Consider the following 57,671-nt stretch of genomic DNA (forward strand, 5'->3'; position numbering starts at 1 on the left):
CATCAAGCTACCTCGCCCTGTTAATGAGTAGGTGCTTTTAATACGTTTATCATTTTGTAATTGTTGGGCGATTTTATTAATGGTGTCATCAGTTACGGCCAGTGGTGTACCTGGGGCAAGTTCAAGCTCAAGGTAAAACTCGCCTTGTGCTAGCGGCGGTAATAATTCCACGCCAATTTTAGGTAAGATGAAAAAGGCAGAGCCGGCAAAGGTCAAGCTTATCAATAAGGTGCTAATGCTATGCCGCAAGGATAGCGATAACAATTTTGAATAAAGTGCGGCTAATTGCTCAAAGATAAAATTAAAGCCTGCCGTCAGTGGCTTCATCACAAATGAGGCGATTTTGGCAATGCCATGAAAAGCCAACAACACAATACGCGTGATTAGCATTGGCAACCAAATAAAGACCACCTTAAGCGGCAAGGTTAAGATAAAGGTGATTTTTTTATGCCAAACCAGTGTTTTAAAACGGGGAGATTCTTGCTTGGCCTCTGTGGTTACTTGCTCGGACTGCTTTGACAATGCGGTAACTTGTCTTGAAGCCAACATCGGTATCAATGTCAGTGCCACAACTAATGAGGCAAGTAAGGCGAAGGCTACCGTCATCGCCTGATCGGCAAATAACTGTCCGGCAACGCCTTCAACAAATATTAGTGGCACAAATACCGCCAACGTCGTCAGTGTTGAAGCAATGATTGCGCCGCTCACTTCTTTAGTGCCTTTTCGAGCAGCCTCGACAACATTGAGCCCTTGTTCCTTATAACGGGCAATGTTCTCCAACACGACAATGGCATTATCAACCAATAGACCCGTTGCTAAAGCAATACCGCCAAGAGACATAATATTGAGACTAATACCATTGCCATACATCATATTAAAGGTAGCAATCACCGAGACCGGAATTGACAGTGAAATAATCAGTGTTGGGATAATTGATCTTAAGAAAAGGTAGAGGATAAACATCGCCAAGACACCACCAATTAGTGCCGCTGATTTCACCTCACTAATGGCGTTGCTAATAAAGGTCGACTGATCATAAACCACGGTTAATTGATAATTATCTCCCAATAACTTGTTAATCGCCTCTAATTTTTTATTGATTAATTTAGCCACTTGTACTGTATTGGCGTCACCTTCCTTATATATCGCTAACTCAACCGCTTCAACGGCATTAATACGCGTGACATCTGTGCGTTCCTTGTAACCATCAACAATGGTAGCAATATCATTTAGGGTGATGATTTGCTCATTTTCACGATATACCACCAATTCGCCAATTTGATTAATATTAGTAAATTGATTTAATGTTCTTACTAAGTATTGGGTATTACCTTCAATTAATTTACCTGCTGAAACATTGATGTTTTCGGCATTAATACGATTGATGATATCTTGGCTACTTAAATTAAGCTGTGCCAATTTATGTTGATCAATAATCACTTGATACTCTTGTTCCAGACCACCACCTAACTTTACTGATGCCACCCCAAGCAATGACTCTAATTGACGTTTAACATCGTATTCGGCAAATGTTCTTAACTTAGTTAGCCCTGCGACTGAGTTATCTGAAGTTTGTAATCCTAAACGAATAATAGGGTCTAACGACGGGTTGAACTTTAAAATTAGCGGTTTTTGCACATCAAGCGGTAAACGAATAAGGTCGAGTTTCTCTCTCACTTCTAAGCTGGTGATGTCCATAGCAACATCCCACTCAAATTCGAGTAAGACGTCTGATTGCCCGGCTTTGGATACCGAACTTATTTTTCTTAATCCTTTTACTACACCCACCGCTTCTTCAATGGGTTTGGTAATTAACTGCTCAATTTCAGCTGGCGCTGCGCCTATGTAGTTAGTTCTCACCGTCAAGGTAGGATAAGACAACTCGGGTAATAGATTAACCGCAAGACGAGATAAGCCGACTAAACCAAAAAGCATGACTGCAAAAGTAAACATCCATACCGTCACCGGGCGCTTTATTGCCACATCAACAATACTCATGATAAAGCTCCAATGGTGTTTACACTACTCACTAGCAATGCAGTAAAAATTAAAAACAGGGTGGCTACTGGATGTTTCGCTACCACAAAGAACAAGCTATCAATCAAAGTTTTCATACTTTCGGCTCTCTATTTAGTGGCTTTTGCAATGGCGGTTTCTGTCTCGGTTAATTCTTCATCATTGAAGCTGTCATCATCACTAGCTTTAACATTTAGTATTTCAACCAAGGCATTTGCTTTGAGGTTATGATGACCATTTACTACGACACTATCACCTTCATGAAACTCACCACTTATCTCAGTAAACTGCTCTTGTACAAAGCCTTTATTGATTAATACTTCTACTGCTTTATTATCCTTAACTACGTAAATTTTACTTTGATTATCAAGAGTAATGATGGCATCCGATGGAATGGTTAAGGTGTCTTTGTGGGTATCAAAAGTCAGTGCGATTTGGGCAAACATACCTGGCTTTAATAACAGCTCATCATTAGCAATAGATAAAATCACTTTGAAGGTACCACTACGACTGTCAATTACTGGAGAAATTGAACGTACTTGCGCAAGAAACTGCTTACCTTGACGTGCACTGAATTGTAATAAAGCCTGTTGCCCTAATTGAACATAACTCAGCTTATGCTCAGGTAAATAAACCACGGCTTGTAAACTAGATTGATCAACAATATGAAATAACTTTTGATAACCTTGAGTGAAATGACCGGTTTTAATTAGGCGCTTAGCAATATAGCCAGCAATAGGCGCGACAACCTGACTATCTTTTAAGTCGAGTAAAGCTAACTCTTTTGCCGCAACCGCAGCTCGGTGTTGATATTTAAGCTTATCAGATGCTTGGGCACTCACTAATTTCTTTTCAGCCATTAACGATAAACGTTTTAATTCTTGTTCTATCCCCCCTAGTTCGGCTTCTGCTTTATCGAGGGCTAATTGATAACGCCTAGCATCTACCCTGGCAAGCAACTGACCTTTTTCGACAAAATCCCCTTCTTCAACACTCATTTCTTCAATAATGCCGGTAACACGGGTAATAATATCAGCCTCATTACGAGACTCTAGGGTTGCTGTGGTATGAAAGTTTGAAGAGATGTCTTTACGTTCTATACTCGCGACCATTACAGGTATAGCAAATTCGGCCACTTTATCTTCCTCCTTTGCTTCTGGCTCAGAGCAAGCAGTTAAAAAGGTAGCTGCAAGTAGTGCAGAAGAAAGTAGTAATTTTTTAGAAAAAGTTAGCATGGGGTATTTCCATATCTTTAATATTGCATTAAAAATAGCACAAGCTGTGCCAGTTACTCATTCCCTTTATGTAACAACAAGTTACACTCGGTAACATAATATACCAATTTGAGATGTGGTGAAATTGACTAATGAATTAGTTTATTAATAAATAATTGTTGTCAAATTCACTACTTAGCGCTTATTTAACTCCTTCAATGTTATAACTGTACAATAAATAACATCAGCCAAACAAATCTAAACAATGTAACGGGCTCTCGTTGGTTAAAATATAATCATTAGTAACTGGTGAGGTAGATATTATGTTCAATACTCAAACACAAAATAATGATTTAGTGGCTGAAAATGCTTTATTAACTGATAACAGACAGCAAAGCTATAATGCGGACTTTATGTGGGACAAGCTCAACCTTAGCCAGCAATATGCGGTCTGTACTCTAGGACAGTTTGGTTACTTGCTTACGTATGTGCGCTCAGTGGATGATACTTTTTTAGCAATCCTCAAACAAAATGACAAAGTCGCTACCATCAATGTCGCGGGTACTATTAATATCAAGCCGGCGATCAGTTGTCGCCAGTAATGCTCAATACTTACTTATATGAAAAGGCGATCCATGGCTCGCCTTTTTGTTGTTTCGGGCTTAATGATTAGCGCTTAAGCTTGGGGTTAATCCGATAAATAGCTTAGCTAAACTTCATTTCAGGAATGTCACCGTTAACAACCAGTTCACCTTGAGTTAGCTCGATAATTTCGGCTACCGACTCACCATGTTTTGAAAGGTGGGTTATGGTGACAATAATATTGTTACCGCCAGCCACTAAATCCATCGTGTGCGCAGAAGTTTTTTATGCCTTATCAGCTATCTATTCAATAAGTGCCGATGCACTTTTATCAACACCATAAATATCACTAGGATAAAAACCTAAGGTTACATGGAAGTCTTTTTTAGTTAACGCTAACTTTTGACGATAACTGGCTACCTCAAGAGATTGGCCGACCACAAAGTATGTGGTTTTATTACCCTGTTTTACTCGCCCTAAACCATTTAATGATACCGATAGACTCGATCCTAGTGCAATATCTTGCGTGATCGTTTGGTATTCATAGGGATTAATTAAGGTCATATGAAAAGCGTGATGATCTCTCGCGCTTTGGTGTTGTCGATAAAGCGCAAAATCATCGCCTAATATTTTTTTCATTTGAGATAAATAGTGATCAAGATCAGCAGCATTTACTTTTCCGCCTATATACTTCAAACCACTGTTATCCGTTAATTCAATGACCTTTATTTGGATAAGCTTAACCTGGGTATGATTTACGGTGTCATTCAGATCAGTCATAGATACTTGGTCAACTTGATTATCGGCACGCTCGGTTATTGTATTAGCAGATACACTTGTTTGCCAAATTATTGCAACAGTGAATAAAATAGCTTTCATACCTGCTATGCTATTGATTTTTTTCATCTATACCAACCGATTAATTAAGGTAAATTTAAAAGAGATATAATTATACCTAAAATAAAATACTAGCACAGGCTTAAGCTAGGGTCTGTTGATCTTTCGAGATGACTTTTACAGCAACATGTTTGATATTTAGGCAAGGCAGAGCATGTGAAGTGGTGTGGCTACATGAACATGCGATAACGCCGTATAAATTTCAAACAAGTGCTGCCCTTTGGGTTCATTTAAAACGAACTTATACCAAACGGATTAATAAATCGACCAACTTAGAGCTTCAGTAGCAAGCTTAGAACAAACAAAATGAGTTAAACATAGTTGTTCTATATTTCATTCATTTTGTGGAGTTATCAGTTTGCTACTGAGCTCCCGAAGGGCGAGTTTAAAAGGCATATATGCGGCGTTATTGATTTTGACAAGGGAACAACCATTCTCTGTAATCAATGCCTTGCCTCTAAGCCTTTTAATTCTCGCTAAGTGATCGATTAATTAGTCCGATTGGTATTGCTCCTTGTTGCTCGCTTCTCTAATAGAATAACTATGATACAAAGCTCGCGCCGCGATTAAGCCCGTTTTAAATTGAATAAATTTTAACCCTGAAAGATCAACAGACCCTAGTTAGCAAAATGAGTTTAGTAATAAAAACCCAGTAATTAAGCTAAATAAAGCTGAAGAAAACTAACAGAAAAACTAACCTTTATCAGAGACAGTATAACGACCCTGGTGAAATCATGGTTTTACCACCTTTTTAGTGCCATTTTAAAGCCGTTATTCATAAATTTGGGGCTAAATTGAAGTTATACCTTTACTGATGATATCCCCTTGACGCAATATCTAATGTTGCTATGGCATTTAATCAACAGTAGCTTCTGATGAAAAATGTAGATGACTCGACCAATACAGACGTATATAACAACTTTTTTAGGAAAATTAAATGCCGTACTTTAAGCTCTTATTACTATTCGTTTGTAGCGCTCTGTTCTCAGTTCAAAGCTTATCTAAAATAGTAAATATCGATATTTTAATTGAAGATGGCTATTTCCCGCTAATAATAAATGCTAACAAACAACAAGGTTTAGCTTTTGAATTCGTACAGATTTTAAATGAGTCACAGCATGAATTTAATTTTTCTCTTAATCCATTACCATCAAAAAGACTTATTAGGACTGTGGAAGCAAAAAAGTTTGATGCTTTATTTTTAATGGCCTTAATTTGGCTACCAAAATCAACGCATACCTATCTAACAAAAACAAAATTTTCAGTAACCGTAGCAAATGAATTATATGCTTTAAAGGATAATGCACTCGACCAATCTTATTTTGATAACCTAGATAGGTTAACTAAGGCCGGAGTACTCGGCTACGCCTATAAATTTGCTGACTATAATACCGATGAGATGTTTTTAAGTCATGTGCACAACATGAGTCTAACCAGAAGTGAAATCCATGTTGCTAAAATGGTGTTATTTAAACGAGCGGATATTGGCATTATTGGTAACCTTACCAGTCAGTACTTTAAACATACCAGTACCAATACTATTGATATGGACCTGCTATATAAAAGAAAGACTCCGGATCAAATTTATGACACTGCATTTTTAGTCAATCAGCAAAGTTCAAGAATTACCGCTAGCCTGTTTGATGATATATTAAAACTACCCACGGTAAAAAGTAAGCTTAAAGATTTATTTAATAGATACGGAATAACTTCAAGCGTAAAACCCTGGTAATTCTGCCACCCATATAAAAAGAATTACAGTTTTTTCCTGGTCGCAGCGGCTAAAATAAACGCGCTGATAAGTCGATACGAATTATTCATTAACCCGTCCAACTAACAACATATAAACACTGCTACAAACTAACACCAAGCTCTTTCAATGATTTAGCATAGCCAAACTTTCATATATCAGCGGATCACAACAAGCAGAAAAACATCAACAAATACGCTTAAAAAACAGACCTTAGTATCGACTAATAATTCGCCGTTTTCCACGCTATCGAAATACCATAAAGCTATAATAAAGCTTTACACCATCCAACCTTGCGAAACCTAGATAAGGCAGTAGACTTTAATAGAGGCATGATAAATATCTGAGGAATTTTTGCCCATGGCTAGATTAAAGTCTCACTTTATATCTCTGATAATATTGATGTCTTTACTATTTCCCCCCGTTATTCCGGCTGATTCATCGTATATAATGAAACTTGGAACCAAAGTAGCATGGCCGCCGTATCATATTGACTTAAAATCTGGTGCCGCAGGTATTGCTGTTGAAGCTTTTGACTGTGTAATGGTGCGGATAAATCAACCCTATGTAATAAATAAGCTACCTTGGTCTCGTGCCCAAGCGCTAACTAAATCAGGCGCCTTAGATGGTTTTTTCTCAGCGTCACATAGCGATAAAAGAGATGACTATGCACAGCTATCATCTGTGTTTATCCCACAAATTCGTAAGTTCTATTTTTTAAAAAAACACTTCCCTGCAGAGCAAGCGTCATACTCCATTGATTACATAAAAAAAAGCTTTACCGTGGGTGCAAGGTTTAGCTCTAACGCGATGAATTATTTAAAAATAAATAACTATAATATTGGTGCTGAGCACCTCAGCGAAACGGTTTTGATAAAAATGCTCGATGCTGGTCGCATGGATGCGATATTAGAAAACTCGTTGGTTTTTTCGCTTATGGTTAAAAACCTAGGAAGGTCTATGGATGAATTTTTAAGTGTTACCGTGGGTAATAAAAATATGGGCGTATATTTTAGTAAAATATTTTTAGTTAAAAATCCAAATTTCCTGACTTTATTTAATGAAAATATCCCGGCATGTAGTTTAATAAAAGAAAATCAACGGCTGTAGTTGCGGCCGTATGTTTGCTTTGACACTGATAAGTAACTTGCTGTTAACTCACAGGGTTTATCACCAAAGTGCGTTAATAGTTGAAAATTGGCCAGTTGAATCCATAGCCTGAAGCGGTCATTGAGCTTTTGTAAAAGCATGATCATATTTAAAGTAATATTAATCGAAATTCGCCGCTAATTCTTAAGGTCCGTTTTGTCTTATAGTAAAACTGCTCTTAAGTGATGCTGAATAGGGCTGCCCCCGACAATAAGGCTGGGAATTTAAGAAATCAAATATTCCGTCATGCTACAATTTAGAGCCGTAATAGTTCAATTGATGAAAAGGTCTCATGCATTATGCTCAGTCACAGCATTCGCAGATGAAAGTGACTTTCTAGATGATTATTGCACAATGAATACGCCTTAAAATATTAAAATCGCCTAAGCATGCAGTGTTTAATTGGTTAGTTTCTGCTGGTACTTAGATTGTGATACTTAGGTTTTACTGGTTAACAGGACTATTGGTAGTAAATTGAAAACCTAGTAAATTTCACAAAAAATCAAGGTACGATATAACCAATATTTATGTATAAAAAAACCCCGTATTAACGAGGTCTTATATAATTTACTTTAGAATGTCTTTACAAAAAAGACAACCCGGAGCCTAGAACGGGATATCATCATCAAAATCAATTGATGGTTCTTGTGGGTTTACTTTAGGCGCTTGTTGCTGTTGCTGCCCTTGATTAGCGAAGCCACCTTGTTGTGCTGGTGCTTGTTGCTGAGAGAAACCGCCTTGTTGAGCTGGCGCTGGTTGCGTTGGTTTTTGTTGACCTTGGCTAGCAAAACCACCTTGTTGTGCTGGTGCTTGTTGCTGAGAGAAACCACCTGACTGTTCTGGTGCTTGCTGCTGAGAGAAACCACCTGACTGTTGTGGTGCTTGCTGCTGGAAGCCACCTTGTTGCTGACCTTGGTTAGAGAAACCACTGCTCTGGCCTTGAGACGATTTACCGTCTAACATTTGCATTACGCCGTTAAAACCTTGTAAAACGATCTCGGTAGTATATTGATCTTGACCTTGTTGGTTAGTCCATTTACGTGTTTGTAAAGAACCTTCAAGATATACTTTTGAACCTTTTTTAAGGTACTCACCCGCAATTTCAGCTAGTTTGCCAAACATAACAACGCGATGCCATTCAGTTTTTTCTTTTTGTTCGCCTGTTTGCTTATCTTTCCATGAATCTGACGTTGCTACGGTAATGTTTGCTACTGCGCCGCCATTTGGCATAAAACGTACCTCAGGATCTTTACCTAAGTTACCTACTATAATTACTTTATTTACACCCGCCATGAAAATATCCTATTAATTGAGCAATTAAGACATACGCCGTTTCTTTATCTATTCATATAGAAAGAAAGATTGTCTTTAAAATTTAGTTTAAGAGGGTAATTCTATAGTGCGCGGCGATCAAATTCGAGTGATTTTTTGTTAAAAGTGCCATTTATTTTATTTTAGGATCTTTTAGAAAACTTACAGCAAATTCCATAGCCGTAACCCTAGAACAACAACGTGATTATCATGCCGACAAATTAATTGTGATCACAACAACTTAACAGCAAAGCATAATAATTTGACTATCGTTCTTTAAATACCCTCAATCAAGATGCCTTTAATTCAAGCAGATGTTCACTCAGTTGTGCCCGAATGTCAGCAGGTATTTTTATAGAGCTTTGCGCTTTATAATCAAAGTTCACCAAAGCGGCAGTACCTGAAACACATTTTTCTCCGTGTTGCCATAACTCTTGATAAACATCAAATGAAGCACCGCCAATGCGGCTGATATAGGTTTTAATTTCAATTTCTTGACCATAAAACAGTTGCCCATGATAAGAAACCTCTATTTTAGCAATGATAAGTTGCCACTTCTTCGGATCTAAGTCTGGTGTGAAAAATTGGAATATTGGCGTTCGCCCCCCTTCAAACCACACGGGTGGTTTGGTGTTATTAATGTGACCTAACGCATCGGTATCACTAAAGTGTGGCATCATTTTCTCACTGAACATAATTGACCTTTTTTATTGCTATTAACCACAGGGTAACTCATTCGAAGGAAGTTAATATTACGTTTAATTATAAGATATAGTATCTTATAATTATTAAAAATATCAGCCTTATTAGAGATAAGCCCATGAATAAACTCCCGTCCTTACTTAGCTATGTACTTGTTGTAGTAGCAACCACGTTAGCGGTTAATTTAATTAGCGGCCACTCAGCTTTTGCTGCTGGAGATGCCAAAGCACCTGACCGAACGGCGGGTAATGGGCCTTATAAAAGGCTTATTCTTCGTGGCGGCATTATTATTAATGGCGAAGGGGCACCCGCACGTGGTCCCATGGATATTGTCATTGAAAATGATCGCATCGTAAAAATCGTCAATGTTGGCAACCCAGGAGTACCTATTGCGCCAACACGTAGACCAGAAGCGCGACCAGGAGATAAGGAAATTAATATCGAAGGTCAATACGTAATGCCTGGTTTTATAGATATGCATGGCCATATTGGCGGTAGTGCCGATAATATTCCCGCTGAGTATGTCTTTAAACTTTGGTTAGCACACGGTATTACCACCGTACGAGAGCCGGGCAGCTTTAATGGTATTGATTGGGTGATGGAGCATGTAAAACGCAGTGAGAATAATAGCATTGCCGCCCCACGCATCGTGCCCTACTTTATGTTTGGCTTAGGCTTGGATGAAAATATAACCACGCCAAAGCAAGCGAAAAAATGGGTAAAGTCTATTGCTAAAAAAGGCGCGAAAGGTATTAAATTTTTTGGCTCTACTCCCGAGATAATGACCGCAGCACTAACCGAAGCCAAGAAACATGGCTTAAAAAGTATGATGCATCATGCACAGCTCGATGTAACGAACATGAACGTGCTCGATTCTGCTCGCTTAGGACTGACAACAATGGAGCATTGGTATGGTTTACCTGAAGCGCTATTTGAACATCAGCACATTCAAAATTACTCACCCGATTATAACTATAATAACGAACAACATAGGTTTGCTGAAGCCGGTCAATTATGGCAACAAGCAGCAAAGCCAGGCAGCAAAAAATGGGTAAGCGTGCGTGATGAATTACTCAGCTTAGATTTTACCCTCAACCCAACCTTTACCATTTATGAGGCCAATCGCGATTTAATGCGTGATATGAATGCCGATTGGCATAAAGATTATACTCTGCCTACCTTATGGGAGTTCTTTCAACCGAACCGTAATGCTCATGGCTCATATTGGTTTGATTGGACCACCGATAATGAGATAGCTTGGAAGAAAAACTACCAACAATGGATGAGCTTTATTAACGACTATAAAAACCACGGTGGTCGAGTGACCGTCGGCTCAGACTCAGGTTATATTTTTAAAATATATGGTTTTAGCTATATCCGAGAATTAGAATTACTTCGAGAAGCGGGCTTTAATGCCTTAGAAGTTATTCAGTCTGCAACCATCAACGGCGCTGAGGCACTGGGTATGGCAGATGAAATTGGCTCTATTCGCGTCGGGAAAAAAGCAGACTTAGTGATAGTAGGCGAAAACCCGTTGCGTAACTTTAAAGTACTTTATGGTACCGGCCATTTTCGTTTAGATGAAAATAATAAGCCTATTCGCGCAGGCGGCGTTAATTACACCATAAAAAACGGTATTGTTTATGATGCCAAACTACTACTAGCACAAGTAAGAACCATGGTTGAAGAAGCTAAAATAAAGAAAATTGAAAGTGTTAAACGAGCAAAAAACTAATCGATAAAAGCTTCAATAAACAATGTCGATTGTAATAGTTAACGCTATAGTTAAATGAGTGATTGATAAATGCATCACTCATTTACTCCTTCAACTCAGGTACGAGATACTGATTTTATTAGCAGCTATAACAAAAATAAAAACAATAATTAAAAAAAGTCATATCATATCGCCAAAGAACGTAACAAGTATTTCACTTATTTGGCGAGATAGTGCATTAATCAGCATGTCCGTATTATGGGTGGCCGGCTTGCTACTAACGACTGTCAGTGGTTATGTTACCGCCACCGAACTATCCCCCGAAAAAGCCAGTGAGCCAACCAGTAAACAAACATTCAATAACGCTGCGGTTGAGCCCTCAGACAAAAACACCTTGTGTGATCTCCCTCAACCCAAAGTAATTTTTAAACCACAAACTATCTTTGATGAAACTGAAGAAGACATCATTTTTTTACATCGTTGGGCAAATGCAATTCACATTGATACTAAAATATTCACCCTAGAAAATGAAGCCAGTTTCTTTATTAATAAGTGCCTAAAGACCCTTACAGACATGGCAGAGCTCGAGCGGTATTTACGTAGCCGGAAGTACTTAAGAGATGCCAAAGTCACTAGTGATGATGCCATGGAAAATATTACTATTACCACCTGGGATAATTGGTCACTAATGCCAACGATCAGTTTTGGCCGCAAGGGCGGTATAAATACCTATAGCTTTGGTATAAAAGAACGCAACTTGTTTGGCCTAGGTATAGATACAGAAATAGAGTCGTACCGTAACACCCAACGCTCGGGTTACAAAATACACGCCACCATCCCTCTTTTTCAAAAACAAAACACCGATATTAAATTGAGGTATGCCGACAATGATGATGGCCAGCAACATAGCCTATTTCTACATAAAATTTTTGCCAGCTTTCATACCAAAACCTCCTATAACTTAGGCTTCAATGAAGAAACTCGTCACGATACTATTTTTCAAAATGGTCAAAACCAAAGTGTTTATGGCCACGATATTAGCTATAAAGAAGTTAGCTATGCTTGGTTGGATTTTAACAGTGATAAACGCTTACTAAGATATCGTGTCGGTTTCACCCAAAATGAAGATACTTTTTCGACGTTACCTATTGACGATAACAGTGACTTAACCAACCCGCCGTTAACCACTGTGCGCCCTGAGAATAGAGATTTACTCTATTCTTGGCTTGCTTTTGAGTATATTGAAAAGGACTTTAGAAAACTGACCAATGTGCATTTGATCACCCAAATTGAAGACTTTAATCATGGTTGGCAACTGACCTCTCGCCTTGGTATCGGCAATGGTAATAAAGACAATTCGGCTTGGACGATATGGAAAATGCGGGTAAAAAAGGGCTTTAACCTACATGACAATGCCTTGTTACTATTTGATTTAGTCTTAGCGAATGATATTTATCAGCAAAGAGATAGTCGTTTACTGGTAAAACTTAGTGGGGAATATTTTTATCAGCTAAATGAACGTTGGGGATTTTATTTAAGTAATACCAATGTTGTCAGTAAAAATCAATATTTAGATAAGCCGGTAACTATGGGGGGAAATACCGGTTTACGTGGTTTTCCTTTGCAATATCAACACGGAAAAAATAGCATTAAATTCACCTCTGAAATCAGATACTATCCTGAAATTAACCTGTTCAAATTGTTTGATTTAGCCGCTGTTGCTTTCACCGATGCAGGGAGAACTTACGGCAACTCTACCGTTAAAAATATAGAGCATGGTTGGTTAGGCTCCGTTGGATTAGGCTTAAGATTGCACTCTCCTCACTCAGGTGGCAATAATCCAATTATTCATATCGACTTTGCTTTTCCGCAAAGTGATAATCCAGACATTAATAGCTTTGAAATTAGAGTGCAGGCAAAGAAATCTTTTTAGCTAATTATTTGGCCCTAAAATAATTAGCTAAAAAAGCTACCGACTAAAGGAAACGTTTTAAAACCCTATCAATTTGGGCGATACGTATCTTTTTTAACAGCTTCTGTGGTTTCTCTGGGTAATCATCAACTGAATCAATATCAGAAAAATGTATTATTTTAGTGGTATTCACCAAAACGCCAATTAATTCATCATCCGTTTTTTGTAAAAAATGCTTATTAGCGTCATCAACAAGTAAGCCATTTTCTAAGTCGAGTGCCCAAGCACGTGGGTTTAAATTACTGCCGGTGATCAAATGGTAGCGATCATCAATTCGCAATCCTTTGAGGTGAAAGCTATTATCTTTATCTTTCCACAAATGAATATTCAACAAACCTTGATCGATAAAGCTCTGATAACGTTTAACAAAACGTTTAAGTAACATTTCATATACGTAAGGAATAATACCGATAGTACTGAATTCTTCATCATTGCCAATAAAGAAGTCATTGGCAGTCTTATCACCAACAACGACAGTGATGTTAACACCACGTTTTAATGCTCTAATAACATCTTTGGCAAGCGCATGAGGGAGATTAAAATAAGGTGTGAATAACACAATATTATCGTTAGCTTTTTGGACTAGATTTCGAGTCGCTTGATTGAGTTCATTTTTACGGCGGCCAAAACCAACCAGTGGCGTAATAAAGGCTTTTTCACTGACGAGTTTTGACTGAGTAAGGTCTTGTTGTTGAGCTACACTATATTTAGATTTTTTTAATCTAGCTTTCAAAGTAGCAAGGGTTTTCTTTTGCTCAACAGCGTCAGGCAGCCAGGCTTGATTAAGCAGTGGCGCTAGCCCGGAATCAATAAAGTTATCGGTTAAGTAATGACAAAAACTATCCGCTAATGCTCGGCTATTAATAGTACAGTATCGGTCTAAACGATAACGTTCACCTTGATGTAAGTAAATATCGTTAATACTTGCCCCAGTATAGAAAAGCTTATCATCAAAGACCATGCCCTTAAGATGTAAAACACCAAAAACTTCTTTACGCTTTACGGCCACACCATAGATGTTAATAGTTTGCGAGTAATCCTGTGCTAACTTTAAATAAAGTGCACGATTTCCTAAGCTAGCCTTCTCACCGATTAAGCCACGTTGACCACGGTTAAAATCGACAAAGATATTAATTTCAAGTTCGGGAAAGTTTGCTTTCGCTTGATATAACGCATGAAGGACTTCCCTACCCGCGTCATCATCTTGTAAATACAAAGCAGTAATGAAGATACGCTTACGCGCAGCTGAAATTAACAGCAACAACTGCTGTTTGTATTCTTTAGGCGTGGTAAAAAATTCTATATCACCACCATCGACAATTATTTCTTGCACTGTGCTCTATCTAAAAATCATTAATTCGCGACAGTATATCAATAATAAACCGAAGAAATATAGGATTTTTCTTCGGTTAACTGCATGATAAGTGCTGATTGTCGTTAAATGACTACTGCTAATTCGGCTGCTTGACGAATTGCGCGTTTCGCATCAAGCTCTACAGCAACATTAGCACCACCAATAAGGTGTACAGGTAAGCCACCATCAAGTAATGCTTGTTGCAAGTCTCGATTAGACTCTTGCCCTGCACAGATAATAATATGATCGACTTCAAGCAATTGTTCTTTGCCATCAACCTCAATCAATAAGCCCTTATCGTTAATAGCTTTATAAGTTGCACCGGCAACCATATTTACACCGTTTTTAACTAAATTAGCTCGATGAACCCAGCCAGAGGTTTTACCTAAACCTTTGCCGACCTTAGTGGTTTTACGCTGAATCAGGGTAATATTTCTCGATGGTGTATGTTTGGGTATATCTGCTTTATTTAATAATGCCCCGTTTTGCTGATAATCTTTATCAACGCCCCAATTTTTCAGCCAAGCATCCGGATCATTAGTGAGTGACTTTTCTGCTAAATAAGTCGCGACATCAAAACCAATACCACCTGCACCGATAATGGCAACATTTTTACCCACCTCAACTTTATCTCTTAACACTTGTAAATAAGTGAGTACCTTCTGACTAGCAAAGCCTTCTTCTAAACCCGCTATGCCTAACTTTCTCGGTTTAATACCCGTGGCAAGAACCACTTCATCAAAACCTGCGGCAATTAATTTATCTGCACTTTGTTCGCTATTAAGATGCACTTTAATATCGAGCAAACTCAACTGTTTATTGAAGTAGCGTATTGTTTCAAAGAACTCTTCTTTGCCTGGCACTTGCTTAGCAACATTAAACTGTCCGCCTATTTCAGTCATTTTATCAAATAGCTCAACGTGATGACCACGCTCTGCCGCATAAACACTAAAGGCTAAACCGGCGGGACCTGCCCCTATGACCGCAAGTTTTTTTACTTTTTTCGTTTTTTCTAAAACAAGTTCGGTTTCATAACATGCCATCGGGTTTACTAAACAAGAGGCACGTTTTTGTGCAAACACATGGTCTAAACACGCTTGGTTACAGCCAATACAGGTATTAATTTCATCGGCTTTATTATTAGCGGCTTTGTTAACAAAGTCAGCATCGGCCAAGAAAGGTCTTGCCATCGAGACCATATCAGCTTGTCCAGATGCTAGCACCTGTTCAGCGACCTCAGGGGTGTTAATGCGATTAGTGGTAATTAGCGGAATAGAGACTTCCTGCTTCATTTTCTCAGTTACCCAAGTAAAGGCAGCTCTAGGCACTGATGTGACTATCGTGGGTACGCGCGCTTCATGCCAACCAATACCCGTGTTAATGAGCGTCGCTCCGGCTTGTTCAACCGCCTTAGCCATAGTGACAACTTCTTCCCAGCTATTACCACCTTCGACCAAATCGAGCATGGATAAACGAAAGATAATAATAAATTTTTCGCCGACTTTTTCCCGCACGGCTTTAATAGTCTCAATACCAAGTCGCATTCTATTTTCAATACTACCGCCCCATTCATCCTGACGTTTATTGGTTCTAAGACAGGCAAATTGATTAATTAAATAACCTTCTGAGCCCATAATTTCAACGCCATCGTAGCCAGCTTTCGCCGCCAACTTGGCCGAATAAGCATAATCTTTAATGGTTGATTTAATTTCCCTAACCGACATAGCTTTCGGAGTAAACGGGGTAATGGGCGATTTAATCTTACTCGGCGCAACACTAAAAGGATGATAAGCGTATCGACCGGTATGTAAGAGCTGTAAACAAATTTTTGTTGGATATTTATGAACAGCGTCGGTGACTTGTTTATGTTTATGGGCTTGCCAAAAATGACTTAATTCACTACCAAAAGGTGCGATTCTACCGCGTAAATTAGGACTAACACCACCGGTAACAATTAGACCTACGCCGCCTTTTGCTCTTGCTTGATAAAATGCAGCTAATTTTGCAAAACCACCGCGTTCTTCTTCCAAGCCGGTATGCATGGATCCCATAAGGACGCGATTAGTTAATTGGGTAAAGCCAAGGTCTAATGGCGCTAATAAGTTTGGATAGGCAGTTGTTGTCATAATTTTGCTCTGCTATTGGTCGTACCAGTTAATATAGGGTCATTAATTTACTGAAATTTAGCTAAAAACACAAGCTATGTTAAAATCATTTCGTTAACATAGACTTAAGGAAGAGGTTAATCAAAGTAATCACCGACAGCTTGCTTAAATCATTTAAAATAACGGTAAAGTACAATTTATGCCCAATAAAAAACAGCTCATAGAACTTGTTATTACCGCGTTAACTCAAGAGCTTCAACAAGCCATTGATGCCGCAAACGATGCACATGCCGCTGCCATTGATGATCAAAGTGTTGCTGAAACGCAATATGATACGCTAGCGATAGAAGCGAGCTATTTAGCTGAAGGGCTGTCTAGGCGAGTGGCTGAATTCCAACAATCTATTGAGGCTTATAAAGCGCTCGACATTATTGAATTCAACAGCAATAGTCATATAACTTTAGGTGCCTTAGTACAATTATCCGCAGATTTTAAAACTCATCATTGGTTTTTTATCGGCCCTGCAGCTGGCGGTTTTCGCTGCCAGTTAGCCGAGCAAAACATCACCATAATTACCCCCCAATCCCCGATGGGCACAGCGCTCATTGGCAAGCAACAAGATGATGACATTACCATCATGCTCGGCGCGAACAAGCTAGAAGATTACATTACTGAGCTAAAATAAATAAAAAAATCAAGCTAAGTCATCTTAAATAACCTCAACTCTGGATAAGCAAAGTTACTCAAAAAGCTATTTTAGGCGATATCAGCGTTGGAATTCCTACCAATAACCAATTATTGGGTACGTAATACCGCCTTGTTTTCACCAAAACTATCAATATTGAGACGAATAAATAAACTTATAGCATAGGTGTTTATGCTATGTGATTGATAATAAATAAGTACTTAAAAAAATTAACATTCATTATCCAGAGTTGAGGTTAAATAAGTAAATAGCGCCCAATCAACTTGAGGCTATTTTAAAACCAATTTTTAAGGTAACTTGATAATGACCAACAGCACCATTAACGATATGGCCACGAGTTTCAATCACTTCAAACCAGTCCATATTCTTGACAGTTTTATGACACTCTGCCAACGCGTTCTCGATGGCATCTTCAATACTGGCTTTAGATGAGCCAACCATTTCAATTTTTTTGTAGATGTGGTGTTCAGACATAATAGGCACGCTAAATGAAATATAAGGTAAACCTTAGTTTAGCGTGCTTTTCATTGGTTGCAGGGAAGCACTAGTACAATAGCGAGTTAAAAGCGTTTAATTGTCTATGTCTTCAACAAAAAAGAGAGCGTTCTTAGCTTATCTAGCTTTGTAATAAAGCTTTCACCGCGGCTAAATCAACGGTTTTCTCATCAACCTTTAAATAAGCAACCGCTTCTGTATTTACCAGTGTCGCTTCAATAACACCAGGCATATTGATTAACTGTTCAGCGATTTTTTCTGCTTGTTCTTCATCAGAAATATTGGTGGAAAAACTAAAACTCTTAGATTTTTTTAATGGTTGCATACCAAAACTTAACAATAACCAAATAACTGTGGTTATTGCCATCACTAAGAAAATAGTATTTTCATCGTATAGACTAGCAATATAACCGCCAACAATACCACCCACAAAAGCACCTAAAAACTGGCTGCTTGAATAAATCCCCATGGCACTACCTTTAACGCCAGCGGGTGCTATGCGAGATAAGATTGATGGCATGGTTGCTTCTAAATAATTAAAAGCGGTAAAAAACAACACAATTGATAGCACTAAGCTCCAAAAGCCACTTGGTAACAACCAAAGTAAAAATAAAGCTAACGCCAATAACGTAATTGCGGCGCTGAACATAGGTTTCTCTTTTTGCTTCTTAATTGCAAAAATCATAAACGGCACCATTAAAAAGAATGAGCCTAATAATGCCGGTAAGTATATCTGCCAATGATTCTCAAGAGACAAACCACTATCAACAAACTGCTTAGGTAGGGTGACAAAACAAGCGGTAAGAGCCATATGTAAAATGAACACGCCCCAATTTAAACGTGCTAACTGTGGATGGCGAATCAAACGAGTAATTTGATCAGGCAAAGCGACATTATCACCACGAGGGGCTTTATTGACGGAATTTGGCACCATGAATTGAATCATCGCCATGGCCAAAATGGTTAATAAGCCGGTAAACCAAAATAAGCCACTTAAACCAAAGGCGTCAGCAACTATTGGCCCTAAAATCATAGCAACGGTAAAGGATAAACCAATAAACATGCCAATGGTGGCCATCACTTTGGGTCGCTGCTCTTCTCTACTTAAATCAGCAGCTAAAGCCATGATAGCGCTTGCAATAGCGCCCATGCCTTGAATTGCTCGTCCGAGCACTACACCATAGATAGTTTCGGACATCGCCGCGACCACACTACCGATAAGGAATACCACTAAGCCGGCAAGGATGACAGGTTTCCGGCCAAACTTGTCTGACAATATACCCATAGGTATTTGTAATAACGCTTGCGTTAAACCGTATGCGCCTATGGCTATTCCCAACCAAATGGGGCTATATCCCGTTAGTTGTTCACCATAAATGGCAAATACGGGTAATATCATGAATAGGCCTAACATGCGCACGCCAAAGACACTGGCTAAGGAAAAGGCGGCTTTTTTCTCAATACGGTTTAAACCTGAAACACTCATAACTCGCTAAAACCTAAAAATAAATGAAGAAGTGGTAAAAATTGGCGCTAGTTTATCATGTAAACTAATACCAATTCCAATAAGTTTCTTCCCACTCAGCGAGAGTTAAAAGGCTTAAAGGTAAGGCATTGATTGTAGATAATGGTTATTCAGGAGAATAAGCTCAGGATAATATGCGCCTGCATTCTCTATTAAGCAGTATCCATGCAGCGTCCTTATCAAAATCAATAACGCAGTCTGTAAGCCTTTACCTTTTATTAGGTACTCGCCCTTTGGGAGCTTTCTAGCGATTCGATAACCGCACAAAATATCTTTCATATAGAATGACTATATGCAAAAAAATTCTATTTATTCTCAAACCGCTGGCAAGCTCTGAATGGGAACTAACTTAATGGACTTGGTATAACACAACAAAATCCCAACAAGGAAAACAAGGTGTTAAGCACCCGGCAAGAGCATTATAAATTTGTCGGTATAATTGTCATGCAACGACATTCAGTGTTTTTTGAAACCTTTGTCGCGGTGGCGACGACACCCAAAAGGGGCTAAACGACGAGCCTCCTTTGGAATCCTGCGTCGCTGCCACACAAAACGTAATCTTGCATTCTTTCAAGTGCTATCGAGCTCACAGCGCTGAAGGGGCGTCAGGACAATATGCGTCCTGCATTGTCTTATAAGCTGCATCCTTGCAGCGTCATGCCCTACATCGCCTTTTTCATCATCAGGACAATTGCTCCTGAGTAACCATTAATAAAATACGGGCCTTGATTTTGAATTGCTCAGCCGTCCTAAAGCGACCATCTTGAATTAGCTTGGATATACGTAGCTTGGTTTTCATGTTAATTGTTGGTTCATTGGCATAACGACATATCTCCGTTTTTCCTTTCCTAGGCATCTAATGAAACACTGTAAAAATAAACAGTTTAATTTGATATTCTGCCCTAGATTAGTTTTTATAGCCTATTTTTTGTGACATAATCGTCGGTTCTATTTTATCGCAAGTTGGGTTAAAAACGCATGAAAAGTATTGTAGTCAGAGGGGCTCGCACACACAACCTCAAAGACATTAGTATAACAATACCTCGAGATAAACTCGTGGTAATTACCGGTCTTTCTGGCTCGGGTAAATCATCTCTTGCCTTTGATACGCTTTATGCTGAAGGACAACGCCGTTATGTAGAGTCGCTTTCTGCTTATGCTCGCCAATTTTTATCTTTAATGGAAAAGCCTGATGTTGATCATATTGAAGGTTTATCACCGGCGATTTCCATTGAACAGAAATCAACGTCTCATAACCCGCGTTCAACCGTAGGTACAATTACCGAAATTTACGATTACTTACGCTTATTATATGCCCGGGTGGGCGAGCCTCGTTGTCCTGAACATGGTCAAGCGCTTGCCGCACAAACCGTTTCACAAATGGTTGATAAAGTTTTAGAGCTTGAACAAGGCACAAAAGTGATGCTACTTGCACCTATTGTCCAAGAGCGTAAGGGCGAACATGTAAAACTGCTTAATAACCTAGCCGCGCAAGGTTTTATTCGCGCCCGCATTGATGGTGAAGTATGTGACTTATCCGATCCACCGCCATTAGAGTTACATAAAAAACACACCATAGAAGTTGTCGTTGATCGTTTAAAAGTGCGTGATGAGATTCAGTTACGCCTTTCTGAGTCTTTTGAAACAACATTAAGCTTAACCGATGGTACCGCCAAAATCGCTTTCATGGATGAACCAGACCGAGAAGAACTACTTTTCTCTGCTAACTTTGCCTGCCCACATTGTGGCTACAGCATGCAAGAATTAGAGCCGCGCTTATTCTCCTTTAATAATCCAGCCGGCGCCTGTCAAACTTGTGATGGTTTAGGTATTGAACAATTCTTCGATAGTAATCGCGTTATTGCCAATGAAGAGTTAAGCCTTGCCGGCGGCGCAGTACGTGGCTGGGACAAACGTAATTTTTACTACTTTCAAATGCTGCAAGCCCTTGCCCAGCATTATGGCTTTAACGTTGATAAGCCTTTTAAAAAATTATCCACTGAAGCACAAAAAGTTGTGCTTTATGGCAGTGGCGAACAAGAAATTGAATTTAAGTATATGAACGACCGTGGTGATGTTGTGATGCGTAAACATGCATTTGAAGGCATCATCAATAATATGCAGCGCCGTTACAAAGAAACTGAGTCAAACTCGGTACGTGAAGAGTTAGCCAAATACCTTAACTCACATCATTGTCCAGACTGTAATGGCAGTCGCTTACGATTAGAGGCGCGCAATGTTTTTATTGCTGATACACCGCTAAACATAATCGCCGAACTATCAATTAGTGAAGCATTAGCCTTTTTCCAAGGTTTAGCGTTAACCGGACAAAGAGGACAAGTCGCTGAAAAAATCTTAAAAGAGATCAACGAACGTTTAGGATTTTTGGTCAATGTAGGCCTAAATTACCTTAACCTATCACGCGGCGCTAACACCCTCTCGGGTGGTGAAGCACAGCGAATACGTCTAGCTAGCCAAATTGGCGCAGGTCTAGTGGGAGTAATGTACGTATTAGATGAACCCTCAATTGGTTTGCATCAACGCGATAATGAACGCTTACTTAGCACCTTGATACACCTGCGTGATTTAGGTAATACCGTTATTGTCGTTGAACATGACGAAGATGCCATTCGCGCGGCCGACTTTGTTATTGATATTGGCCCGGGAGCAGGCGTGCATGGTGGCGAAATTATCGCCCAAGGCACAGTGGATGATATTTTAGCCTGTAAAGAGTCACTCACGGGTAAGTACCTTTCAGGGGTCGAGCGTATTGAAATACCGAAAAAACGTCATACCTTTGATAAAAAAGCCGTGGTAAAACTAAAAGGCGCCAGCGGCAATAACTTAAAGCATGTTAATTTAGTTATTCCAACCGGTTTAATGACCTGTATTACCGGTGTTTCCGGCTCAGGAAAATCAACACTGATTAACGACACCCTATACAAGCTCGCTCATATTGAGCTTAATGGTGCCACCATTGATGAACCGGCCCCCTATAAAAGCATTCACGGATTAGAGCATTTAGATAAAGTTATCGAGATTGATCAAAGCCCTATAGGCAGAACGCCACGCTCTAACCCTGCGACTTATACCGGTATATTTACAGCGGTACGCGATATTTTTTCCGCCACGCAAGAGTCACGATCTCGTGGTTATAAATCAGGCCGTTTTAGCTTTAACGTTAAAGGTGGTCGCTGTGAAGCCTGTCAGGGTGATGGCATGATCAAAGTGGAAATGCACTTCTTACCCGATGTTTACGTACCTTGTGATGTTTGTAAAACTAAGCGCTATAACCGTGAAACCTTAGAAGTTTTATATAAAGGTAAGAATATCCATGAAGTGTTGGATATGACTATTGAAGATGCTTATGAGTTTTTCAAAGCCATTCCAGCAGTGAAACGTAAACTGCAAACCTTACTTGATGTTGGTTTAGGTTATATCAAGTTGGGCCAATCAGCAGTTACCTTATCCGGTGGTGAAGCGCAGCGCGTTAAACTTTCAAAAGAGTTATCCAAACGAGATACTGGCAAAACCTTATATATTTTAGATGAGCCAACCACGGGCCTACATTTTCACGATATCAAACAATTATTGCATGTTATTCATCGATTACGTGACCATGGTAATACCATAGTAGTAATTGAGCATAATTTAGATGTGATAAAAACCGCTGACTGGATTGTCGATTTAGGCCCAGAAGGTGGTTCGGGTGGCGGTGAAATATTAGTTGCAGGCACACCAGAGCAAGTAGCAAATCATCCAACCTCACATACCGCGAGATTTTTAAAACCCTTACTGCAACAGTCATAAAGCCCTTACTGCAATAGTAATAAAGGCACATAGACATAACGCAAAAACATTGCGTTATGTCTGGTTTATTCGTTCTATTTTAATAGGTTTATTATGCAAATCAATAATAGTGAACGCCTTAAGTTTAGGTTAATGGGTTCTCAAGATGCACAAGTTTTGTGGCAGATAGATCAAGACCCACAAGTAATGAAATTTCTTAATGGCGGTAAACCCTCAAGCATGGAACAAGTTAATTCTGTTTTTATTCCCCGCATGGAAAAATACCGTGATAGCAAAAAAGGTTGGGGAATTTGGCAAGTATCAGACAAACTAACTGATGAGTATTTAGGTTGGGTACTAATCCGCCCGATGGCATTTTTTACCGACTCGCCCAAATTTCAAGATTTAGAATTAGGCTGGCGATTCTTCCAAAAAACCTGGGGTAAGGGTTACGCAACAGAAGCGGCAATAGCCGTTAAAAATGCCGTGATAGCGAACTCAGATGTTACCCATGTTTCAGCCCTTGCCGTGGCCGATAACTTGGCTTCTGTTGGCGTGATGAAAAAAATGGGTATGACTTTTGTCCGTGCTTATTTACATACCGATCCTATCGGTAATTTTGACGCTGTACATTATCAAATGCCCGTCCGTAAGTAAGTAAGTAAGTAAGTAAGTAAGTAAGTAAGCGATGCTAGAAAAACATAACAGTACGGAGTTTATCCTTTATTAATATTGATAAACTCAGTGCTGTTATTCCAAATTTTACCACTTATCCACTTCTGCCCTCAATAACATTATTGTCGACAGATTCAATTTACATCACTTTATATCCCCTCACAGGCACATTCATTTCAAAATGTTTTTTTCATAAGAAGATATAAAAAAAACAAACAAAAAACCAGCACCATCACAACAAGCGCTTGATATATAGCTAAATATAACCATTAACTTGCAATATACTCCTTGGTTGTGGCTAAATATTAGCCTAAAGTCTAATAGGTTAATTTTGTCGACAGTTCTAAAGTATCGTTATAAATATAATTGTAAAGGCAAGATAATGAACCACTCTGAGCGACAAGAATTAGCGATAACCTCACCGGAAAGTTACTGGCAAGAGCAAGCCAAGCTTGTGGCTTGGTATAAAGCACCAAAAACAATATTGTCGACAAATAGTGAGTCTTGGCATGAATGGTTTGCTGATGGCGAATTAAATTCTTGTTATCTCGCTTTGGATTATCATGTTGAACAAGGCAGAGGCGCACAAATTGCCCTTATCTATGATTCTCCAGTAACGGGAAACAAGCAGAAATTTACTTATAGTGAACTCACTAGCTTAGTGGCAAAGTTTGCCGATGTACTAAAGAAACAGCAGGTAACAAAAGGCGATCGCGTACTCATTTATATGCCAATGATCCCCCAAGCTGCTATCGCCATGCTTGCCTGCGCTAGGCTTGGCGCAATTCATTCAGTCGTTTTTGGCGGCTTTGCTGCTAACGAACTTGCGGTGCGTATCAATGATGCCGAGCCGAAAGTCATTGTTAGTGCCAGTTGCGGTATCGAAATTGCGAAGGTCATCCCCTACAAACCTTTAATAGATGAGGCAATAGAAATCGCAGTGCACAAACCGAGTTGCTGCATTATTTATCAAAGAGAACAAATTAAAGCATCACTGATAAAACACCGAGATCTTGATTGGCAAGAACAAATGGATGTTGCCGTAGAGATATCTCCCGTTGCAGTTAAGAGCACCGACCCTCTGTATATTTTGTATACCTCCGGCACCACCGGCAAGCCTAAAGGCGTGGTGAGAGATAATGGCGGTCACGCTGTTGCTATGCTCTATAGCATGAAAAATATCTACGGCATGCAAGCAGGCGATACTTTCTGGGCCGCTTCTGATGTTGGTTGGGTTGTTGGCCACTCATATATTATTTATGGCTGCTTAATGGCTGGTTGTACTTCTATCATTTATGAAGGGAAACCTATTAAAACACCTGACGCAGGGGCTTTTTGGCGTGTCTGCGCTGAATATAAAGTTAATGCATTATTTGCCGCTCCAACCGCGTTTCGAGCTATGGGTAAAGAAGATCCGGATGGCGATTTTCTCAAAGACTACGATCTGTCATCATTAAAGCGCCTATACCTAGCAGGCGAGCGATTAGACCCAACAACCTATCATTGGCTTAAAGAGAAAACACAACTCCCCGTTATAGATCATTGGTGGCAAACCGAAACGGGTTGGGCTATTGCCAGTACACCGCTAGATGATGGTAATGGCAATATGATGACCACCAAACCAGGCTCTGCTGGACTTCCAGTTACCGGTTTTAATGTACAAATTCTTGATGTTAACGGCCACCAAGTACCAACAGGACAACAAGGAAATGTGGCGATAAAACTACCTTTACCTCCAGGCTGCTTAGCAACAATTTACCGTGATGCTCCGAAGTTAATTTCAGGGTATTTATCCACCTACCCTGGTTATTATATGACCGGAGATGGTGGTTATTTTGATGAAGAGGGTTATCTTTTTATCATGGGCCGCACCGATGATGTTATCAATGTTGCCGGCCACCGTTTATCAACGGGGGAATTAGAAGAAGTATTATCCGCACATCCTGCTGTGGCAGAGTGTGCCGTTGTTGGCATTAATGATGCGATAAAAGGGCAAATCCCCTTAGGCTTAGTGGTCATTAAAAATGGTATTACTACCAGTGATGAAAACCTCATTGCAGAACTAAAACAAAGTATTAGAGCTGATATTGGCCCTATAGCTTCATTAAAAGATTTATACATCATTGATAGACTACCAAAGACCCGTTCAGGTAAGATTTTACGAAAAACACTTAGGCAAATGATTGATGGCAAAAAAGTTGAAATTCCATCGACCATAGAAGATAGCCAAGTAATAGCGGAGCTATCTTCTGTGCTAGTTAACCTAAGCAAAGTATAAACTCAGCAACGGTGTTTATTCATAAGCCCTGCTTATCTAGAGCTCAGCTTAAGTAGGCTTCTTTGTCGATAATTTAAGCGTATTTCGCCCTTCTGGTTTTCTATCCTTAGTAGGCCAGATATCACTAGGGCTCAATTTTTTTGGTGTATCTTGGTTAGTTGATGTGGTTTTTTTAGGCGTGTACTGGTACGGAGTCGACTTACTTATATTAAGATCTTCATCTATTTTTTGGGCCAATTCGTCCAGGCTCAATGCTGCTTTAGGCTGAGCGGTATCAATCGCGGTTTTACTAGAGTGCTGCACCGCAGCATTAATTTCTACCATTTCCTCCTTGGTTAAATCTCGCCACTGCCCTGGACTTAAATTTCCCAGTTCAACTTTCATAATACGTGAACGTTTAAGTTTTAAAACTTCATAATCAAGGTATTCACACATGCGGCGAATTTGACGATTTAATCCCTGAGTTAACACAATAGTGAAAACAAAACGACTTTCCACCCTAACGATACAAGGTTTAGTAATAGTGCCTAAAATAGGTACGCCACGAGACATGCGCTGAATAAAGCGTTCGCTGATAGGCTTATCCACTGTCACTATATATTCTTTATCGTGGGCATTTTCTGCGCGCAATATTTTATTAACAATATCGCCATCACTGGTCAGAAAGATCAAACCTTCAGAGGGTTTATCTAAACGGCCAATAGGAAATATGCGTTTTTTATGACCTATCGCATCAATAATATTACCGCGCACATGTTTTTCTGTAGTACAAGTAATGCCAGTGGGCTTGTTATAAACGATATAGATACGATCCGACTTATCATCATTAATTGGCGCAACATCATAGCCGTCCACTTTAACAACATCACCGGGTAAGACCTTAGTGCCTAACTCCGGCACTTTGTCATTGATGGTGACACGGTTGTTTTCTATCATCTTATCGGCGCTACGACGTGAACAAAAGCCTGAATCACTTATGTATTTATTTAAACGTTTTGGGGAGGTTGATGTGGTCAATTTAATCGCTGCTCATTTTGTTTTAGTACATGCTCAATATCTATTATTATACTCAAAAGCAATGCTAATGTATAAATCATCTGCAAATAACACAACTAGCGTCAGGGCTAACCTTTATCGTTGAGGTTCGGCTTTTACACCGCCGCTACTTTACCCGATTTAACTGGGGTCGATAACTCCGTTAAATCGGGTTAAATAGCAAATTTAAAGGCTAGGTTAAATAGCTTAACTAAATAGCTCAGCTAAATAACCCGTTTTCCTGCTTGATACAAGCTTGTTAATGGATTAACGCCAAATTGCCCTAATAATGAAGAACGCTGCTCTGCCGGTTGCTTTGTAGATAGAACCCCATAGGGTAACTTCAGTATCAAAGTGAAAGTTAGACGTTAAACACCGGTAATGCTAAGAAAGCTAAATAACTCGTTTTCCTGCTTGATACAAGCTTGTTAGTGGATTAACGCCAAATTGCCCTAATAATAAAGAACGCAGCTCTGCCGGTTGCTTTGTAGATAGAACCCCATAGTGCAAAGTCATTATCAAAGTTAGACGATAAACACCGGCAATGCTAAGAAAGCTAAATAACTTGCTTGCCTGCTTGGTACAGAGCGGTTAGTAGATTAACGCCAAATTGCCCTAATAAAGAACGCAGCTCTGCCGGTTGCTTTGTAGATAGAACCCCATAGTGCAAAGTCAGTATCAAAGTTAGACGATAAACACCGGCAATGCTAAGAAAGCTAAATAACTTGCTTGCCTGCTTGGTACAGAGCGGTTAGTGGATTAACGCCAAATTGATAACACAGCTCTGCTGGTTGCTCGATATTCCATAGTGCGATATCCGCATCATAACCAACGGCAAGCTGACCTTTAGATTCTGTTAACCCTAGTGCTTTAGCGCCATAACAAGTAATACCTGCCAATGCCTCGCTTGGTGTTAACTTAAATAAGGTACAGGCCATATTAAGCATCAGGTGAATATTATGAATCGGTGAAGTGCCTGGGTTGGCATCGGTGGCAACGGCCATAGGCACTTGATGTTTGCGTAGCAAGTCTATTGGCGGTAATTGCGTTTCACGCAAGAAGTAAAAAGCGCCGGGTAATAATACCGCGGTCATGCCTGATTTTTTCATCGCTTTAATACCGGCTTCATCCAAGAACTCAATATGATCAGAAGACAAAGCATCATAGTTTGCCGCAAGCTCTGATGCGCCAAGATTTGATAATTGTTCGGCATGAACTTTTATCGGCAAGTTATGCGCTTGGGCGGCATCAAAAACACGTTTGGTTTGCTCAAGGCTAAAACCGATACCTTCACAAAAAACATCAACGGCGTCGGCTAAATTTTCACTGACCACTTGTGGCAGCATTTCATTGCAGACAATATCAAGGTAACCATCGGCATTATCTTTATACTCGGTTGGTAAAGCATGTGCGCCAAGAAAAGTACGTTTGATGGTCATTGGCAGCTCATCAGCTAAAAGACCTGCAACCTTGAGCATTTTAATTTCGTTTTCCGTGTCTAAACCATAACCTGATTTAATTTCAACGGTAGTTACACCTTGTTGATGTAAAGCCGTTAAACGAGGTAAGGCACTAGCAAGTAACTCTGCTTCACTCGCTTTTCGCGTCGCTGAAACAGTGGAAACAATACCGCCACCAGCATTGGCTATTTCTTGATAACTTTTGCCTTGTAAGCGCATTTCAAATTCGTTGGCACGGTTGCCACCATAAACAAGGTGAGTATGACAATCGATTAAGCCTGGCGTTAACCACTGGCCTTTACCATCGATAATATCAACATCATGGTCTTTTTCTGATAAATCAGCGGGTAAGTCACTTTCTTTGCCTAACCAAGCAATTTTACCAGCACTGATTGCTAATGCGGCTTGGGTAATTTCACCATAGCTATTACTGCCGTCGGTCATTGTTGCTAAATTTACATTGATATACAGGGTTTGCCAGTGTTTAAAGTTTGTCATACCGCTACCTAATAGATAAAATGATGAGAATGAATGTAAGCAACCAGTAACTATACCCAAGCCACTTCAAGATACTCGTTTCAGGACGTCTGAGCGATTTATGATCAAGGCGTGTATTTTATTAATGGTTGTTCAGGAGAATATGCTCAGGATAATTGCTCCTGCATTATCTCATAAGGTACTTCCTGTACCGTCTGCATTCTCTATTAAGCTGCATCCATGCAGCGTCCTTAATGAACTATGCAACGATGAACATGATTTGCTCAAACGTCCCAGAATGGCTAGTTTAGAAACGCTTTACGCTACGTTATTGACTTCGACAATAGAATAACTATTCTCTTCAATCAATGCCTTGCCTAAAGGCGTTTCTAATTCCAGCTGAATCCTGCATCTTGAGGTGACTTGGGTATAAGCTCACTATAATAAAAAAATTTTACCTTGAAAAAACACAATAATCAACTTGTATATACAACTATTGCCTTTTTGTTAAAGATGTGAGACTGTATAAACAAGTTCAACACACTCAAAAACAATCATGACTGCTAATTCTACAGCCCCTTCTACTGTTCATTCTAGTGATGGCACTAACAATAGCTCAAGCAAAAAAGATAAGCCGGCTAAGTATACTATTATCAAGCAATATATCCGTGAAAATATTGAGTCCGGAGAATGGCCACAGAATGCCAAGGTGCCTTCTGAAAATGAATTAACTCAAAAATTCGATGTTAGCCGTATGACCGCAAGACGTGCTTTACAAGATTTAACCGAGCAAGGTATTTTAGTACGCTCACAAGGCGCGGGGACTTTTGTCGCTACCTTCAAATCGCAATCATCATTGCTCGAAATTCGTAATATTAGTGATGAAATTAGTGAACGTGGCCATCAGCATCAAGCCAAACAGTTAATACTCCGCTCTATTAAGGTTACTGAAGAGTTAACCATTTTATTAAGCCTTAAAAATAATGAACAGGTCTTTTATTCAGAGATTTTACATCTTGAAAATAATGAGCCTATTCAATTAGAGCAGCGTTATGTTAATGCCAGTTTAGTACCTGAATATTTATTACAAGACTTTAGCCAGATTACCCCACATGAATATCTTTCATCCGTAGCTCCATTAACAGAAGCAACTCACGAAATTGAAGCGGTATTAGCCAACGCAAATATTTGTCTGCAATTAGAGATAAATTCGAGCACGCCTTGTTTACAAGTAAAACGTCGTACGTGGTCAAAACAAGGTGTGGTGAGTTTCGCTATTTTAACATCGCCAGGTGATAAGTACCGTTTAGGCAGCCATCTTAAATTTTAAAGTGCTGCTAAAAATAGACACTTTAACTTAGCCTAGATGAGTTGCTGATATTACTCAGTGGCTCTGTTGTAGTTTAGTATTGCTGAATAAACAAGCGAGACGCGTACACGCTCTTTGACATCCTGTCACCGCGATATACCGTTCGTCCTGAACATAATCCCATCCATGGGGCTCTACACAAGCATCAGGACAGTGTGCTCCTGCACTGTCTAATAAGGTATATCCATATACCGTCTTGCTTGTGAAGGGTGTCTTATCACTTCAGCAATACTCAACATATAATCATAGGGTTATAATGTAGACAACTGCATTATGAATTCAGAGCTACTCCAATCTATACGGAATAGCTCTGAGACTTAGCCTTTACAGCGATAAGTTATTTATAATATCGTCATCAACTCGGTTAGCTAAGGTAACTTTAAGCTTAGGCGTTCTGGCCATTTCGCGTTTTATAGCAAAATTGGCTTCTTCATTTCGTGCCCAACTACGACGGGCAATACCGTTGTTAACATCAAATAACAGCATAGATTTAAGTTTGCGTTCAGCATCATCACTACCATCAAGTAGCATACCAAAACCACCGTTGGTTACTTCACCCCAACCTACCCCGCCACCATTATGGATAGAAACCCAAGTGGCACCACGGAAACTGTCACCAATAACATTATGAATAGCCATATCGGCAGTAAAGCGACTACCATCATAAATATTAGACGTTTCGCGGTAAGGTGAATCGGTACCACTGACATCATGGTGATCACGACCAAGTACTATAGGGCCAATTTCACCACTATTAATGGCATCGTTAAAGGCTTTAGCTATTTCCATTCTGCCTTGTGCATCGGCATAAAGAATTCGAGCTTGTGAGCCAACAACTAAGTTGTTTTGTTTGGCGTCTTTAATCCAAGTAATGTTGTCTTGCATTTGTTGCTTAATTTCTTCAGGCGACTCTTGCATAATTTTTTCAAGAACGCTTGCAGCAATAGCATCAGTTTTATCTAAATCTTCAGCTTTACCCGAAGCACATACCCAACGAAAGGGTCCAAAACCATAGTCAAAACACATTGGCCCTAAAATATCTTGCACGTATGATGGGTATTTAAAGTCAATACCATTTTCAGCCATAACATCGCCACCGGCGCGTGAAGCTTCGAGTAAGAAAGCGTTGCCATAATCGAAGAAATAAGTACCTTTAGCGGTATGTTTATTTACTGCATCGGCATGGCGCCTTAGTGTTTCCTGTACTTTAACTTTGAACACTTCCGGCTCTTCTCGAATTAATCGATTCGATTCTTCATAGCTAATGTCTACTGGGTAATAACCGCCTGACCAAGGGTTATGTAATGACGTTTGGTCTGAGCCGAGTTGAATGAACACTTCTTTTTCATAGAATCCTTCCCATACATCAACGATATTACCTATGTAGGCAATCGAGACCACTTCTTCATTGGCTTGTGCTGCTTTGACGCGTATTACCAGCTCATCCATGTTATCAATGAGCTCGTCAACCCAACCTTGCTGATGACGTTTAGTGGCCGCATTTGCATTCACTTCTGCACAGACAGTAATACAGTTAGCAATATTACCCGCTTTAGGTTGCGCACCACTCATGCCACCTAAGCCAGCGGTTAGGAATACTTTACCCTTAGTCGTTTCGCCTTGTTTAAGGACTTTACGAAAAGCATTCATCAGCGTAATTGTGGTGCCATGGACAATGCCTTGTGGGCCAATATACATGAAAGAACCTGCCGTCATTTGCCCATATTGCGTGACACCTAAGGCATTGAACTTTTCCCAGTCATCAGGTTTTGAGTAATTAGGGATCATCATGCCATTGGTTACCACAACACGAGGCGCCTCTGGTGATGACGGGAATAATCCCATAGGGTGACCAGAATAAATATGTAACGTTTGGTCATTTTCCATTTCACTCAAATACTTCATCACTAACAAGTATTGCGCCCAGTTTTGGAAAACTGCACCATTACCACCATAAGTAATTAGCTCTTGTGGATGCTGAGCAACGGCAGGATCTAGGTTGTTATCAACCATTAGCATGATTGCTGCTGCCTGAGTACATTGTGCTGGATAGTCGCTAAGTGCACGTGCTTTTAAATCATAATTTGGCTTGAATCGGTACATATAGATACGACCAAGATCTTTTAGTTCTTGAGCAAATTCTACCGCCAATTCTTGATGCCATTCTTTAGGGAAGTAACGTAAGGCGTTTCTTACTGCCAACTGTTTTTCATCCGCTGAGAGAATGTCTTTACGCTTAGGAGCTCGATTGGCATCTGCAGGGTAAGCCTTTACTGGTGGTAATTGGCTTGGGATCCCTTGCTTTAGACCCGCTTTAAAAAGCGTTAGCTCTTGAAAATTCATCGTTGTTGTCATAGCAATGGGCCCTTTATTAATGGTTAAAACTTACTGTAAACGCTTGTGTCTTAACCAAGGTAATCATGGCGTCGATGTCAGGCTTCAATAGTCTATCTTCTTCAAGCTTAGCTACTTTGGCTCTGATCACTTGGTGGTTAAGTTCAATAAGTTCTGAGCATTTATTAGGACGTCTAAATTCGATAGCTTGAGCCGCATACATTAACTCGATAGCCAGTATCTTTTCTAAATTACCTAAGATTTGATTTAATTGTCTGCCCGAAATACTACCCATAGAGACATGATCTTCCTGACCCATAGAGGTAGGTACACTATCAGCCGAGGGTGGGAAACAAAGCGACTTATTTTCTGTGACCAGTGAAGCTGTGGTATATTGCGGGATCATCATGCCTGAGTTTAAGCCACCGGCAGAAGTCAATAATCTCGGTAAACCGTGTATACCTTCTAATAATAAGTAACAACGTCTGTCTGAAATATTGCCCAATTCTGATGCGGCAATCGAAGCATAATCAAGCACCATAGCCAGTGGTTGACCATGGAAATTACCGCCAGAAATCGCTTCTTCGCTACTGATAATAATAGGGTTATCAGTGACAGAGTTCATTTCAATTTCAACTAACTCTTCTAAGTGATAATAGGCATTACGTGATGCGCCATGCACTTGTGGAATACATCGTAATGAATAAGGGTCTTGTACACGGTCACATTCTGCATGATCTGCCATGTTTTGAGAATCTTTAAAGAAGTCTCTCATGCGCGCTGCAACAACAAGGTTACCTTTAAAGGCACGTACTTGATGTAGCTCATCTCTAAAGGGTGATTCACTGCCTTGCATGCCTTCGATACTCATGGCACCCGTCATATCTGCTAGGTCTAATAAGTAACGCATTTTAGTTAACGCGGTGATGCCATGAGATAATATAAATTGGGTGCCGTTAATTAATGCCAAGCCTTCTTTTGCCTGCAGCTCCATAATATCTAAACCATGTTCGCGAAGTAGCGGTGCTGCCGCGACAATTTTGTCGTCTTGCCCCTCTTTACTTTGCCAAAACTCACCTTCATCCAGTAATGGTAAGAATAAATGAGAAAGTGGTGCTAAATCACCCGATGCACCTACTGAGCCTTGCTCTGGTACCACGGGGATCAAATCAAGTTTGATAAACGCTAACATGCGCTCTATCACTGCAAGGCGAATACCTGAGAAACCTCGACTTAAAGCATGTACCTTAGTGATCAACATCAGCTTTGAAATAGATTTTTCGATTGGCTCACCGACACCGACGGCATGAGTGATAAGTAAATTCTTTTGCAATAAATTAGTATCTTCAGGTGAAATTTGTGTATCGCATAACGGGCCAAAACCGGTATTGATACCGTATACTGCTTTATCTGAAGCGGCCATTTTTTCTACTCTTTGGCGGCTTATATTGATTTTATCTATAGCTTCTTGGCAAAGTTCAGCTTTGATACTGCCATCAGCAATACCGTTGACAATATCAAGATTCAGGCGGTCAATACCGTATTTAAATGTCATCTTAATGCTCCTAATTATTTAGTTGTGTTATACCATTCCGTATAAAGAAGTAACCTCTTTCTTATACGGATTGGTATTATCTAGCATAAACGCTATTCATATATTTATATTAACTTGCTCTCAATGTTTTATAAATACATAATAATCGTTATTCATTCCGGTTTTACCGAACTTATAGAAAGGACTAAAAACTATGCAAGTTCATGACGTAGATTTACGTTTACTGAGAATATTCGTCGCGATTGTCGAGTGTGGCGGTTTATCCGCGGCAGAGTCTCGATTAAATATAGGTCGTTCTACCATAAGTTCCCATTTATCGGACTTAGAAGTACGTTTAGGCATTAAATTATGTAAACGCGGCAGAAGTGGTTTTGAGATAACAGAGTCTGGGCGCGTAACTTATCAAGCATCACTCGAATTACTACAACAATGTGAAGCTTTTGCCAGTACCGTGGCCAGCTCTAAAAATGAACTTTCTGGTCGAGTAACTATTGCTACCATAGATACTTTGGTTAATGATCCTCGTTGCGGTGTTGCCCGTGTTATTTCAGCATTAAAGGCAAAAGGGGATAACCTTCAATTTGATATTAATGTTTGTGAAGCACGTGAAGTAGAAACATCAGTGGCTAATGGTCGCTCGTTAGTTGGCATAGGGGTTAGTCGTCATCATCTACGCGGCTTAGATTATTACCCCTTACACAATGAAACTAACTATTTATATTGCGGGCAGGGGCACCCTTTGTTTGACTGCAAACCGTCCTCAGTAAATAAATTACTGGAAGCCGCTGAAATGATCACCAGTAACTATATGCGTGACAAAGAAGTAAGAAACGATGGTTTAAATTACCAAAACAGTGCTACTGCCTATCATGACGAAGGCATAGCTCATCTAATATTATCAGGTGCGTTTATCGGTTATTTACCCGAACATTATGCGAATTATTGGCTTGATAAGGGCTTATTTAAATCGATTCTGCCGGAAAAGTACTCTTATCAAATTCCAATTATGTTGATTTCTACAAAAAACAACATCGTCTCACCGTTGGCAAATGCGCTGATCGAAGAAATTAAACGCTGTCATTCTTTTGGCTAAAACGCAGCTTTAATCTCTTCGGCCGTTTTTAATCGTCGAATTTCTAAAAATAATTCATCTGCTTCTTGATAATGATTTTTTAAATATTTCAGCCACTGCTTGATACGATTACAGTAATACTTACTTTTGTCGCCGTGAGTTTCAAATTCTGTATAGGCAGATAATATAGCCAATACTTCCAACCACGGCATAATTTTGCTTTCTTGTTTAATGACCTGCCCTAGGTTCGGAATAGTCAGTGCACCACGGCCAACCATAATATCAGTACAACCAGAAACTTCTCGACAGTTAATGGCATCCTCTAAATTCCAAATTTCACCATTAGCGATAACGGGAATATTAATGGCATTTTTAATTTTAGCAATCCAATGCCAATGTGCCGGTGGTTTGTAACCTTCTACTTTAGTACGGGCATGTACCGTAAGTTCATTGGCTCCTGCAGCCTCAACCGCTTGCGCATTTTCTATGGCGAGGGTCTTATCTTCATAACCCAAACGAATTTTAGCACTGACAATGGTGTCACTAGGTACCGCATCTTTAACGGCTTTTATTATTTGATAAAGATTTTCAGGATCTTTTAATAAGATAGATCCGCCACGACTTTTATTCACTGTTTTAGAAGGACAGCCAAAGTTTAAATCGATGCCACTTGAACCAAGCTCAATCACTTTAGCGGCATTTTCAGCCATATACTCAGGGTATTGTCCCAATAACTGCACACGAACAGGTGTGCCCGATTTAGTGCGGCTACCGTAAACGTCAGCATTAATTAACTCTGGGCAGTAACGATGGAAAACACGATCGGGAAGCACTTGGTCAACCACACGAATAAACTCAGTGACACAGAGATCATAACTACCTACTTGGGTAAGTAAGTCACGCATTCTGTAATCTAAAACGCCTTCCATAGGCGCAAGTACTACTCGCATTAGGATGAAATGCTTTTATCAGGTTTAGAGTTAGGTTTAGCGTTAGATTGCGATTTTTGCGGCGTGTGACTTGACCGAACTCGAGTGACTATATTAATGAACATAAAATAAAAAATTAAGGTTGCAGACGCTACCGATAAATGAATAAATATTGTCGATGGCTGAAAAGTTTCTTGCCAAAAAAAGACCGGCCCTGAGTAAGTGACATAGAAAAGGTCTAAAATAGTGACATGCGCCCAAACGACAATAAATAGCAGTTTAGCTTGATGGCGAGTAATAAATTTTATTGGCAGTAAATTCAAAAGTGGGCTCTTTAATAAATAACGGCGCTAGTATATCAAAAGTACTGCTTGCGTGTAGCATAAGAATCACTTAGCTATTATCACCTTGCTCAAGCCAGTTGAGTAAATCATCATACACAAATGCATAGTTTAACTTTGTTTGTACCTTGCTACCTGATACGACCTTAGGCTCACTTGCTGATATTAAATCGTTCTGTTCAAAAATAGGTGTTGGTAGCTTTAAAGCGCTTGCGGCAGCTTGGTAATATTGCTTTTTAGTAACTTGTGTTGAACTAACACCGTTAAAAATACCGCCACAGAGCTGACTTCGTAATATTGCTTGAATAAGACCGACAGCATCTTGTTGATGAATTAAATTAACAATGGCCTGTGGGTTTTTCAACATTCGGCCATTGAGCAAAAACTTACCTGGATGGCGGTTGGGTCCAACTAATCCCGATAGCCTAATTACATAGCCATTTCGTTTAATTAACTCATCATTAGCATCCGCTAAGCGCGAGTCATTGAAGCTTAGTACTGCCTGTTCTGCTTGGTTAAGTAGCGAGACTTTATCTGCGGATAAATCCAAGGTAATGTCTTCATCTACTTGTCCTGATAAGCCATTATAAATAGCAGTACTGCTCAGTAAGATGATTTTTTCAACTCCAGGATTGGCTGCTGCGGCTATGACTAGCTGCTGTACTTTTTCTGCATAATCAAGTCGACCTTGCCGAAATTGTGGCGTAATGGCGATAACTAAACAGGGGTGATTAAAAACCGGGTGACTATTCAACCGCGCTTGCTCGGTTGGTAAGCATAATACTTCAGCGGTAAGGCCTGCATTTGTTAACTGCTCAACATTTTCAGCATTACTGCGGGTTGCGAGTACTTCGACATTTTGTTGTTTTAATTGCTGTGCTAAAGCACTGCCTAACCAACCACAACCGACTATGCCAACGGAAGCGTTAACTGAGCCGTCAACTGGATTATCTACAGAATTAATTGCTTTATCGATCATTAATTTTTGCTCTTTTCATAAGATTTAATTTGCTTAACTAGTGCTTTAGCTAAGCCATTAGGCATAGGAATTGATAAGTTGTATTGAGAAATTTTCCAGCCTTGAGCGGTTTTTATTAATACTCCTGAGCCACGACAAGTCCCGTAACTTTCGCTAAATAATAATTCATCAAAAAAGGCAACCTGCCCTGGTTGAATCAAATTAATGTTTCGCTCTGTAGGTGTGTAAAGCCAACCAGTACCTTTGGAAAAATAGGGTTCAACAAAAGCCTTAAACTGCTCTTTGCTCCAGCGTTCACTCGCAGCAGTCCCCAAAAAAATAGCGTCATCGCTCAGTAAATCAAAATAAGGCTTCGCTTGGGCATCCGCCGCTGCTTGATGAAAGCTATTTAATGCCTGCTCTATACTTTGTTGTTCACTCGCTGCACTACTGACAAAACTCAGCAATCCAGACGTTAGTCCAAAAATTAACGTTATAACTGACAAGGTGTGTTTTCTCATAACTTTCTCACTTTAATGTTCCCGACTTATGTTCTGGCTTATGTTCAGGCTTAGGTACTAGGTAATGTTCGAGTTTATTTTACTGTTTAGGCGCTAAAACAGCATAACTACCGGTAAAGGTAGCCGCAACCTTGTCACCATTATACAGGTGAACGGTTAAGGCCATACGGGAATTTTTACCGCGCTTTAATCGACTGAAGTCACCTGATACTGAATTAGCATGAACTTTTGCATAACCAAGCCCTGTTATCGGCGCATGATACTCGATATCCGCTTTCGCTAAAACAATGTCGCCTTTAAGTTGCTGACGCTGCAATTGCAAATACACCCAACCCCAACCAGATAAAGTGGCCAAGGTATAAATGCTGCCAGCAAACATAGTGTTATGTAGATTTTTATTAAAGCTATCATCACAATGGGTGATAAGTTCTTCACCATCAAAATAACTAATTGAAATGTTCATCGCTTTGCTCAGCGGAATGGTGTCATGCCAAGTAGTTTGCAAAGCATTGGATAATTGTTGTTGGTGATTATCGCAAGGAGTTAATACTTTACTCATAGAAAAATGGTTAATTTCATCAAACAATAGATGCGAAAAACCATGAGAGACGTAACCGAGACGCTGATAAAAGGCGAGCGCATTTTCTCGTGCATTCAAAGTGATCTTAGTGATGCCCAATTTCCGTGCTTGATGCTCTAAAGATTTCATTATTTGCTGGCCTAGCCCTTGGCCTTGGGCTTCAGCACTTACCGCCATAAAGCGAATTTGAGCAGAAAACTGATCAGACTGTTCTAGTCGCCCAACAGCCAACACGTTATTATTTTCATCGAAAATCATACGGTGAAAGCTTGCTTGCTCTAAGTTATCACGTTCACTACCCAGCGGCTGGTTCCAAGGCTGACGCAGTATTTGCCAACGGAGTTGGTAGTATTGTTCAAACTCTACCGCGTTTTTTGGTGACCTACAGACATTCATTGGCTATTCTTACGCTTATTTATTAGATTTAGGATGGCTTATGCAGTTAGCAAAACATTTAGCCCAAGGTCGGTTAGTGTATTTAAGCCAACAACAAGATGCAATAACGGTCAGTGAAAACAACTATTATCGTTGGATGGCATTTAGTGACGTAGTGCAAAGTGTTATGCACAGACGTAAGCCTTGGCAATTAACCCTACCCCATCAAATTGCCTTGATGTTACCACTACTTTTCTTTCGACCAACACGCATCATTGAATTGGGTTTAGGCGGTGGTAATCTTACTCGATTTTTACAACATTTATCACCCGAGGTTATGTTAACCACTATCGAGCACAGTCAGTGTGTTATCGATAGCTTCGAGCAGTACTTCAACCCAGAACATGCTGAGCTAGACATCGTCTGTGCTGATGGTATGACCTGGTTAGCAGAGAGAAATTCTGTTGAACTTGATTGGATAATCTGTGATGTTTATCAATCACAAGAGTTTGGCTTTGATGCCATAGTAAAGCAGCTAGAAACATTAACCAGTTGCTTAAACTCACAAGCTTGCTTAGCAATTAACTTACCTGACATTAGTGATAACGACATTAACTTATGTTTAACGATATTGCAGCAATTACAGCCAAGTCACCATATTAGTTATTTTAACATTCCAAATTACCTAAATATTGTTATTCATTTAACACCAAAAGATTGGCCACTGCATCGGTTAATAAAGCGTAATAAGCACAGTTATCTACCGCAAGTAACTTTACAGCGTTGGCGAAAATTTTGGCGACATGGTCAACAACTTAATTAGCTCACCAGTGAATGTTCAATAAACATAACTTAATATTAGCGCAATAAAAAAGCGACTGATTGTAAATAAACAATGAGTCGCTTTTATTTATATAGCGTAGTTCGATGAACTTCCTAGTGACTGATCACTAGAAATGGTAACGAATACCTAAATTACTCATTACTTCAAAATCAGTACTGCTATCGCGGTTAGTTTGCTCTTTAACAAAGTTGATAGTTGGCGCAAGTGATGCGTAAACTGACCACTTAGGGGCAAATTTCCAATCAGCTCCTGCGGGTACACGGATAACAGTGCCTTCTTTTATAGAATTACCATCATTCCATGCGTAACCAAGACCACCGGCAGCATAAAATTTTAATGGCCGTTTTGAAAAGAACTTACTTTGCGGCAATAAGTTATAGTGCCAAAAAGCAAGATCAACACCAGCGCCATCAGCACCAACGATAAACTCAATCGAGTTACCAAACTGCACATTAACACTTAAACCGTAATCACTGGCAATAGCAACTTTAACCCCTGAATTAAAATCACTCATTGATGGTGATGAAAATTCTCCTGGGATATCGGATTCTGCATTTGCTATCGACGTTAATGCTAACGAGCTTACAAAACCTAAAACAGTTAATAATTTTTTCACGATCTCATTCTTCCTTAATAAAGATAATAATTTATTTTTAGATAAATATAGCAATAAAAAAGGATGCCGAGGCATCCTTTTTTGTATTAACACTTATTTTAATTAAAAGGCGTTAATTATTTTCTATTTTCTAGCGGCATCTTTAATTACTTTAGCTGCTTTAACTTCAGCAATTACTACTTCAGATACGTTACTAGGACAAGGCATGTAGTGAGAGAACTCCATAGAGAATTGACCACGACCTGATGTCATTGTACGTAATGTTCCGATGTAACCGAACATTTCTGAAAGCGGTACGTCAGCTTTAATACGTACACCAGAAACACCAGCAAGTTGATCTTTGATCATGCCACGACGACGGTTTAAATCACCAATAACATCACCAACGTGATCATCAGGCGTAAACACATCAACTTTCATGATAGGTTCAATTAACTGGGCACCAGCTTTTGGAATTGACTGACGGAAAGCACCACGAGCAGCAAGTTCAAATGCAACAGCAGATGAATCGACCGCATGGAAACCACCATCATATAATTCAATTTCAACGTCTAATACAGGGAAACCGGCAAGAACACCAGTATCCATCATGCCTTTGAAGCCTTTCTCGATTGCCGGGAAGAATTCTTTAGGTACATTACCACCAACAACTTTTGAGGTGAATACGAAACCAGTACCAGGTTCGCCGGGCTTGATACGGTAATCAATTTTACCGAACTGACCAGAACCACCAGATTGTTTCTTATGGGTATAAGAATCTTCAATCTCTTGCGTGATTGTTTCACGGTATGCAACTTGTGGCTTACCAACTTCTAATTCAACACCGTAGGTACGTTTTAGAATATCTACTTTGATATCTAGGTGAAGTTCACCCATACCAGATAAAATCGTTTCACCTGAATCTTGATCAGTTTCAACTTTAAAAGTAGGATCTTCTGCAACCATTTTACCGATAGCAATACCCATTTTCTCAGTTGAACCTTTATCTTTTGGTGTTACAGAAATTGAAATTACCGGCTTAGGGAATACCATAGCTTCTAAGATGATTGGGTTCTTAGGATCACATAAGGTGTGACCTGTCTGAACGTTACCTTTCATACCAACAATTGCGATGATATCACCGGCTTGTGCTGAAGTAAGTTCAGTACGATCTTCAGCTTGCATTTCACACATACGGCCAACACGCTCAGTTTTTCCTGTGAACGAGTTAAGAATTGTATCGCCTTTCTTCAATGTACCTGAATAGATACGTACGAAAGTTAATGTACCAAAACGGTCATCAGTGATTTTGAATGCTAACGCTTTGAATGTTTCTTCTACAGAAACGATTGCGTACTCACCATTAGGCTCACCTTCTTCATCAGTAAGTGGTTGAGGATCAACATCTGTAGGTGAAGGCAAGTAATCAACAACAGCATCAAGAATTAATTGAATACCTTTGTTTTTAAATGCAGATGCACCGTAAGTTGGGAAGAAAGTCATATCACGAGTACCTTTACGGATACACGCTTTGATTTGTTCTGTAGTAGGAACCATTTCCCCTTCTAAGAACTCCATCAACATGTCTTCATCAACTTCTAAAGCTGTTTCAATTAACTTCACACGGTACTCAGCAGCTTTTTCTACCATATCTGCTGGAATATCGGTGATTTCATAGTTTTCAGGTTCGCCAGAGTCATCCCAGATGTAAGCTTTTTCAGATAGTAAATCAACTAAACCAACAAAATCATCTTCTTCACCAATTGGCAAAGTCATAATAAGTGGGTTAGCACCTAATACGTCTTTAACTTGCTTACAAACACGGTAGAAATCAGCGCCTAAACGGTCAAGTTTGTTAACCATGATGATACGAGCAACTTCTGAATCGTTCGCGTAACGCCAGTTAGTTTCTGATTGTGGCTCAACACCACCGCTACCACAGAAAACGCCAATGCCGCCATCAAGAACTTTTAATGAACGGTAAACTTCTACCGTAAAATCAACGTGACCAGGAGTATCGATAACGTTAAAACGGTGATCTTTCCAGAAACAAGTAACAGCAGCAGACTGGATAGTAATACCGCGCTCAGCTTCTTGTACCATGAAGTCAGTTGTTGACTCGCCGTCATGTACTTCACCAGTTTTATGAATTTGACCGGTTAATTTAAGGATACGTTCAGTTGTTGTGGTTTTACCCGCATCAACGTGAGCGAAAATACCAATGTTTCTGTATTTGGATAAATCTGCCATTACTTTACTCTATTTAGTTAATGTCTATTCTGCTTTCTTATACTTATATAGTGCTATAAAAGTTATAACTATAAGAAAGCAGAACTGTTGAAAATTTGCGCGCGAGTATACCATTAACAAAAGCAAATCCATAGAAAATTGATAAATAAATTGTTATCACGCCGCATTTATTAGTGGCTATTTTTTATAAAAAGAGCCTTCTTTAACTTTATACTTATATATAGGTATAGGTATAGGTATAGGTATAGGTAATAAAATAAATGTAACTTAAGAAATTAACTTAGATGCCAAGTACACAAGTACTAACGTTAGATTAAGTCAGTACTAGCTTAAGAAATTATCAAATAAAATACCGCCCCAGGTAACCACACAAATAGAAAGAGCTAAAAATACCGCAGCAGAGCCAAGATCTTTTGCCCGACCTGATAGCTCATGATGTTCAAGGCCAATCCTGTCTACCACAGCTTCTATCGCTGAATTTATAACTTCCACTAACAGTAATAAGATTAAAGAGCTTAATAATAATGCTAACTGCATACCACTAGTGGCAATAAATAAACTAAGAGGAAATAAGCCAAGGCATAAACATAACTCTTGCCTAAATGCGGATTCATGTTTATAAGCGGCTTGTAAGCCTAGAAAAGAGCAACGCGTTGCTTTTAAGATTCGGCTAAAGCCGGAACCATTTGGCTTATTCTTCTCTGGTGGTGAATCATTTTCATTCATATTAATAATACCCGTTACTAATCAAGGTGCATGCTTCAGAGTGTTTGAGCAATTTCAATTCAAGGCGCTGTGATGAAATAATGGTTATTCAGGAGAATGTGCTCCTGCATTCTCTAATAGGCTACATCCATGTAGCGTCATTATAAATCACAGCAACGATGAAGTGATGTTGTTCAAGCGCTTCTTCGATGGGTTTAAAATGACTTTATACTAAGTTAAAGAAACAAATTATAGAGTGACTATACAAAACCTCCTCTCCTTACCTCAAGTCATTTTAACTCCCACTGAATCTTTGCACCATGAATAGTAATGAGTATGAACCTATTGAAGAAAATGGCTATCTTGCTGCCGCAAGATTTGCAGTTGTTGATAGTTAATGGCATCAGGTTTTTTATTCAGATCATTAATATGATATTTATTGGTTATCAAGCCGCTGGAATAAACCGTATTATCGACTAAATACGCTTTATCTTTATAGCTTGCCATAGCCACGCCACGCTGTATCGGTAAATCAAACAAGTCAAAACCCGAGCTAAAGTGTGATAACGGTGAAGCGGTATTTAATACATGTCTTAATAGTGTTGGTACTATATCAACATGAGCAGAGCGATTAATTTCCTTAACTAGATTCTTTTCACCCGGAATGTGCATGACTAACGGCACTGTCGTTTGTGCTTTAGTAAAATTGCTACCATGTCCCCAATAGCCTTGTTTATTATCATTGAATTCTTCACCGTGGTCTGCAGTGATAATAATAAGGGTATTTTTATCTTGACCACTATTAATCAGTGCTTGATGAATTTGATTAAACAACGCGTCTATATAATGTAGCGAGTTCTGGTAGTCATTTAGAAATGGCTGCGCATGAATATGTTTGTTAACAAGAAATTCCGCCGTTATCTTAGGGGTCGGTATAAATTTTTTATATTGCTCAGGGTAATCATAATCATGATGTGATGAAGTCAAAAATACAAATTTAAACCAAGGTTTATCATTACTCGCCAATTTAATATCAGCGATAACTTTTTCTGCTACTTTTTTATCATTTTTACTGCTACGCCCTTGCTGTGGGTAAATATAAAGGCGCTCGTCAATTTCGCCAAAAAACATTGGCTTCATGGCAAAACGATTAAAATTGGAGCCACTGTATGAGCTAATATCGTAACCCTGCTGGGCAAAGCTCTTGGTCAGCATTGTTTGATACTTAAAGGGGGCTGCTTGGGCACTCGCTAAATAGCTCGGATTTAAGCCATACATTAAACTAAATAACCCTGAAACAGTGACATTTCCGCCACTGTAATGGTTTTCAAACTGGTGACTTCTTTTGGCAAACTCAGCAATATAGGGAGTTACTTCACTGGTCAGCATATCGGCTCGCCAACTCTCAACTACAAACAGCAGAACATTAAGTGCGGCTTTCTTATCTCCTTTATCAAAAACCAGTGGCTTAATTGGATAGTTAAAACGTTGCGATGATGTTTGATTATTAAAGATGGTTGCATTACTACTGTTATGAATGACAATTAACTCTGGGTAGCGTTGGTGTAACTTCGACATCAAAGCCGTTGAAGTAATGGGTGCGTAATAAGGCATATAAGGTGTATAGGTCAGAATGCTCTCTTGCTTAGTGTAGTTACCCCAAATATGTATGCCTTGTCCCAAGAGAAACAAAGTAATAATACCAATATTAGCCATGGTAGTTTTCATATTGACTAATTGCTTAGCTTTGCCATAAATAAATACTTGTAGGGCGACAACAGCAATAGCTACCATAATAACCAGTAAACTCATGCCCCACGATAGGCCTATGCCTTGAAAATCAAAGATAGCCATTTCTATAAAAAGCATATCGATATGAAAACGATAAATATTAAAGACCAAGATGTCCGCGAGTAAAAATAGGTCTAGTAGTACTTTAGGAATAATGATCAGTACAGCAACTTGATTAAAATATAACAGTGGCGTTAACATCAAGGTGAGTAGCAAGTAAATTAGATAATAATAACTTGGGATACTCAGACCATAGAGTAAAGTGCTAAAAGTTCCATGCTGGTAAGCTGAATATATAAATACAGTTAACAGCGCTAGGCTAGTAATAAAGCTGATTAATACATAACGTGCGGCAAATTGTAGGTGATTAAGTAAAGTTTTCATTGAAGTGGCAGCTAATTCAGCACTGATTATTAGCTGAATATCATCTTAAGGGATAGGTGCATAAATCCTAATTCAATGAAATTTGACTAACAGTAAGACAAGTGTAACGAAAATGTAAACCAGGTAGGTAAGAGTGTAAGCAACTCAATAGCAGATGTAAGTTTATGTAAGACCTAAACCCTTGCTTGCAAGGCCTACTTAAATAGCTTGATTAGCCAAGTAAAATGGACTGTAGTTAAGGAGCTAAGTAACTCATCATCTGTTGCAGCATGCCCTTAATAATTTCGTTGCAGTTGTTATCAATAACATCGCCTGTTTAATACAAGCATCGCACACGGTTTCCCTAGTCTTGGACGAGGAGATAGCTAATCATGATTAGCTTTTATATAGGTATAGCACTGCTTATTATAGGCATTGGTTTTAATTTACCCACCGACAATAGCCAATATATAACAACGGATTATCTGCCCCCAGAAAGCTTAGCGAATAACAAGCAACAAAAGCTTGCACATAGTAAGATTTCTTGTATAATACGCGCTCGCATTCAGCCAAATTGAGTGTGTTTTGCTAAGGTCTTTACTCACGTGACGGCTTATAGCACTAAATAAAGAAGAACTAGATTCTTGTTTATTTCACAGCAGCTCTAATTTTGAGTTGAATGTTTATTAGTTAATACACCCCCTTCCGGCATATAAGGAAGTAGAGGGATGTATTTTTTTGTTCTTTAAAAAAGGGGATTTGTCTTTATGTCAAATCAAAGAATTCGCATTCGTTTGAAAGCGTTCGATCATCGTTTGATAGATCAATCTACTGCAGAGATCGTTGATACTGCAAAGCGTACTGGCGCACAGGTTCGTGGTCCAATCCCACTTCCTACTCGCAAAGAACGTTTCACTATCTTGACTTCTCCACACGTTAACAAAGATGCACGTGATCAATACGAAATTCGTACTCACAAGCGTCTGATTGATATCGTTGAGCCGACTGAAAAGACTGTAGACGCATTAATGCGTTTAGATCTTGCAGCTGGCGTTGATGTTCAAATCAGCTTGGGTTAATAGGGGAATTTAACAATGACTATAGGTCTAGTTGGACGTAAAGTGGGTATGACTCGTGTCTTCACAGAAGATGGTGTTTCAATCCCTGTTACTGTTATTGAAGTTGAAGCAAACCGTGTTGCTCAAGTTAAGACAGTTGACAACGATGGTTATTCAGCGCTACAAGTTACTACGGGCAAGCGTAAAGCAAGCCGTGTAACTAAACCAGCTGCTGGACATTTCGCGAAAGCAGGTATCGAAGCAGGCCGCGGCTTGTGGGAATTCCGTTTAAACGAAAACGAAGGTAGTGATATTAAAGCTGGCAGTGAAATCACTGTAGAGTTATTCAATGACACTAAATTAGTTGACGTTACTGGTACATCGAAAGGTAAAGGTTTCCAAGGCGGTATTAAACGCTGGAACTTTACTATGCAACATGCAACGCATGGTGTTTCGTTATCACATCGCTCTAACGGTTCGTTAGGTCAATGTCAAACACCAGGTCGCGTATTTAAAGGCAAGAAAATGTCTGGTCACATGGGTGCTGTGCGCGTTACTACACAAAACCTAGAATTGGTTCGTGTTGACGCAGAACGTAACTTGTTGCTTGTTAAAGGCGCAGTTCCGGGTGCTATCAATGGCAACGTAATCATCAAACCAGCTGTTAAAGCTTAGTCCAGGAGATTTTCTGATGGAATTATCATTAAAAGACGCAACAGGTGCTCTTGAAGTATCTGAAGCAACTTTTGGACGTGAGTTTAACGAAGCGTTAGTACACCAAGTAGTAGTTGCTTATGCAGCTGGTGCTCGTCAAGGTACTCGTGCTCAAAAAACTCGCTCAGAAGTTAGCGGCGGTGGTGCAAAACCATGGCGCCAAAAAGGTACTGGCCGTGCACGTGCCGGTACTACTCGTGGTCCAATTTGGCGTTCTGGTGGCGTAACATTCGCTGCTAAACCTCAAGATCACAGCCAAAAAGTTAACCGTAAAATGTATCGTGGTGCTATCGCTAGCATCCTATCTGAACTAGTTCGTCAAGACCGTTTAGTAGTAGTTAACGATTTTTCGGTAGAAACGCCTAAAACTAAAGAACTTGTTGCCAAGTTAAAAGGTTTAGAGCTTAAAGACGTATTGATTGTAACGAAAGAAGTTGACGAGAACTTGTTCTTATCAGCACGCAACTTGTACAAAGTTGACGTTCGTGACGTTGCAGCAATCGACCCTGTAAGCTTGGTTGGTTTCGAAAAAGTTTTAATCACTGCAGATGCAATTAAAGAAATTGAGGGGATTTTAGCATGATAAACGAAGAACGTTTGTTGAAAGTGCTTTTAGCACCGAATATTTCTGAAAAAGCAACTACAGCCGCTGAAGCAAACAACACTGTTGTTTTCAAAGTAGCTACAGATGCAACTAAAGCTGAAATTAAAGCCGCAGTTGAGAAACTTTTTGAAGTTACAGTTGAAGGTGTTAATACACTTAATGTTAAGGGTAAAGTAAAACGTACCGGTGCTCGTTTTGGTCGTCGTAACGACTGGAAAAAAGCCTACGTTACTCTTGCAGAAGGTAGTGACATCGACTTCGTTGGCGCGGAATCATAAGGAGCAGTTAAAATGGCTATAGTAAAATGTAAACCTACTTCTCCGGGTCGTCGTCACCTAGTTAAAGTGGTAAACAAAGAGCTTCATACAGGTAAGCCTTATGCACCATTATTAGACACTAAGTCTAAGTCTGGTGGTCGTAACAATAATGGTCGCATTACGGTTCGTCACATTGGTGGTGGTCATAAGCAACATTATCGTATTATTGATTTTAAACGTCTTAAAGATGGCATTCCAGCCAAAGTTGAACGTTTAGAATACGATCCAAACCGAAGCGCTAACATCGCATTAGTATTATATGCTGATGGTGAACGTCGTTACATCCTAGCCCCTAAAGGCTTAAGCGCTGGAGATACAATCCAGTCTGGTGTAGATGCTCCTATCAAATCTGGTAACACTATGCCGTTACGTAACCTACCGTTAGGTAGTGTTATTCACGCAATCGAACTTAAACCAGGTAAAGGTGCTCAAATCGCACGTGCTGCTGGTACTTACGCACAATTAGTTGCGAAAGAAGGTGCTTACGTTACTTTACGTCTTCGCTCTGGCGAAATGCGTAAAGTTGAAGCAGATTGTCGTGCTACTTTAGGTGAAATCGGCAACGCTGAACACATGCTTCGCCAACTTGGTAAAGCTGGTGCTTCACGCTGGCGCGGTGTTCGCCCAACTGTTCGTGGTGTTGCCATGAACCCAGTTGATCACCCACACGGTGGTGGTGAAGGTAAAACATCTGGCGGTCGTCACCCGGTATCACCTTGGGGTGTACCAACTAAGGGTTACAAGACTCGTTCGAACAAACGTACTGATAAATTTATCGTTCGTCGTCGTACTAAGTAATTAGTACATTAAACTAATATTCTGATTGCTTGAACTTAGCTAACTTATGTTAAGACTAGGTTCAACATGAAGAATTTGAATTATATAAGGATTCACCATGCCACGTTCCCTCAAGAAAGGTCCATTTATTGACCTACACTTGTTGACGAAGGTAGAGAAAGCGGTGGAAAGCGGGAATAAAAAGCCAATTAAAACTTGGTCCCGTCGTTCAATGATCATTCCTACAATGATCGGATTGACCATCGCTGTCCATAATGGCCGTCAACACGTTCCTGTATTTGTAACCGAAGAAATGATCGGTCACAAATTAGGCGAATTTGCACCAACTCGTACTTATCGCGGTCATGTCGCTGATAAGAAAGCGAAGAAATAGGGGAAATTAAATGCAAGCAATAGCTATACATAAATTTGCCCGCGGTTCTGCTCAGAAAGCGCGTTTAGTTGCGGATCAAATCCGTGGCGTAAATGTTGAGAAAGCACTTGAAATTCTAACTTACAGCAACAAGAAAGCTGCTGAGTTAGTTAAAAAAGTTCTTAACTCAGCTATCGCAAATGCCGAGCATAACGAAGGTGCAGATATTGATGAATTATTCGTTAAAACAATTTTAATTGACGATGGTCCAACAATGAAACGTATTATGCCACGTGCGAAAGGCCGAGCCGATCGCATCATCAAGCGCACTAGTCACATCACTGTGATCGTGTCTGATTCTTAGGAGTATATTAGTATGGGTCAAAAAGTTAATCCTACCGGTATTCGCTTAGGTATAACGAAACCTTTCGCGTCTACTTGGTTTGCAAGCACAAAAGATTTTGCTAGCAACTTAGACGGCGACTATAAGGTTCGCGAATTTTTAAAAGAAAAGCTTAAACGTGCATCACTTTCAAAAGTGATAATCGAACGTCCAGCTAAATCTATCCGCGTAACAATTCACACGGCTCGTCCAGGTGTTGTTATCGGTAAGAAAGGCGAAGATGTTGAGAAACTACGTTTAGCGATTACCAAAATTGCTGGTGTTCCTGCTCAAATCAACATCGCTGAAGTACGTAAGCCAGAAATGGATGCGCAGCTTGTTGCTGACAGCATTGCTAGTCAATTAGAACGTCGTGTTATGTTCCGTCGCGCTATGAAGCGTGCCGTTCAAAACGCAATGCGTCTTGGCGCTAAAGGCATCAAAGTACAAGTTAGTGGTCGCTTAGGCGGCGCTGATATCGCACGTGCTGAATGGTATCGTGAAGGTCGTGTACCTTTACATACATTCCGTGCTGATATTGACTACGCAATTGCGCGTGGTAACACTACTTATGGTGTTATTGGTATCAAAGTTTGGATCTTTAAAGGTGAAATTATTGGCAAAATGCCATTAGAAGCAGAGCAACCAGCTGCTAAGCCTAAAAGAAAAAACAACCGCAAAGCGAAGTAGGGGAATAAGTAATGTTACAACCAAAACGTACTAAATTCCGTAAGCAATTTAAAATGCGCAACCGTGGTCTTGCACACGTCGGTAGTTCAGTTAGCTTCGGTACTTTCGGTTTGAAATCACTAGAACGTGGTCGTATGACTGCGCGCCAAATTGAAGCCGCTCGTCGTGCCATGACTCGTCATGTTAAACGTCAAGGTAAAATCTGGATACGCGTATTCCCTGATAAGCCAATTACTAAAAAACCTCTTGAGGTTCGTATGGGTAAAGGTAAGGGTTCTGTAGAATATTGGGTTTGCCAAATTCTTCCAGGTCGTGTTCTTTATGAAATGGAAGGTGTTTCTGAAGAGATCGCACGTGAAGCTTTTGCTTTAGCAGCTGCTAAACTTCCATTCAAAACTACCTTCGTAACTAGGACGGCATTGTAATGAAAGTTAGTGAACTTAAAGCAAAAAGCATTGAAGAGCTAAATGCTGAATTACTAGAACTTCTTCGCGAGCAGTTTAACTACCGCATGCAAGCAAGCACTGGTCAATTAGCACAAACTCATTTGCTAAAAATCGTACGTCGCAATATTGCACGTGTTAAGACTATCATCACTGAAAAGGCAGGTAAGTAATGAGCGAAGTTAAAATCCGCACAGTACAAGGCGTTGTTATCAGTAACAAGATGGATAAGTCTATCGTTGTAATGATCGAACGTCGCGTTAAGCATCCTATGTACGGTAAATACATCACGCGTTCAACTAAGTTGAAAGCACATGATGAAGCTAACGTATGTAACGAAGGCGATATCGTAACTATTACTGAAGTTGCACCAATTTCTAAGTCTAAAAACTGGAAATTAGTTGACGTAATTACAAAAGCTTAATTTAGTATTTATACTTAATTAAACTTTAAATAGTTACCAAAAGACCTTAGCATTTATTTGCTAAGGTCTTTTTTTGTTTAAAATAAAGTAAAAAAATGTGATTGTTTCTAAGTCTGCAGCCCTACCTTTAAAGAGCAGGACGGAGAAATGAGTGACATAATTACAAAAGCTTAATACTCTCGAAAGTTAATATTTAACCTTAATTAAACTTTAAATAGTTACCAAAAGACCTTAATATTTATTTGTTAAGGTCTTTTTTTTGTTTAAAACAAAGTATAAATTGTGATGATTTCTAAGTCTGCAGCCCTTACCTTTAAGGGGAAGGACGTGAAAATTAGTACCCCACCCTTGCGACCTCAATGGCCTCGTTTCACTTGTAAACTCACCAAATAAAACACAGCGATTGAACCACTCAACTCATTAAGCTAAGATGGTTTTTTAATCTTTAACTGAGTAATCCAATGAAATCTATAGCATTTACAACCGCTGTATTGTGCCTTGTCTACAGTTCCTTAAGTTATGCTGCCACTACGAATACTAATGCCAAGTTAGTAAAAGCAGTAATGCCCGAGTTAATGATGCTATATAAAGATTTGCACCAAAGCCCTGAGCTATCTAGCGTAGAATTTAATACTGCCAAAATACTTGCTAAAAAAGCACGAGCTTTAGGTTTTGAAGTCACTGAAAAAGTCGGAGGTACTGGTGTGGTTGCGGTATTAAAAAATGGTAAAGGCCCGACGGTATTAATTCGCGCCGATATGGATGCCCTGCCAGTAAAAGAACAAACCGGTTTAGCCTTTGCTTCTAAGGTAACCACCACAACGGAGGAAGGTCAACAAGTCTATGTCATGCATGCTTGTGCGCACGATACCCATATGACTAGTTGGCTTGGTACGGCAAAGTTACTCAGCGAAAACAAAAAAAACTGGTCGGGTACTTTAGTGATGATCTTACAACCTGCTGAAGAACGTGGCCGTGGTGCAAAGGACATGTTGGCTGACGGTTTATATAAACGTTTTCCTAAACCTGATTATGCTTTAGCCTTTCATAATTCAGCTAGCTTAAAAGCTGGTGTCATTGGTTATACGCCGGGTTATACCTTCGCCAATGTTGATAGTGTCAATATTGATGTTAAAGGCGTTGGTGGTCATGGCGCTTACCCACACACCACTAAAGATCCCATTGTTTTAGGCGCGCGTATTGTTGGCGCTTTACAAACGTTAGTTAGCCGAGAATTAAACCCGCAAGACCCTGCTGTAGTTACCGTTGGCAGCTTTCAATCAGGCACTAAGCACAATATTATTTCTGATCAGGCTCTATTATTGCTAACCGTGCGTAGCTACTCAGATGAAACACGTAAAAAATTACTTGATGGCATCGCTAGAATTGCCAAAGGTGAAGGCATCGCTATGGGTTTGCCGGAAAATTTATTACCGGTAGTTACGGTGAAAGATGAATTTACTCCAGCGACTTATAATGAACCTGAATTTACCAAAAGCATGGCAGAGCTATTTACTGCCGAGCTAGGTAAAGATCGCGTTATTGAAGTACCTGCGGTCATGGCGGGTGAAGATTTTGGTCGCTATTACAAAGCCGATAAAAGTATTAAAAGCATGATATTTTGGGTCGGTGGTGTACCTGATGATAAGTGGCAAGCAGCTCAAGCAACGGGTGCGGTCTTACCCTCACTGCACAGCCCTTTTTGGGCACCTGATGCTGAAAAAGTCATTAGCACAGCAACACAAGCAATGAATAGTGCCGTGTTAACAATTCTAGCGAAGTAGCTACTGAGTAACTGAGTACAAGCGACTAGTAATAAAACTAGTCGCTTGTTCAATCACTGGTAATAATTCCCTAATACTACTTTTAAAGTTGTATTTATTAAACGGATCTTAAACCACTGACTTGACCACTTTAATATGCAAACGTTTAGCAATACGGTTTAAGTTAGCCCTATCTGTTGATAACCGCCGTGCTGCTGCCGCCCAATTACCTTCTTCATTTTTAAGTACTCGACTAATTAATTGCTTTTGAAAATTTTCAGTCTCTGCTTTTAACGATAAGTTAACACTATCATTCGCTGTCGATGACAAACTATGTTCAGTAATCAGCTCTATCGGCAACTCAACGCCAACAGCGTTAAGTGAGCCGCAATCCACTGGTTCTATCACGATTATCGCCTTACCTCGTTGGCGGGCACGTGCCTTTAGCGTTGCTCGGCTGATCACGTGCTCTAATTCACGAACATTACCTGGCCAGTCATATTGCGTTAAGTGAACAATCGCTTGTTCGGTTATTTTTAACTGAGTAATGCCGAGCTTGCGTCTGGTTTGCTCGACAAAATACCCCGCTAATAATTGGACATCGCCAACCCTTTCATAAAGTCCTGGCACCCTAATAGGATAAACACTTAACCTATGGTACAAGTCAGCACGAAAACGCCCTTCAGCTACTTCTTTTTTTAAGTCTCGATTGGTGGCAGCAACAATACGAACATTCACTTCTTCAACATTGTCTTGGCCTACAGGTTGAATTTCATTACTTTGTATCGCTCTTAATATCTTACTTTGCGCCACTAGTGGTAACTCGCCAATTTCATCTAGAAATAAAGTGCCGCCATCGGCCAGTGAAAATTTACCGGCTCGGTTTCTATCGGCTCCGGTAAAAGCGCCTTTTACATGGCCAAAAAGCTCACTTTCAATCAAGTTTTCCGGTAACGCCGCACAATTTACATAAACCATAGGACCATGTTGGCGGAGTGATTTTTGGTGCAAGGTACGAGCAACCAGTTCTTTACCAACACCTGTATCCCCATAGATTAAAATATTAAAATCAGATGAGGCGACTATATCTAACTCTTGTTTGAGTTGTGACATGATGGGACTATCACCGATAAGTTCACCACCATCTCGTTTCCATGCTTCTTCGGTTAACTCAGCGACTACTAGCTGTGAATGGTCGGCCCTACTTTCAAGTTGCTCCAGTAAAAATGCCGTATTGAGGGTGGCTGCCGCCATCGCTGAAATAACTTCTAGCGTACGCACCTCAATATCTTCAAAATCATGGGGCGTTAGGCTATCTATGGTTAATAATCCCAACAAATTATCATCGTAGTACAAAGGCAAGCCCATGCATGAATGCACGGGTAAATCGCCAGCTCTATCGATCAATAAACCATCATAGGGATCGGGTAACGGCGAGTCGGCAGCAAAACGAATCGGCGATTTTGACTGACAAAGTGCTAAAAACCTTGGGTGTTCTGCAATATAAAAACGCCGGCCTAAAGTGTCCCTACTTAAGCCTTGTAGCGCAATGGGTTTCAGTACATCGCCATGATAAGAGAGTAATGCAACAGCATCACAGGTAATAGTCTTTCTGACGGTATCTAATAACCGATCGAACCTATCTTTACTATTTAAGCTACTAGCAAGGTCGATTGCTAGCTCAATAATTGCCGTTGATGATATTTGTTTCATTGTTGAACCTGATATTGACGAATTTCGATGAAAGCCTTAGCTCACCTCACATCAGACAAAATAACACGTAAGAGTCATTATGACCACAATTTATGTATGTCAATATGACTACATAAATAAACCAAACAAAGGTAAACTATTGAATATAAGGTATAAATATAATTGGCACTTACTTTGCAATGTTAGATTTAAATAACCGAACTAAATCAATAATCGATAAGAGTGCACCATGTATTCACAATTTTTTATCGCTAGCCAACTTCCTAATATTGACCACGCACTAGGCTTGCAAAAATGCTTAGTAATAGGCAACTATTTAATGTTGACGTCTTTTCTAGTTGTCGCCTCTTGTATCTTTATCACTTTCGCTTATGACCAATACTTCACCATTCCAGCGCAAATATCGGCCCATATTGCCACCATAGTTTTCGCTGCTTTACTCAAAATTGGTTATGTCTTGCGCTGTATTGCATTACATGGCTTTGGTAAAAGGAACTTTTAATATGTTACAGATTCAAGATCCAGAGATAGCTCAACTAACTTGTGATCATCAAGGTAAAGATGCACTCAACTATTTAAATCAACATCCAGTCTTAGACTTACCGTTTAGAAGCTACTTTCTGCTGGCAGTTATTGGCTCACTGTTCACGCTTGGTATTTGGGCTGCGTATTTTAATGGCTATTTCACTTTTGCCGGTAATGGTATTTCGCCCCTAGCCTGGCATATCCATGAAATGATTTTTGGCTTTGGCGCTACAGTGGCCGTTGGTTTTATTCTCACCGCAGCCCAAACTTGGACTGGCCAACCAAGTATAAAAGGCTTGCCGGTAGTCGGCTTTATTGCAATCTGGTTGCTAGTTAGAGTTGCTTTGCTGGTTAATTTACCCAGTACTATTATCATCGCCATCGTCTTGCAAAGTTGTTGGTGGTTAGGCACGATTGTTGTCTTTACGCGTTTAGTACTAAAAAGTAGCAACCGCCGAAATTACCTATTTATTCCGTTATTGTCCGTATTAATGCTACTTAATATTGCCCTCTTACTACTCGATTTTACCGGCCATTATGAACTAACTCGACATATTGCTAGAACCTGTGTACTGATGTTTTGTTTATTGATGGGGATATTAGGGGGACGAGTAATTCCCTTCTTCACTGTCTCCGGCGCTAAGCTCGAGCCAATCAAATCTCCCCATTGGTTGACACCCTTACTTACTATCACTTCAATTTCAGGTGTACTGGTATTTTTTAGCTCGATTTTTATTAATTTACCCTTTAGTCCGGCTGGATTAATGATAGCTTCAGGATTACTGCACCTTATAAGACAAAGTTATTGGCGTAGCTTTGCCACCCGAAATATCGCTTTATTGTGGTCCTTACACTTAGCCTATTTTTCTCTTGGCTTAGGGCTAATATTATTGGGTATGAGCTACCTTTCGACCGAGGGCATTAGCCCTATTCAGCTAACCATACCCTTTGGCGATGCATTGCATTTAATCACCATAGCAGCAATGGGCTTAATGATTTTTGCCATGATGAGCCGAGTATCTCTTGGCCACACAGGCAGAGCCTTAACACCGAGTAAACTGGTTTCATGGCTATTTTGTCTTATTATTCTTTCAGCACTGGCGCGAGTAATTCTACCGTCACTCTCTTGGTCTTTCTTGCCAATATTAATAAATCAAACACTGCTGGCTTGGAATATTAGCGCCTTAGCTTGGCTAATCGCCGGGGCTTTGTTCTTAAAAGTTTACCTCGTTATTTTGACCACTAAGAAAATTGAGAAGAACTTTAATCGCTAGATAAAGCAATACCAAAGTCCATAAACCCATTTAAAACACCCTAAGTAATTTTGCCTAGGGTTTATTTTTCAATTTACCTTAGGAGTAACCATGTTAACTGATAAGCACATCGATATTATAAAAAGTACCATTCCCCTTTAGAGAACGCCGGCCCCGCATTAACAAATCATTTTTATCAACGTCTATTCGCCCATAACCCTGAGCTGAAAGACATATTCAATATGGCCAATCAACACTCAGGTAGACAACAAGTGGCTTTGTTTGAAGCTATAGCGGCCTATGCTAAAAACATTGAAAATTTAGCTATTTTAACAACCGCGATAGAGCGCATTGCCCAAAAACATACCAGCTTTAATATTAAAGCGCCGCACTACGCTATTGTTGGCCACCACCTGATCGAAACGCTACGTGAATTAGCCGGCGAAACTTTCACTGCTGATGTTGAAGAAGCGTGGACAGCAGCCTATCAATTTTTAGCGCAAATATTTATTGATAGGGAAGCAGAGCTTTACCAAGCGCGCCGATACTTTAGGCGGTTAGCGCGATGCCAGAGTATTCACCTTGATAGATAAAATCGTAGAGTCAAAATTGGTCACCAGCTTTATTTTTATGCCTGTTGATGACAAACCGGTAATAGGATTTAAGCCAGGTCAGTACTTAAGTATTGAAGTGACGGATTCCAAGCTGTGAATTTAAAGAAATACGTCAATACTCTTTATCTGATAAAGCCAATGGTCAAACTTATCGAATTTCAGTAAAGCGAGAACTAGGTGAAGTTACTGACGCTACGGCTAATAAATCGGCTATTAAAGGCATAGTGTCTAAT

Annotated in this window: 50 protein-coding genes and 1 pseudogene (2 of these 51 running past the window's edge); 28 read left to right on the forward strand and 23 right to left on the reverse strand. The window is 39.8% G+C overall.

The features are described from left to right. Positions 1 to 1,998: the 5' portion of an efflux RND transporter permease subunit gene (locus tag F580_RS0104295; protein ID WP_019026458.1), read on the reverse strand. The gene continues 1,317 nt to the left of window position 1, outside the view; 1,998 of the gene's 3,315 nt are visible here — the first part of the coding sequence; it begins with the start codon at positions 1,996 to 1,998; the stop codon falls past the left edge of the window. Positions 1,999 to 2,126: 128 nt separating this feature from the next. After that, positions 2,127 to 3,251, reverse strand: a complete 1,125-nt coding sequence (locus tag F580_RS23955; RefSeq protein WP_019026460.1) for an efflux RND transporter periplasmic adaptor subunit — start codon at positions 3,249 to 3,251, stop codon at positions 2,127 to 2,129. Between the two features lie 302 nt (positions 3,252 to 3,553). Between F580_RS23955 and F580_RS0104310 the strand changes: the two genes are divergently transcribed. Next, on the forward strand, positions 3,554 to 3,832 hold the full coding sequence (locus tag F580_RS0104310; RefSeq protein WP_019026461.1) for a hypothetical protein: 279 nt from the start codon (positions 3,554 to 3,556) through the stop codon (positions 3,830 to 3,832). Between the two features lie 103 nt (positions 3,833 to 3,935). Here F580_RS0104310 and F580_RS25880 read toward each other — a convergent pair. Together F580_RS25880 and F580_RS0104320 are read right to left on the reverse strand one after the other, a co-directional pair. Further along, positions 3,936 to 4,079: pseudogene (locus F580_RS25880) on the reverse strand (succinyl-CoA--3-ketoacid-CoA transferase); the annotation flags it as partial. 36 nt (positions 4,080 to 4,115) lie between these two features. After that, a complete protein-coding gene (locus F580_RS0104320) occupies positions 4,116 to 4,718 on the reverse strand; it encodes a hypothetical protein (protein WP_019026463.1) in 603 nt (200 codons plus the stop codon). A 928-nt stretch (positions 4,719 to 5,646) separates the two neighbouring features. Between F580_RS0104320 and F580_RS0104325 the strand changes: the two genes are divergently transcribed. After that, the gene (locus F580_RS0104325; protein WP_019026464.1) at positions 5,647 to 6,441 is read left to right on the forward strand and encodes a hypothetical protein; all 795 of its coding nucleotides are present in this window, start codon (positions 5,647 to 5,649) and stop codon (positions 6,439 to 6,441) included. 378 nt (positions 6,442 to 6,819) lie between these two features. Next, entirely contained in the window at positions 6,820 to 7,569 is a 750-nt protein-coding gene (locus F580_RS0104330; RefSeq protein ID WP_019026465.1) for a type 2 periplasmic-binding domain-containing protein, read from the forward strand. Between the two features lie 645 nt (positions 7,570 to 8,214). Here F580_RS0104330 and ssb read toward each other — a convergent pair. Continuing rightward, complete coding sequence (ssb, locus tag F580_RS0104340; protein ID WP_019026467.1) at positions 8,215 to 8,901, reverse strand: single-stranded DNA-binding protein; 687 nt, start codon at positions 8,899 to 8,901, stop codon at positions 8,215 to 8,217. A gap of 308 nt (positions 8,902 to 9,209) precedes the next feature. Next, positions 9,210 to 9,614: an acyl-CoA thioesterase gene (locus F580_RS0104345; RefSeq protein WP_019026468.1), complete on the reverse strand. Its 405-nt coding sequence runs from the start codon at positions 9,612 to 9,614 to the stop codon at positions 9,210 to 9,212. A gap of 125 nt (positions 9,615 to 9,739) precedes the next feature. On the opposite strand from F580_RS0104345, the gene F580_RS0104350 reads away from it, so the two are divergent. Together F580_RS0104350 and F580_RS0104355 are read left to right on the forward strand one after the other, a co-directional pair. After that, on the forward strand, positions 9,740 to 11,356 hold the full coding sequence (locus tag F580_RS0104350; protein ID WP_019026469.1) for an amidohydrolase family protein: 1,617 nt from the start codon (positions 9,740 to 9,742) through the stop codon (positions 11,354 to 11,356). Between the two features lie 226 nt (positions 11,357 to 11,582). After that, positions 11,583 to 13,268, forward strand: coding sequence for a hypothetical protein (locus F580_RS0104355; protein ID WP_019026470.1), 1,686 nt, complete (start codon positions 11,583 to 11,585; stop codon positions 13,266 to 13,268). A gap of 43 nt (positions 13,269 to 13,311) precedes the next feature. On the opposite strand, the gene pssA is transcribed toward F580_RS0104355, so the two are convergent. Then, positions 13,312 to 14,640, reverse strand: coding sequence for a CDP-diacylglycerol--serine O-phosphatidyltransferase (pssA, locus tag F580_RS0104360; RefSeq protein WP_019026471.1), 1,329 nt, complete (start codon positions 14,638 to 14,640; stop codon positions 13,312 to 13,314). 104 nt (positions 14,641 to 14,744) lie between these two features. After that, positions 14,745 to 16,787: an oxidoreductase gene (locus tag F580_RS0104365; RefSeq protein ID WP_019026472.1), complete on the reverse strand. Its 2,043-nt coding sequence runs from the start codon at positions 16,785 to 16,787 to the stop codon at positions 14,745 to 14,747. 178 nt (positions 16,788 to 16,965) lie between these two features. On the opposite strand from F580_RS0104365, the gene F580_RS0104370 reads away from it, so the two are divergent. Further along, positions 16,966 to 17,451: a GreA/GreB family elongation factor gene (locus tag F580_RS0104370; RefSeq protein ID WP_019026473.1), complete on the forward strand. Its 486-nt coding sequence runs from the start codon at positions 16,966 to 16,968 to the stop codon at positions 17,449 to 17,451. Between the two features lie 279 nt (positions 17,452 to 17,730). On the opposite strand, the gene F580_RS0104375 is transcribed toward F580_RS0104370, so the two are convergent. Together F580_RS0104375 and F580_RS0104380 are read right to left on the reverse strand one after the other, a co-directional pair. Further along, complete coding sequence (locus tag F580_RS0104375) at positions 17,731 to 17,946, reverse strand: dodecin (protein ID WP_019026474.1); 216 nt, start codon at positions 17,944 to 17,946, stop codon at positions 17,731 to 17,733. A 142-nt stretch (positions 17,947 to 18,088) separates the two neighbouring features. After that, the gene (locus tag F580_RS0104380; protein ID WP_019026475.1) at positions 18,089 to 19,453 is read right to left on the reverse strand and encodes an MFS transporter; all 1,365 of its coding nucleotides are present in this window, start codon (positions 19,451 to 19,453) and stop codon (positions 18,089 to 18,091) included. A gap of 1,017 nt (positions 19,454 to 20,470) precedes the next feature. Between F580_RS0104380 and uvrA the strand changes: the two genes are divergently transcribed. From uvrA to F580_RS0104395, 3 genes are all read left to right on the forward strand, one after another. After that, positions 20,471 to 23,302, forward strand: coding sequence for an excinuclease ABC subunit UvrA (gene uvrA / locus F580_RS0104385; protein ID WP_019026476.1), 2,832 nt, complete (start codon positions 20,471 to 20,473; stop codon positions 23,300 to 23,302). A 93-nt stretch (positions 23,303 to 23,395) separates the two neighbouring features. Then, positions 23,396 to 23,938, forward strand: coding sequence for a GNAT family N-acetyltransferase (locus F580_RS0104390; RefSeq protein WP_019026477.1), 543 nt, complete (start codon positions 23,396 to 23,398; stop codon positions 23,936 to 23,938). A 400-nt stretch (positions 23,939 to 24,338) separates the two neighbouring features. Then, entirely contained in the window at positions 24,339 to 26,234 is a 1,896-nt protein-coding gene (locus tag F580_RS0104395; protein ID WP_019026478.1) for a propionyl-CoA synthetase, read from the forward strand. Positions 26,235 to 26,282: 48 nt separating this feature from the next. Here F580_RS0104395 and rluF read toward each other — a convergent pair whose 3' ends face one another. Next, the gene (gene rluF, locus F580_RS23960; protein ID WP_083926942.1) at positions 26,283 to 27,251 is read right to left on the reverse strand and encodes a 23S rRNA pseudouridine(2604) synthase RluF; all 969 of its coding nucleotides are present in this window, start codon (positions 27,249 to 27,251) and stop codon (positions 26,283 to 26,285) included. Positions 27,252 to 27,985: 734 nt separating this feature from the next. After that, positions 27,986 to 29,227, reverse strand: a complete 1,242-nt coding sequence (hutI, locus tag F580_RS0104410) for an imidazolonepropionase (RefSeq protein WP_019026481.1) — start codon at positions 29,225 to 29,227, stop codon at positions 27,986 to 27,988. A gap of 535 nt (positions 29,228 to 29,762) precedes the next feature. Between hutI and hutC the strand changes: the two genes are divergently transcribed. Then, complete coding sequence (hutC, locus tag F580_RS0104415) at positions 29,763 to 30,536, forward strand: histidine utilization transcriptional repressor HutC (protein WP_019026482.1); 774 nt, start codon at positions 29,763 to 29,765, stop codon at positions 30,534 to 30,536. A 363-nt stretch (positions 30,537 to 30,899) separates the two neighbouring features. On the opposite strand, the gene F580_RS0104420 is transcribed toward hutC, so the two are convergent. Next, complete coding sequence (locus F580_RS0104420) at positions 30,900 to 32,930, reverse strand: urocanate hydratase (RefSeq protein WP_019026483.1); 2,031 nt, start codon at positions 32,928 to 32,930, stop codon at positions 30,900 to 30,902. Positions 32,931 to 32,946: 16 nt separating this feature from the next. Further along, the gene (hutH, locus tag F580_RS0104425) at positions 32,947 to 34,464 is read right to left on the reverse strand and encodes a histidine ammonia-lyase (RefSeq protein WP_019026484.1); all 1,518 of its coding nucleotides are present in this window, start codon (positions 34,462 to 34,464) and stop codon (positions 32,947 to 32,949) included. A gap of 193 nt (positions 34,465 to 34,657) precedes the next feature. On the opposite strand from hutH, the gene F580_RS0104430 reads away from it, so the two are divergent. Further along, on the forward strand, positions 34,658 to 35,557 hold the full coding sequence (locus F580_RS0104430) for a LysR family transcriptional regulator (RefSeq protein WP_019026485.1): 900 nt from the start codon (positions 34,658 to 34,660) through the stop codon (positions 35,555 to 35,557). Here F580_RS0104430 and dusC read toward each other — a convergent pair. The 4 genes from dusC to F580_RS0104455 form a co-directional block, all read right to left on the reverse strand. Then, a complete protein-coding gene (dusC, locus tag F580_RS0104435) occupies positions 35,554 to 36,486 on the reverse strand; it encodes a tRNA dihydrouridine(16) synthase DusC (protein WP_019026486.1) in 933 nt (310 codons plus the stop codon). The two genes, F580_RS0104430 and dusC, sit on opposite strands and share 4 nt — an antisense overlap. A 372-nt stretch (positions 36,487 to 36,858) precedes the next feature. Beyond that, positions 36,859 to 37,785 carry an SDR family oxidoreductase gene (locus F580_RS0104445; protein ID WP_019026488.1) on the reverse strand — a complete coding sequence of 309 codons (927 nt, stop codon included), beginning with the start codon at positions 37,783 to 37,785 and terminating at the stop codon, positions 36,859 to 36,861. Next, a complete protein-coding gene (locus F580_RS0104450) occupies positions 37,785 to 38,285 on the reverse strand; it encodes a nuclear transport factor 2 family protein (RefSeq protein WP_019026489.1) in 501 nt (166 codons plus the stop codon). The genes F580_RS0104445 and F580_RS0104450 overlap by 1 nt, the downstream gene beginning before the upstream one ends. 79 nt (positions 38,286 to 38,364) lie before the next feature. After that, on the reverse strand, positions 38,365 to 39,261 hold the full coding sequence (locus F580_RS0104455) for a bifunctional GNAT family N-acetyltransferase/hotdog fold thioesterase (protein WP_019026490.1): 897 nt from the start codon (positions 39,259 to 39,261) through the stop codon (positions 38,365 to 38,367). 40 nt (positions 39,262 to 39,301) lie between these two features. Here F580_RS0104455 and F580_RS0104460 point away from each other — a divergent pair, with 40 nt between their 5' ends. Next, positions 39,302 to 40,063 (forward strand): class I SAM-dependent methyltransferase, encoded by a 762-nt coding sequence (locus F580_RS0104460; RefSeq protein ID WP_019026491.1) that lies wholly within the window; start codon positions 39,302 to 39,304, stop codon positions 40,061 to 40,063. 127 nt (positions 40,064 to 40,190) lie between these two features. On the opposite strand, the gene F580_RS0104465 is transcribed toward F580_RS0104460, so the two are convergent. The 4 genes from F580_RS0104465 to F580_RS0104480 all read right to left on the reverse strand — a co-directional run bounded on the left by F580_RS0104465 (position 40,191) and on the right by F580_RS0104480 (position 45,809). Then, entirely contained in the window at positions 40,191 to 40,700 is a 510-nt protein-coding gene (locus tag F580_RS0104465; RefSeq protein ID WP_019026492.1) for a hypothetical protein, read from the reverse strand. Between the two features lie 123 nt (positions 40,701 to 40,823). Then, positions 40,824 to 42,929: an elongation factor G gene (gene fusA / locus F580_RS0104470; protein WP_019026493.1), complete on the reverse strand. Its 2,106-nt coding sequence runs from the start codon at positions 42,927 to 42,929 to the stop codon at positions 40,824 to 40,826. Between the two features lie 324 nt (positions 42,930 to 43,253). After that, on the reverse strand, positions 43,254 to 43,655 hold the full coding sequence (locus F580_RS0104475; protein ID WP_019026494.1) for a diacylglycerol kinase: 402 nt from the start codon (positions 43,653 to 43,655) through the stop codon (positions 43,254 to 43,256). Between the two features lie 321 nt (positions 43,656 to 43,976). Then, positions 43,977 to 45,809, reverse strand: a complete 1,833-nt coding sequence (locus F580_RS0104480; protein ID WP_019026495.1) for a sulfatase-like hydrolase/transferase — start codon at positions 45,807 to 45,809, stop codon at positions 43,977 to 43,979. Between the two features lie 746 nt (positions 45,810 to 46,555). Between F580_RS0104480 and rpsJ the strand changes: the two genes are divergently transcribed. The 12 genes from rpsJ to F580_RS0104545 all read left to right on the forward strand — a co-directional run bounded on the left by rpsJ (position 46,556) and on the right by F580_RS0104545 (position 53,354). Continuing rightward, the gene (gene rpsJ / locus F580_RS0104490) at positions 46,556 to 46,867 is read left to right on the forward strand and encodes a 30S ribosomal protein S10 (RefSeq protein WP_019026497.1); all 312 of its coding nucleotides are present in this window, start codon (positions 46,556 to 46,558) and stop codon (positions 46,865 to 46,867) included. A gap of 15 nt (positions 46,868 to 46,882) precedes the next feature. Next, a complete protein-coding gene (rplC, locus tag F580_RS0104495; RefSeq protein WP_019026498.1) occupies positions 46,883 to 47,521 on the forward strand; it encodes a 50S ribosomal protein L3 in 639 nt (212 codons plus the stop codon). A 16-nt stretch (positions 47,522 to 47,537) separates the two neighbouring features. Then, positions 47,538 to 48,143: a 50S ribosomal protein L4 gene (rplD, locus tag F580_RS0104500; RefSeq protein ID WP_019026499.1), complete on the forward strand. Its 606-nt coding sequence runs from the start codon at positions 47,538 to 47,540 to the stop codon at positions 48,141 to 48,143. Then, a complete protein-coding gene (gene rplW / locus F580_RS0104505) occupies positions 48,140 to 48,442 on the forward strand; it encodes a 50S ribosomal protein L23 (RefSeq protein WP_011041720.1) in 303 nt (100 codons plus the stop codon). The genes rplD and rplW overlap by 4 nt, the downstream gene beginning before the upstream one ends. 12 nt (positions 48,443 to 48,454) lie before the next feature. Then, the gene (gene rplB, locus F580_RS0104510; RefSeq protein WP_019026500.1) at positions 48,455 to 49,279 is read left to right on the forward strand and encodes a 50S ribosomal protein L2; all 825 of its coding nucleotides are present in this window, start codon (positions 48,455 to 48,457) and stop codon (positions 49,277 to 49,279) included. Between the two features lie 97 nt (positions 49,280 to 49,376). After that, positions 49,377 to 49,652 carry a 30S ribosomal protein S19 gene (gene rpsS, locus F580_RS0104515; RefSeq protein ID WP_011041718.1) on the forward strand — a complete coding sequence of 92 codons (276 nt, stop codon included), beginning with the start codon at positions 49,377 to 49,379 and terminating at the stop codon, positions 49,650 to 49,652. A 10-nt stretch (positions 49,653 to 49,662) separates the two neighbouring features. Beyond that, entirely contained in the window at positions 49,663 to 49,995 is a 333-nt protein-coding gene (gene rplV, locus F580_RS0104520; RefSeq protein ID WP_019026501.1) for a 50S ribosomal protein L22, read from the forward strand. A 12-nt stretch (positions 49,996 to 50,007) separates the two neighbouring features. After that, the gene (gene rpsC / locus F580_RS0104525; RefSeq protein ID WP_019026502.1) at positions 50,008 to 50,703 is read left to right on the forward strand and encodes a 30S ribosomal protein S3; all 696 of its coding nucleotides are present in this window, start codon (positions 50,008 to 50,010) and stop codon (positions 50,701 to 50,703) included. An 11-nt stretch (positions 50,704 to 50,714) separates the two neighbouring features. Further along, positions 50,715 to 51,128: a 50S ribosomal protein L16 gene (gene rplP / locus F580_RS0104530; RefSeq protein WP_019026503.1), complete on the forward strand. Its 414-nt coding sequence runs from the start codon at positions 50,715 to 50,717 to the stop codon at positions 51,126 to 51,128. Further along, positions 51,128 to 51,319, forward strand: coding sequence for a 50S ribosomal protein L29 (gene rpmC / locus F580_RS0104535; protein ID WP_019026504.1), 192 nt, complete (start codon positions 51,128 to 51,130; stop codon positions 51,317 to 51,319). The genes rplP and rpmC overlap by 1 nt, the downstream gene beginning before the upstream one ends. Beyond that, on the forward strand, positions 51,319 to 51,570 hold the full coding sequence (rpsQ, locus tag F580_RS0104540) for a 30S ribosomal protein S17 (protein ID WP_019026505.1): 252 nt from the start codon (positions 51,319 to 51,321) through the stop codon (positions 51,568 to 51,570). The genes rpmC and rpsQ overlap by 1 nt, the downstream gene beginning before the upstream one ends. Before the next feature lie 461 nt (positions 51,571 to 52,031). Further along, positions 52,032 to 53,354, forward strand: a complete 1,323-nt coding sequence (locus F580_RS0104545) for an amidohydrolase (RefSeq protein WP_019026506.1) — start codon at positions 52,032 to 52,034, stop codon at positions 53,352 to 53,354. A 108-nt stretch (positions 53,355 to 53,462) separates the two neighbouring features. Here the strand turns inward: F580_RS0104545 and norR are convergent, their stop codons facing one another. Beyond that, positions 53,463 to 55,046: a nitric oxide reductase transcriptional regulator NorR gene (gene norR / locus F580_RS0104550; RefSeq protein WP_019026507.1), complete on the reverse strand. Its 1,584-nt coding sequence runs from the start codon at positions 55,044 to 55,046 to the stop codon at positions 53,463 to 53,465. A gap of 229 nt (positions 55,047 to 55,275) precedes the next feature. Between norR and F580_RS0104555 the strand changes: the two genes are divergently transcribed. The 4 genes from F580_RS0104555 to F580_RS27285 form a co-directional block, all read left to right on the forward strand. Beyond that, positions 55,276 to 55,548 carry a hypothetical protein gene (locus F580_RS0104555; RefSeq protein ID WP_019026508.1) on the forward strand — a complete coding sequence of 91 codons (273 nt, stop codon included), beginning with the start codon at positions 55,276 to 55,278 and terminating at the stop codon, positions 55,546 to 55,548. 1 nt (position 55,549) lies between these two features. Further along, positions 55,550 to 56,845: an NnrS family protein gene (locus tag F580_RS0104560; RefSeq protein WP_019026509.1), complete on the forward strand. Its 1,296-nt coding sequence runs from the start codon at positions 55,550 to 55,552 to the stop codon at positions 56,843 to 56,845. A 221-nt stretch (positions 56,846 to 57,066) separates the two neighbouring features. After that, positions 57,067 to 57,417 (forward strand): globin domain-containing protein, encoded by a 351-nt coding sequence (locus F580_RS27280; RefSeq protein WP_425393313.1) that lies wholly within the window; start codon positions 57,067 to 57,069, stop codon positions 57,415 to 57,417. A 245-nt stretch (positions 57,418 to 57,662) separates the two neighbouring features. Then, on the forward strand, positions 57,663 to 57,671 hold the 5' end (the start) of the coding sequence (locus tag F580_RS27285; RefSeq protein WP_019026510.1) for an NO-inducible flavohemoprotein. Its footprint extends 474 nt past the window's final position; only the first 9 of its 483 coding nucleotides appear in the window; its start codon is at positions 57,663 to 57,665; its stop codon lies off the right edge, out of view.

Source organism: Colwellia piezophila ATCC BAA-637, from assembly GCF_000378625.1.
Classification (GTDB): Bacteria; Pseudomonadota; Gammaproteobacteria; order Enterobacterales; family Alteromonadaceae; genus Colwellia; species Colwellia piezophila.

What these genes read in the sequence shown, in the direction of transcription:
- F580_RS0104330 (WP_019026465.1), top strand. Translation starts at nt 6,820, where the DNA reads ATGGCTAGATTAAAGTCTCACTTTATATCTCTGATAATATTGATGTCT.
- fusA (WP_019026493.1), bottom strand. Translation starts at nt 42,929, where the DNA reads ATGGCAGATTTATCCAAATACAGAAACATTGGTATTTTCGCTCACGTT.
- rpsQ (WP_019026505.1), top strand. Translation starts at nt 51,319, where the DNA reads ATGAGCGAAGTTAAAATCCGCACAGTACAAGGCGTTGTTATCAGTAAC.
- F580_RS0104420 (WP_019026483.1), bottom strand. Translation starts at nt 32,930, where the DNA reads ATGACAACAACGATGAATTTTCAAGAGCTAACGCTTTTTAAAGCGGGT.
- F580_RS23955 (WP_019026460.1), bottom strand. Translation starts at nt 3,251, where the DNA reads ATGCTAACTTTTTCTAAAAAATTACTACTTTCTTCTGCACTACTTGCA.
- F580_RS0104455 (WP_019026490.1), bottom strand. Translation starts at nt 39,261, where the DNA reads ATGAATGTCTGTAGGTCACCAAAAAACGCGGTAGAGTTTGAACAATAC.
- F580_RS0104395 (WP_019026478.1), top strand. Translation starts at nt 24,339, where the DNA reads ATGAACCACTCTGAGCGACAAGAATTAGCGATAACCTCACCGGAAAGT.
- hutH (WP_019026484.1), bottom strand. Translation starts at nt 34,464, where the DNA reads ATGACATTTAAATACGGTATTGACCGCCTGAATCTTGATATTGTCAAC.
- F580_RS0104560 (WP_019026509.1), top strand. Translation starts at nt 55,550, where the DNA reads ATGTTACAGATTCAAGATCCAGAGATAGCTCAACTAACTTGTGATCAT.
- F580_RS27280 (WP_425393313.1), top strand. Translation starts at nt 57,067, where the DNA reads ATGGCCAATCAACACTCAGGTAGACAACAAGTGGCTTTGTTTGAAGCT.
- F580_RS0104380 (WP_019026475.1), bottom strand. Translation starts at nt 19,453, where the DNA reads ATGAGTGTTTCAGGTTTAAACCGTATTGAGAAAAAAGCCGCCTTTTCC.
- F580_RS0104350 (WP_019026469.1), top strand. Translation starts at nt 9,740, where the DNA reads ATGAATAAACTCCCGTCCTTACTTAGCTATGTACTTGTTGTAGTAGCA.
- F580_RS0104310 (WP_019026461.1), top strand. Translation starts at nt 3,554, where the DNA reads ATGTTCAATACTCAAACACAAAATAATGATTTAGTGGCTGAAAATGCT.
- rplD (WP_019026499.1), top strand. Translation starts at nt 47,538, where the DNA reads ATGGAATTATCATTAAAAGACGCAACAGGTGCTCTTGAAGTATCTGAA.
- ssb (WP_019026467.1), bottom strand. Translation starts at nt 8,901, where the DNA reads ATGGCGGGTGTAAATAAAGTAATTATAGTAGGTAACTTAGGTAAAGAT.
- F580_RS0104325 (WP_019026464.1), top strand. Translation starts at nt 5,647, where the DNA reads ATGCCGTACTTTAAGCTCTTATTACTATTCGTTTGTAGCGCTCTGTTC.
- F580_RS0104345 (WP_019026468.1), bottom strand. Translation starts at nt 9,614, where the DNA reads ATGTTCAGTGAGAAAATGATGCCACACTTTAGTGATACCGATGCGTTA.
- rplB (WP_019026500.1), top strand. Translation starts at nt 48,455, where the DNA reads ATGGCTATAGTAAAATGTAAACCTACTTCTCCGGGTCGTCGTCACCTA.
- dusC (WP_019026486.1), bottom strand. Translation starts at nt 36,486, where the DNA reads ATGCGAGTAGTACTTGCGCCTATGGAAGGCGTTTTAGATTACAGAATG.
- F580_RS0104445 (WP_019026488.1), bottom strand. Translation starts at nt 37,785, where the DNA reads ATGATCGATAAAGCAATTAATTCTGTAGATAATCCAGTTGACGGCTCA.
- hutI (WP_019026481.1), bottom strand. Translation starts at nt 29,227, where the DNA reads ATGACAAACTTTAAACACTGGCAAACCCTGTATATCAATGTAAATTTA.
- F580_RS0104480 (WP_019026495.1), bottom strand. Translation starts at nt 45,809, where the DNA reads ATGAAAACTTTACTTAATCACCTACAATTTGCCGCACGTTATGTATTA.
- F580_RS0104355 (WP_019026470.1), top strand. Translation starts at nt 11,583, where the DNA reads ATGTCCGTATTATGGGTGGCCGGCTTGCTACTAACGACTGTCAGTGGT.
- uvrA (WP_019026476.1), top strand. Translation starts at nt 20,471, where the DNA reads ATGAAAAGTATTGTAGTCAGAGGGGCTCGCACACACAACCTCAAAGAC.
- norR (WP_019026507.1), bottom strand. Translation starts at nt 55,046, where the DNA reads ATGAAACAAATATCATCAACGGCAATTATTGAGCTAGCAATCGACCTT.
- F580_RS0104370 (WP_019026473.1), top strand. Translation starts at nt 16,966, where the DNA reads ATGCCCAATAAAAAACAGCTCATAGAACTTGTTATTACCGCGTTAACT.
- F580_RS0104545 (WP_019026506.1), top strand. Translation starts at nt 52,032, where the DNA reads ATGAAATCTATAGCATTTACAACCGCTGTATTGTGCCTTGTCTACAGT.
- rplV (WP_019026501.1), top strand. Translation starts at nt 49,663, where the DNA reads ATGCAAGCAATAGCTATACATAAATTTGCCCGCGGTTCTGCTCAGAAA.
- rpsJ (WP_019026497.1), top strand. Translation starts at nt 46,556, where the DNA reads ATGTCAAATCAAAGAATTCGCATTCGTTTGAAAGCGTTCGATCATCGT.
- F580_RS0104365 (WP_019026472.1), bottom strand. Translation starts at nt 16,787, where the DNA reads ATGACAACAACTGCCTATCCAAACTTATTAGCGCCATTAGACCTTGGC.
- rplP (WP_019026503.1), top strand. Translation starts at nt 50,715, where the DNA reads ATGTTACAACCAAAACGTACTAAATTCCGTAAGCAATTTAAAATGCGC.
- F580_RS0104390 (WP_019026477.1), top strand. Translation starts at nt 23,396, where the DNA reads ATGCAAATCAATAATAGTGAACGCCTTAAGTTTAGGTTAATGGGTTCT.
- F580_RS0104475 (WP_019026494.1), bottom strand. Translation starts at nt 43,655, where the DNA reads ATGAATGAAAATGATTCACCACCAGAGAAGAATAAGCCAAATGGTTCC.
- F580_RS0104460 (WP_019026491.1), top strand. Translation starts at nt 39,302, where the DNA reads ATGCAGTTAGCAAAACATTTAGCCCAAGGTCGGTTAGTGTATTTAAGC.
- rplC (WP_019026498.1), top strand. Translation starts at nt 46,883, where the DNA reads ATGACTATAGGTCTAGTTGGACGTAAAGTGGGTATGACTCGTGTCTTC.
- F580_RS0104555 (WP_019026508.1), top strand. Translation starts at nt 55,276, where the DNA reads ATGTATTCACAATTTTTTATCGCTAGCCAACTTCCTAATATTGACCAC.
- F580_RS0104320 (WP_019026463.1), bottom strand. Translation starts at nt 4,718, where the DNA reads ATGAAAAAAATCAATAGCATAGCAGGTATGAAAGCTATTTTATTCACT.
- F580_RS0104450 (WP_019026489.1), bottom strand. Translation starts at nt 38,285, where the DNA reads ATGAGAAAACACACCTTGTCAGTTATAACGTTAATTTTTGGACTAACG.
- rplW (WP_011041720.1), top strand. Translation starts at nt 48,140, where the DNA reads ATGATAAACGAAGAACGTTTGTTGAAAGTGCTTTTAGCACCGAATATT.
- rpsS (WP_011041718.1), top strand. Translation starts at nt 49,377, where the DNA reads ATGCCACGTTCCCTCAAGAAAGGTCCATTTATTGACCTACACTTGTTG.
- rpmC (WP_019026504.1), top strand. Translation starts at nt 51,128, where the DNA reads ATGAAAGTTAGTGAACTTAAAGCAAAAAGCATTGAAGAGCTAAATGCT.
- F580_RS0104430 (WP_019026485.1), top strand. Translation starts at nt 34,658, where the DNA reads ATGCAAGTTCATGACGTAGATTTACGTTTACTGAGAATATTCGTCGCG.
- rpsC (WP_019026502.1), top strand. Translation starts at nt 50,008, where the DNA reads ATGGGTCAAAAAGTTAATCCTACCGGTATTCGCTTAGGTATAACGAAA.
- F580_RS0104375 (WP_019026474.1), bottom strand. Translation starts at nt 17,946, where the DNA reads ATGTCTGAACACCACATCTACAAAAAAATTGAAATGGTTGGCTCATCT.
- hutC (WP_019026482.1), top strand. Translation starts at nt 29,763, where the DNA reads ATGACTGCTAATTCTACAGCCCCTTCTACTGTTCATTCTAGTGATGGC.